Annotated in this window: 54 protein-coding genes and 1 pseudogene (1 of these 55 cut by a window edge); 29 read left to right on the plus strand and 26 right to left on the minus strand. The window is 72.6% G+C overall.

Annotation, left to right across the window (positions count from 1 at the left end):
- Positions 1 to 9: 9 nt before the first annotated feature.
- Both ACV7NM_RS12580 and ACV7NM_RS12585 read left to right on the plus strand, forming a co-directional pair.
- Positions 10 to 459: a sigma factor-like helix-turn-helix DNA-binding protein gene (locus ACV7NM_RS12580; protein ID WP_463410385.1), complete on the plus strand. Its 450-nt coding sequence runs from the start codon at positions 10 to 12 to the stop codon at positions 457 to 459.
- Positions 456 to 710, plus strand: coding sequence for a hypothetical protein (locus tag ACV7NM_RS12585; protein ID WP_463410386.1), 255 nt, complete (start codon positions 456 to 458; stop codon positions 708 to 710). Before ACV7NM_RS12580 ends, ACV7NM_RS12585 begins: the two co-directional genes overlap by 4 nt.
- Positions 711 to 828: 118 nt before the next feature.
- On the opposite strand, the gene ACV7NM_RS12590 is transcribed toward ACV7NM_RS12585, so the two are convergent.
- A complete protein-coding gene (locus tag ACV7NM_RS12590; RefSeq protein ID WP_463410387.1) occupies positions 829 to 1986 on the minus strand; it encodes a cystathionine gamma-synthase in 1158 nt (385 codons plus the stop codon).
- Between the two features lie 117 nt (positions 1987 to 2103).
- Between ACV7NM_RS12590 and ACV7NM_RS12595 the strand changes: the two genes are divergently transcribed.
- From ACV7NM_RS12595 to msrA, 4 genes are all read left to right on the plus strand, one after another.
- Complete coding sequence (locus tag ACV7NM_RS12595; RefSeq protein ID WP_463410388.1) at positions 2104 to 3210, plus strand: hypothetical protein; 1107 nt, start codon at positions 2104 to 2106, stop codon at positions 3208 to 3210.
- A gap of 260 nt (positions 3211 to 3470) precedes the next feature.
- Positions 3471 to 5069, plus strand: coding sequence for a M48 family metallopeptidase (locus ACV7NM_RS12600; RefSeq protein WP_463410389.1), 1599 nt, complete (start codon positions 3471 to 3473; stop codon positions 5067 to 5069).
- Positions 5069 to 6151, plus strand: coding sequence for a hypothetical protein (locus tag ACV7NM_RS12605; protein ID WP_463410390.1), 1083 nt, complete (start codon positions 5069 to 5071; stop codon positions 6149 to 6151). Before ACV7NM_RS12600 ends, ACV7NM_RS12605 begins: the two co-directional genes overlap by 1 nt.
- 78 nt (positions 6152 to 6229) lie before the next feature.
- Positions 6230 to 6901, plus strand: a complete 672-nt coding sequence (gene msrA, locus ACV7NM_RS12610) for a peptide-methionine (S)-S-oxide reductase MsrA (protein ID WP_463410391.1) — start codon at positions 6230 to 6232, stop codon at positions 6899 to 6901.
- Between the two features lie 125 nt (positions 6902 to 7026).
- Here msrA and ACV7NM_RS12615 read toward each other — a convergent pair whose 3' ends face one another.
- Complete coding sequence (locus tag ACV7NM_RS12615; protein ID WP_463410392.1) at positions 7027 to 8091, minus strand: NAD(P)-dependent alcohol dehydrogenase; 1065 nt, start codon at positions 8089 to 8091, stop codon at positions 7027 to 7029.
- Between the two features lie 150 nt (positions 8092 to 8241).
- On the opposite strand from ACV7NM_RS12615, the gene ACV7NM_RS12620 reads away from it, so the two are divergent.
- Entirely contained in the window at positions 8242 to 9138 is an 897-nt protein-coding gene (locus ACV7NM_RS12620) for a helix-turn-helix domain-containing protein (RefSeq protein WP_463410393.1), read from the plus strand.
- A gap of 7 nt (positions 9139 to 9145) precedes the next feature.
- Here ACV7NM_RS12620 and ACV7NM_RS12625 read toward each other — a convergent pair whose 3' ends face one another.
- From ACV7NM_RS12625 to ACV7NM_RS12645, 5 genes are all read right to left on the minus strand, one after another.
- Complete coding sequence (locus tag ACV7NM_RS12625) at positions 9146 to 10099, minus strand: GNAT family N-acetyltransferase (RefSeq protein WP_463410394.1); 954 nt, start codon at positions 10097 to 10099, stop codon at positions 9146 to 9148.
- Positions 10100 to 10162: 63 nt separating this feature from the next.
- Positions 10163 to 10840 (minus strand): ABC transporter ATP-binding protein, encoded by a 678-nt coding sequence (locus tag ACV7NM_RS12630; protein ID WP_463410395.1) that lies wholly within the window; start codon positions 10838 to 10840, stop codon positions 10163 to 10165.
- Positions 10841 to 10895: 55 nt separating this feature from the next.
- Entirely contained in the window at positions 10896 to 12371 is a 1476-nt protein-coding gene (locus ACV7NM_RS12635; RefSeq protein ID WP_463410396.1) for an ABC transporter permease, read from the minus strand.
- Between the two features lie 127 nt (positions 12372 to 12498).
- On the minus strand, positions 12499 to 13770 hold the full coding sequence (locus ACV7NM_RS12640) for a L,D-transpeptidase (RefSeq protein WP_463410397.1): 1272 nt from the start codon (positions 13768 to 13770) through the stop codon (positions 12499 to 12501).
- A gap of 146 nt (positions 13771 to 13916) precedes the next feature.
- Positions 13917 to 14261: a hypothetical protein gene (locus ACV7NM_RS12645; protein WP_463410398.1), complete on the minus strand. Its 345-nt coding sequence runs from the start codon at positions 14259 to 14261 to the stop codon at positions 13917 to 13919.
- Positions 14262 to 14369: 108 nt separating this feature from the next.
- On the opposite strand from ACV7NM_RS12645, the gene ACV7NM_RS12650 reads away from it, so the two are divergent.
- Positions 14370 to 14711, plus strand: a complete 342-nt coding sequence (locus tag ACV7NM_RS12650) for a hypothetical protein (protein ID WP_463410399.1) — start codon at positions 14370 to 14372, stop codon at positions 14709 to 14711.
- Positions 14712 to 14792: 81 nt separating this feature from the next.
- Here the strand turns inward: ACV7NM_RS12650 and hutH are convergent, their stop codons facing one another.
- From hutH to ACV7NM_RS12675, 5 genes are all read right to left on the minus strand, one after another.
- Positions 14793 to 16334, minus strand: coding sequence for a histidine ammonia-lyase (gene hutH, locus ACV7NM_RS12655; protein WP_463413919.1), 1542 nt, complete (start codon positions 16332 to 16334; stop codon positions 14793 to 14795).
- A 74-nt stretch (positions 16335 to 16408) separates the two neighbouring features.
- The gene (locus ACV7NM_RS12660) at positions 16409 to 17521 is read right to left on the minus strand and encodes a GGDEF domain-containing protein (protein ID WP_463410400.1); all 1113 of its coding nucleotides are present in this window, start codon (positions 17519 to 17521) and stop codon (positions 16409 to 16411) included.
- An 84-nt stretch (positions 17522 to 17605) separates the two neighbouring features.
- Entirely contained in the window at positions 17606 to 18403 is a 798-nt protein-coding gene (locus tag ACV7NM_RS12665; protein ID WP_463413920.1) for an enoyl-CoA hydratase/isomerase family protein, read from the minus strand.
- 74 nt (positions 18404 to 18477) lie between these two features.
- Complete coding sequence (locus ACV7NM_RS12670) at positions 18478 to 19653, minus strand: adenylate/guanylate cyclase domain-containing protein (RefSeq protein WP_463410401.1); 1176 nt, start codon at positions 19651 to 19653, stop codon at positions 18478 to 18480.
- 165 nt (positions 19654 to 19818) lie between these two features.
- Positions 19819 to 20694, minus strand: coding sequence for a biotin--[acetyl-CoA-carboxylase] ligase (locus ACV7NM_RS12675; protein ID WP_463410402.1), 876 nt, complete (start codon positions 20692 to 20694; stop codon positions 19819 to 19821).
- Positions 20695 to 20824: 130 nt separating this feature from the next.
- On the opposite strand from ACV7NM_RS12675, the gene ACV7NM_RS12680 reads away from it, so the two are divergent.
- The 4 genes from ACV7NM_RS12680 to ACV7NM_RS12695 all read left to right on the plus strand — a co-directional run bounded on the left by ACV7NM_RS12680 (position 20825) and on the right by ACV7NM_RS12695 (position 23525).
- Positions 20825 to 22420, plus strand: coding sequence for an acyl-CoA carboxylase subunit beta (locus ACV7NM_RS12680; protein ID WP_463410403.1), 1596 nt, complete (start codon positions 20825 to 20827; stop codon positions 22418 to 22420).
- 21 nt (positions 22421 to 22441) lie between these two features.
- Positions 22442 to 22648 carry an acyl-CoA carboxylase epsilon subunit gene (locus tag ACV7NM_RS12685; RefSeq protein WP_463413921.1) on the plus strand — a complete coding sequence of 69 codons (207 nt, stop codon included), beginning with the start codon at positions 22442 to 22444 and terminating at the stop codon, positions 22646 to 22648.
- A gap of 93 nt (positions 22649 to 22741) precedes the next feature.
- The gene (mmpB, locus tag ACV7NM_RS12690; RefSeq protein ID WP_463410404.1) at positions 22742 to 22876 is read left to right on the plus strand and encodes a morphogenic membrane protein MmpB; all 135 of its coding nucleotides are present in this window, start codon (positions 22742 to 22744) and stop codon (positions 22874 to 22876) included.
- A 31-nt stretch (positions 22877 to 22907) separates the two neighbouring features.
- On the plus strand, positions 22908 to 23525 hold the full coding sequence (locus ACV7NM_RS12695) for a Maf family protein (RefSeq protein WP_463410405.1): 618 nt from the start codon (positions 22908 to 22910) through the stop codon (positions 23523 to 23525).
- Here ACV7NM_RS12695 and ACV7NM_RS12700 read toward each other — a convergent pair.
- Positions 23506 to 23982, minus strand: a complete 477-nt coding sequence (locus ACV7NM_RS12700) for a hypothetical protein (protein WP_463410406.1) — start codon at positions 23980 to 23982, stop codon at positions 23506 to 23508. The genes ACV7NM_RS12695 and ACV7NM_RS12700 overlap by 20 nt on opposite strands.
- Before the next feature lie 380 nt (positions 23983 to 24362).
- On the opposite strand from ACV7NM_RS12700, the gene ACV7NM_RS12705 reads away from it, so the two are divergent.
- The gene (locus tag ACV7NM_RS12705) at positions 24363 to 26126 is read left to right on the plus strand and encodes an acetyl/propionyl/methylcrotonyl-CoA carboxylase subunit alpha (protein WP_463410407.1); all 1764 of its coding nucleotides are present in this window, start codon (positions 24363 to 24365) and stop codon (positions 26124 to 26126) included.
- 455 nt (positions 26127 to 26581) lie between these two features.
- Here ACV7NM_RS12705 and ACV7NM_RS12710 read toward each other — a convergent pair whose 3' ends face one another.
- Together ACV7NM_RS12710 and ACV7NM_RS12715 are read right to left on the minus strand one after the other, a co-directional pair.
- Entirely contained in the window at positions 26582 to 27496 is a 915-nt protein-coding gene (locus tag ACV7NM_RS12710; RefSeq protein ID WP_463413922.1) for a DeoR/GlpR family DNA-binding transcription regulator, read from the minus strand.
- 211 nt (positions 27497 to 27707) lie between these two features.
- Positions 27708 to 29147, minus strand: coding sequence for an NAD(P)H-quinone dehydrogenase (locus tag ACV7NM_RS12715; RefSeq protein WP_136217135.1), 1440 nt, complete (start codon positions 29145 to 29147; stop codon positions 27708 to 27710).
- A gap of 220 nt (positions 29148 to 29367) precedes the next feature.
- Here ACV7NM_RS12715 and ACV7NM_RS12720 point away from each other — a divergent pair, with 220 nt between their 5' ends.
- The 3 genes from ACV7NM_RS12720 (at position 29368) to ACV7NM_RS12730 (ending at position 32940) form a co-directional block, all read left to right on the plus strand.
- Complete coding sequence (locus ACV7NM_RS12720) at positions 29368 to 29805, plus strand: gamma-glutamylcyclotransferase (protein WP_136217134.1); 438 nt, start codon at positions 29368 to 29370, stop codon at positions 29803 to 29805.
- Positions 29806 to 30455: 650 nt separating this feature from the next.
- Positions 30456 to 31262 (plus strand): purine-nucleoside phosphorylase, encoded by an 807-nt coding sequence (locus ACV7NM_RS12725; protein ID WP_361312208.1) that lies wholly within the window; start codon positions 30456 to 30458, stop codon positions 31260 to 31262.
- A 37-nt stretch (positions 31263 to 31299) separates the two neighbouring features.
- Complete coding sequence (locus ACV7NM_RS12730; RefSeq protein WP_463413923.1) at positions 31300 to 32940, plus strand: phospho-sugar mutase; 1641 nt, start codon at positions 31300 to 31302, stop codon at positions 32938 to 32940.
- 816 nt (positions 32941 to 33756) lie between these two features.
- Here the strand turns inward: ACV7NM_RS12730 and ACV7NM_RS12735 are convergent.
- Genes ACV7NM_RS12735 through afsQ1 form a run of 3 tightly spaced genes read right to left on the minus strand, consistent with a single transcriptional unit; the run spans position 33757 to position 36606 of the window.
- Positions 33757 to 34392, minus strand: a complete 636-nt coding sequence (locus tag ACV7NM_RS12735) for a hypothetical protein (protein ID WP_463410408.1) — start codon at positions 34390 to 34392, stop codon at positions 33757 to 33759.
- A 46-nt stretch (positions 34393 to 34438) separates the two neighbouring features.
- Entirely contained in the window at positions 34439 to 35932 is a 1494-nt protein-coding gene (locus tag ACV7NM_RS12740) for a sensor histidine kinase (RefSeq protein WP_463410409.1), read from the minus strand.
- The gene (afsQ1, locus tag ACV7NM_RS12745; RefSeq protein ID WP_180291024.1) at positions 35929 to 36606 is read right to left on the minus strand and encodes a two-component system response regulator AfsQ1; all 678 of its coding nucleotides are present in this window, start codon (positions 36604 to 36606) and stop codon (positions 35929 to 35931) included. Before afsQ1 ends, ACV7NM_RS12740 begins: the two co-directional genes overlap by 4 nt.
- A gap of 170 nt (positions 36607 to 36776) precedes the next feature.
- Here afsQ1 and ACV7NM_RS12750 point away from each other — a divergent pair, with 170 nt between their 5' ends.
- The gene (locus ACV7NM_RS12750; protein ID WP_463410410.1) at positions 36777 to 37469 is read left to right on the plus strand and encodes a SigE family RNA polymerase sigma factor; all 693 of its coding nucleotides are present in this window, start codon (positions 36777 to 36779) and stop codon (positions 37467 to 37469) included.
- A gap of 724 nt (positions 37470 to 38193) precedes the next feature.
- On the opposite strand, the gene ACV7NM_RS12755 is transcribed toward ACV7NM_RS12750, so the two are convergent.
- Positions 38194 to 38826: a uridine kinase family protein gene (locus tag ACV7NM_RS12755; protein ID WP_463410411.1), complete on the minus strand. Its 633-nt coding sequence runs from the start codon at positions 38824 to 38826 to the stop codon at positions 38194 to 38196.
- Between the two features lie 159 nt (positions 38827 to 38985).
- On the opposite strand from ACV7NM_RS12755, the gene ACV7NM_RS12760 reads away from it, so the two are divergent.
- Positions 38986 to 39336 (plus strand): hypothetical protein, encoded by a 351-nt coding sequence (locus ACV7NM_RS12760; RefSeq protein WP_463410412.1) that lies wholly within the window; start codon positions 38986 to 38988, stop codon positions 39334 to 39336.
- Between the two features lie 140 nt (positions 39337 to 39476).
- Here ACV7NM_RS12760 and ACV7NM_RS12765 read toward each other — a convergent pair whose 3' ends face one another.
- From ACV7NM_RS12765 to deoC, 3 genes are read right to left on the minus strand one after another with little or no spacing between them, the layout of a single operon-like run.
- Entirely contained in the window at positions 39477 to 40373 is an 897-nt protein-coding gene (locus ACV7NM_RS12765) for an aldehyde dehydrogenase family protein (RefSeq protein WP_463410413.1), read from the minus strand.
- Positions 40366 to 41808, minus strand: a complete 1443-nt coding sequence (locus ACV7NM_RS12770; protein ID WP_463410414.1) for an aldehyde dehydrogenase family protein — start codon at positions 41806 to 41808, stop codon at positions 40366 to 40368. Before ACV7NM_RS12770 ends, ACV7NM_RS12765 begins: the two co-directional genes overlap by 8 nt.
- A gap of 7 nt (positions 41809 to 41815) precedes the next feature.
- The gene (gene deoC, locus ACV7NM_RS12775; protein WP_463413924.1) at positions 41816 to 42778 is read right to left on the minus strand and encodes a deoxyribose-phosphate aldolase; all 963 of its coding nucleotides are present in this window, start codon (positions 42776 to 42778) and stop codon (positions 41816 to 41818) included.
- 295 nt (positions 42779 to 43073) lie between these two features.
- On the opposite strand from deoC, the gene ACV7NM_RS12780 reads away from it, so the two are divergent.
- From ACV7NM_RS12780 to ACV7NM_RS12800, 5 genes and pseudogenes are all read left to right on the plus strand, one after another.
- The gene (locus tag ACV7NM_RS12780) at positions 43074 to 44099 is read left to right on the plus strand and encodes a hypothetical protein (RefSeq protein WP_463410415.1); all 1026 of its coding nucleotides are present in this window, start codon (positions 43074 to 43076) and stop codon (positions 44097 to 44099) included.
- Between the two features lie 83 nt (positions 44100 to 44182).
- A pseudogene (locus ACV7NM_RS12785) lies at positions 44183 to 44786 on the plus strand (class F sortase).
- Between the two features lie 25 nt (positions 44787 to 44811).
- The gene (locus ACV7NM_RS12790) at positions 44812 to 45441 is read left to right on the plus strand and encodes a PH domain-containing protein (protein ID WP_463410416.1); all 630 of its coding nucleotides are present in this window, start codon (positions 44812 to 44814) and stop codon (positions 45439 to 45441) included.
- Between the two features lie 69 nt (positions 45442 to 45510).
- Positions 45511 to 46071 (plus strand): VanZ family protein, encoded by a 561-nt coding sequence (locus tag ACV7NM_RS12795; RefSeq protein ID WP_463410417.1) that lies wholly within the window; start codon positions 45511 to 45513, stop codon positions 46069 to 46071.
- A 41-nt stretch (positions 46072 to 46112) separates the two neighbouring features.
- Entirely contained in the window at positions 46113 to 46325 is a 213-nt protein-coding gene (locus ACV7NM_RS12800) for a PspC domain-containing protein (protein WP_463410418.1), read from the plus strand.
- A 75-nt stretch (positions 46326 to 46400) separates the two neighbouring features.
- Here ACV7NM_RS12800 and ACV7NM_RS12805 read toward each other — a convergent pair whose 3' ends face one another.
- The 3 genes from ACV7NM_RS12805 to ACV7NM_RS12815 all read right to left on the minus strand — a co-directional run bounded on the left by ACV7NM_RS12805 (position 46401) and on the right by ACV7NM_RS12815 (position 48939).
- Positions 46401 to 47177, minus strand: coding sequence for a hypothetical protein (locus ACV7NM_RS12805; protein ID WP_463410419.1), 777 nt, complete (start codon positions 47175 to 47177; stop codon positions 46401 to 46403).
- A gap of 211 nt (positions 47178 to 47388) precedes the next feature.
- Positions 47389 to 47652, minus strand: a complete 264-nt coding sequence (locus ACV7NM_RS12810) for a hypothetical protein (protein WP_463410420.1) — start codon at positions 47650 to 47652, stop codon at positions 47389 to 47391.
- A 138-nt stretch (positions 47653 to 47790) separates the two neighbouring features.
- The gene (locus ACV7NM_RS12815; protein ID WP_136217117.1) at positions 47791 to 48939 is read right to left on the minus strand and encodes an adenosine deaminase; all 1149 of its coding nucleotides are present in this window, start codon (positions 48937 to 48939) and stop codon (positions 47791 to 47793) included.
- Positions 48940 to 49053: 114 nt separating this feature from the next.
- Between ACV7NM_RS12815 and ACV7NM_RS12820 the strand changes: the two genes are divergently transcribed.
- The 3 genes from ACV7NM_RS12820 to ACV7NM_RS12830 all read left to right on the plus strand — a co-directional run bounded on the left by ACV7NM_RS12820 (position 49054) and on the right by ACV7NM_RS12830 (position 51683).
- Positions 49054 to 49785 (plus strand): alpha/beta hydrolase, encoded by a 732-nt coding sequence (locus ACV7NM_RS12820; RefSeq protein WP_463410421.1) that lies wholly within the window; start codon positions 49054 to 49056, stop codon positions 49783 to 49785.
- Positions 49786 to 49878: 93 nt separating this feature from the next.
- The gene (locus ACV7NM_RS12825) at positions 49879 to 50247 is read left to right on the plus strand and encodes a cupin domain-containing protein (protein WP_463410422.1); all 369 of its coding nucleotides are present in this window, start codon (positions 49879 to 49881) and stop codon (positions 50245 to 50247) included.
- A 245-nt stretch (positions 50248 to 50492) separates the two neighbouring features.
- Positions 50493 to 51683 carry a LuxR C-terminal-related transcriptional regulator gene (locus ACV7NM_RS12830; RefSeq protein ID WP_463410423.1) on the plus strand — a complete coding sequence of 397 codons (1191 nt, stop codon included), beginning with the start codon at positions 50493 to 50495 and terminating at the stop codon, positions 51681 to 51683.
- Here ACV7NM_RS12830 and ACV7NM_RS12835 read toward each other — a convergent pair.
- A complete protein-coding gene (locus tag ACV7NM_RS12835; RefSeq protein WP_463410424.1) occupies positions 51634 to 52560 on the minus strand; it encodes a LysR family transcriptional regulator in 927 nt (308 codons plus the stop codon). The two genes, ACV7NM_RS12830 and ACV7NM_RS12835, sit on opposite strands and share 50 nt — an antisense overlap.
- A gap of 99 nt (positions 52561 to 52659) precedes the next feature.
- Between ACV7NM_RS12835 and ACV7NM_RS12840 the strand changes: the two genes are divergently transcribed.
- The 3 genes from ACV7NM_RS12840 to ACV7NM_RS12850 form a co-directional block, all read left to right on the plus strand.
- Complete coding sequence (locus ACV7NM_RS12840) at positions 52660 to 53940, plus strand: MFS transporter (RefSeq protein WP_463410425.1); 1281 nt, start codon at positions 52660 to 52662, stop codon at positions 53938 to 53940.
- A 152-nt stretch (positions 53941 to 54092) separates the two neighbouring features.
- Positions 54093 to 54785, plus strand: a complete 693-nt coding sequence (locus tag ACV7NM_RS12845; protein WP_463413925.1) for a L,D-transpeptidase family protein — start codon at positions 54093 to 54095, stop codon at positions 54783 to 54785.
- Positions 54786 to 54877: 92 nt separating this feature from the next.
- Positions 54878 to 55026, plus strand: partial view of a sigma-70 family RNA polymerase sigma factor gene (locus ACV7NM_RS12850; protein ID WP_463410426.1) — the 5' portion only. It continues 859 nt past the right edge of the window; the window shows 149 of its 1008 coding nt (coding positions 1-149); it begins with the start codon at positions 54878 to 54880; its stop codon lies beyond the right edge, outside the window.

Below are 55026 nucleotides of genomic sequence, written 5' to 3' on the forward strand. Positions count from 1 at the left end.
ATGTGGGCCATGGCGGCTGTGGACCACCGGGCGGGGCCCTTCGCGGAGTTCGAGGCGTTCGTCGCGGGCGCGGCGGGCCGACTGCTGCACGTCGCGGTCCTGCTGACGGGCGAGCCGGAGGACGACCCGCCCACCGCCCGCCGGCTCCTCGCGGGCGCGCTGGCCCGGACGTACGCGCACTGGCGCAGGCTGCGCGCGGACGACCCGTACGAGTTCACGCGCCGTCAGCTGAGCGCCGCGTACGCCCGCACCGCCTGGCGGCACCCCGGCGGCAGTGGCGTCCTCGCCCGGCTGAGCCCGCAGGAGCGGCTCGTACTGGTGCTGAGGGTCTACGAGGGTCTCGCGGAGGAGGTCACGGCCGCGCAGCTGGGGCTGCCGCCCGAGCGGGTGGAGGCACTGCGGGCCGGGGCCCTCGCCAAGCTGCGCGCCGCGCCGGCCGACGGGGGACACGCGGCGTGAGCGGGTTCCGGGACCCCAAGGAGGACCAGGTCAGGCGGTTGCTGGAGGGCCCGCACCCGCCGGTGCCGACCGGGTTGGCGGCGGTCGCCGCGGCGCGCGGCGCCCGACTGCGGCGGCGCTACCGGGCGCTGCGACGGTTCGGCTGGGCGGTGCTCCTCGCGGCGGCGGCGGCCTTCACGGTGTGGGCGGCCCTGACCCGCCCGTGGGTGACGCCGCCGAGCGGTGTCTCCCCGCCCCTGGAGGGCTGGTGACCACCGCCCGGCGCCGCGCGTCCGCCGCGCTGGCCCGGCGTTCCCCGGCGTGACCGCGCGTTCGCCGCAACGGCTTGGCGTTCCCGGCCGTGGCCGCGCGTTCGCGCCGTGACGGGACCTAGCCGAGGGCCTGCTTCAGGTCCGCGATGAGGTCGTCGGCGTTCTCGATGCCGACCGAGAGGCGGATCAGGTCCGCGGGGACCTCCAGCGCCGACCCGGCGACGGAGGCGTGCGTCATCCGGCCCGGGTGCTCGATGAGGGACTCGACGCCGCCCAGGGACTCGCCCAGGGTGAAGAGCTTCGCGCGGTCGCAGACGGCGACCGCCGCCTCCTCGCCGCCCTCGACCTGGAAGGAGATCATGCCGCCGAAGTTGCGCATCTGCTTGGCGGCGATCTCGTGACCGGGGTGCTCGGCCAGGCCCGGGTAGAGCACCTTGGTGACCTTCGGGTGGCGCTGGAGGACCTCGACGATCTTGGCGGCGTTCTCGGCGTGCCGGTCCATGCGGACGGCGAGGGTCTTGATGCCGCGCAGCACGATCCAGGAGTCGAAGGGGCCGGCGACGGCGCCCATCGCGTTCTGGTGGTACGCCAGTTCCTCGCCCAGCGCCGCGTCGGCGGTGACGAGGGCGCCGCCGACGACGTCGGAGTGACCGCCCATGTACTTCGTCAGCGAGTGCACGACCACATCGGCGCCCAGGGCCAGCGGCTGCTGGAGGTAGGGCGAGGCGAAGGTGTTGTCGACGACCAGTTTGGCCCCGGCGGTGCGCGCGATGTCGGCCACCATGGCGATGTCGGTGATCCCGAGCAGCGGGTTCGAGGGGGTCTCGACCCAGATGACCTTGGTCTTCGGGGTCAGCGCCGCCCGGACGGCGTCCGCGTCGGAGGTGTCGGCCACCGACCACTCGACGCCCCAGCGGGAGACGACCTTCGCGAAGAGGCGGAAGGTGCCGCCGTAGGCGTCGTTCGGGATGACCACGTGGTCGCCCGGGGCCAGCAGCGTACGCAGCAGGCAGTCCTCGGCGGCGAGCCCGGACGCGAAGGCGAGGCCGCGCGAGCCGCCCTCCAGCGCCGCGAGGTTCTCCTCCAGGGCGGTACGGGTCGGGTTGGCGCTGCGGCTGTACTCGTAGCCGCCGCGCAGGCCGCCGACGCCGTCCTGCTTGTACGTGGACACCTGGTAGATCGGGGGCACGACCGCGCCGGTCAGCGGGTCCGCCGTGTTGCCCGCGTGGATCGCGCGGGTCTCGAAGCTCTGGTGCTCGTGGCTGTCGTCGCTCATGGGCAGATGCTAAGCCCCACACGCCCCACGGGGCCTCCCCGGCCCGGGAGGGCCGCGAACCTCGACGGGCCTCGCGGGCATTCGCGTTCGCCCGGGTGCGTCTGGTTCGCTGGGCCCATGGAGATTCTGTGGTTCCTGATCGCGGTGGGGCTGATCGTCGCCGCCCTCGGTCCGTACATCCGGCGCAGGCGCGGCGGTCTGCGACTGGTCGCGCCCGGCAGCCCCGACGCCGCCGACCCGGCGAACTACGGATTCGACCGGCAGGAACACCTCGACGTCCGCGTGCCCGGTCCCGACCCGGACCTGATGGACGCCCTGGAGAACGTGCGCCGCACGGGCGGCTGGCAGGCCGCCTCGCAACTGCTGGCCGGCACCCCGGCGGCCGGGGAGCTGCGCCTGCAGCGCGTGCAGGCCTTCGGCGGCGCGGCGGCGCTGGAGCTCGCGGAGCAGCCGGGCCGGGGCGCGCAGTGGCTCAAGGCGTGGCGGCTGGACGCGCCGAAGGACGCCGGCGGCGCCCAGGTGCACGCGGAACTGCTGGTCCAGCAGGCGTGGCGGCAGTCGGGCGGGGTGGGCTCCACCGACCACCGGATCATCCTGGAGGAGGCCCGGGAGGCGTGCGGCCGGGCGGCGCTGTTGGCGCCGGGAGACCCGGTCCCGTACATCACGGAGCTGGCGGTCGGCCGCGGGCTGGGATACTCCGAGGCGGAGTACGACGTGCTGTGGGCGAAGATCATCGACGTTGCGCCCGCGCACATGGGCGCGCATCTGGCCGCGCTGAACTACTGGTGCGAGAAGTGGCACGGCTCGCGGGAGAAGGCCGACGCGTTCGCGCACGCGGCGGCGGCCCGCGCCCCGCAGGGCTCGCTGTTGGCGGCGCTGCCGCTGTTCGCGGTGTACGAGCACCTGCCGGAGGTGGTGCTCGTCTCGACGTTCTGGCGCAGCGCGGTGGTGACCCGGGCGGTGGAGGGGGCGCTGTACGCGGTGGCGTCGGCCCGGCCGGACGACCCGATGCTCGCGCACGTACGGCACATGCTGCTGTGGTTCCTCGTGGGGATGGAACGCTGGGCCGAGGCGATGGAGCAGGTGCGGCACGTGGACGGCTACGTGGGCGCCCTGCCCTGGTCGACCGCCGCGGACCCGGCCGGGGCGTACGCGATCCACCGGGCCCTGGCGGTCGCCGGTTACGAGGCCAACGGCGGCTCCCCGGCCACCCTCCCCCACTGAGCTCCCACCCCACCGAGAGCGCCGACCCCACCGAGAGCGCCCGCTTCGGGCCTCGCGTCCGGGCCCGGACGGCCCGGGCGTCCTAAACGGTTGCGCTGAGTGACGTCCGGGCCGCATGATGCCCGTCGTGATCCCCCCGCGAACCGGTGGGGGCGGGCGCGCCGATCCGGCGCGCGGCACATACGTACTCGCACACGCATCACAGCCGCGCGCCATCGACCGGTCCGCGCCGCTCTCATCCCGTGGGGGGATCTGTCCATATGGGCGCTTCACTGCGCGCGCTGCGCGCCCTCGTCCTGCTCGCAGGCTTCTACCTGCTCGGCCTCGCCCTGCTCGCCGTCCTCGCCGGCATCGACATCGGCGTCATCGCCTCCGGCCTGCACGGACTGGCCGCCGGCAAGCTCCTGCTCCTGTCCCTCGTCCTCGCCGTCCCGATCGTGCGCGGCATGTTCATGCTCCGCACCCCCAAGGGCGACCCGATCCCCGGCGTCGGCGTCACCGAGGGGCAGGAACCGGTCCTGTGGCAGACGGTGCGGGAGATCGCCGAGCAGGTCGGCACCCGCGCCCCGGACGAGATCGTGCTGATCGCCGAGGTCAACGCCGGCGTCAGCGAGGACGCCAAGCTGCTCGGACTGCGGCCCGGCACCCGGCGCCTCTACATCGGTCTACCCCTGATGACGGGTCTGGACGAGATGCAGTTGCGCGCCGTCCTCGCCCACGAGATGGGCCACTACGCCAACCTCGACACCCGCCTCACCCCGCTGATCGCGCGCGGGCGCACCCAGTTGCTGCGCACCGTCGGCCACTTCCACGACCGGGCCGACGCCAAGGTCGCCAAGGAGCGGGCCCGGCAGGAGAAGAAGGCCGAGCAGCGGATCGCGGCCGGCAAGAAGGCCAAGGAGATCGACACCACCGGCGACGGCGCCATGTACCGCGCGATGGCGGCGGTCTACACCGGGTACGGGAAGTTCTACCAGCGCGCCACCCTCTCCGGCGCCCGGCGCCAAGAGCTCGCCGCCGACCTCGCCGCGGTGCGCGTCGCCGGCCGCGACTCCACCGCCTCCGCGCTGCGCGAGCTCAACGCGATCGGCCCGGCGCAGGACTTCTACATGGACTCCTACGCCACCCTCGGCGTCGGCGCCCGGCTCCTGCCGCCTCCCGGCCAGGTCTTCGGCGGTCTGCGCCGTCTGCTCGACGCCCGCGCCGAGGAGCTGGAGGGTCTGCGCCGCGAGCTGCCGCAGGAGCCGACGTCCCCGTACGACTCCCACCCCGCGCTCGCCGAACGCGTGGCCCGTATCGAGGCCCTGCCGGACGACGGTCGCGGCGCGCAGCCGGCCCGCCCGGCGCTGGAGCTGCTCGCCGACGCCCAGACCACGCTGACCGCCGTGGAGCACGCGGTCCTCACCCCCGAGGCCCTCGCCATGAAGCGGATCGACTGGGAGGACCTGGTCCACGACAGCATGGCCCACTACATCGGCCAGGGCGCCCAGGACATCCGCGCGGCCGTGGCCGCCGAGGGCGGCGGGCCGGACCTGCGGTCGCTGCTGGACGCCATCGACGCCGATCCGGCGGTGCGCTGGCGCATCGCCGACCTCCTCCCGAAGTCGGAGCAGGCGGCGTCCGCGACGGGCCGCGCGGCCCGCGAGTTCGCCCGGCCCGTCCTGCGGCGCGCCCTGAACCAGCTGGTGACGGTCGAACTGACGGCGCGTGACGAGGCCCGGTGGCAGCTGTCCTGGTCCGACTCGGCCACCCTGCGCTACCCGGCCGGCGACTTCGAGGAGCGGCTGGAGCCCGCCTTGGACGCGGTCGTCGCGGACCTGCCCGACACCGAACCCCTGCGGAAGCTGGTGCACCTCTGATGCTCGGCCTGATCGTTTTCGCCGTCATGCTGCTCGGCGGCGCCTTCAAGCTGCTGCGCGCGCGCAAGGCGGGCGCCGGCGCCGGCAAGCGGCGCCGCGCCGTGGACCCGAACGCGGCGCTCGCGCTCGGCTTCCTCCCCGCCGACCGGTTGGACACCGATCACGGCGCCCGGCCGGCGCCGGGTGACATCGCCGCGCTGGACGCCGTACGGGCGGGCGACTGGAAGGCCGGCGCGGCCTGGTTGGACGCCGCGGGGCAGGACTGGGACGAGCGTTTCCGGCGGGTCCGGGACCTCGCCGACCTGGCGGCGGAGGACGACGCCTGGTTGCTGGCCTGGCGGGCGCAGCGGCCCGGGGACCCGGCTGCGGCCGCGGTGCAGGCGGACACCTCGGTGCTGGTGGCGTGGAAGGTGCGCGGATCGCTGAGCGCCAAGCACACCACGCAGGAGCAGTTCCGCCTCTTCCACCGGCTGATCGCCTCCTCACAGGAGGTGATCGCCGAGGCCCAGCGGTTGGCGGACCCGGCGGACCCGGTGCCGTACATGCTGGAGCAGCCCGTCGCGATGGCGCTGGGATACCCGCACGAGCGGTACGAACAGTTGTGGGCGGAGATCGTCAAGCGGGACCCCAAGGTCCTTTCGGCCCACACCGGCGCCTTGCAGTACTGGTGTCGCAAGTGGCGCGGTTCGAACGAGGAGGCCGAGGCCTTCGCGAAGGCCTCCGCGGCGTCCGGCGCCCCAGGCGACCTGCTGTCCTTGCTGCCGCTGTACGCGTACCTGGAGTACGAGATGTCCGAGGAGGACCTCGCCCCGGAGGTCTTCTACCAGCGGCCGGACGTCGTCGCGGCGACCGACGCCGCGCTCGCGGACGTGGCCGCGGCGGACCCGGCGGACCGGCGGGTGACCCGGGTACGGCACGTGCTCGCGTGGAACCTGCACTGGCAGGGCCGCTACGCGGAGGCCGTCGCGCAGTTCCGTGCCGTCGACGGGTACATCGGGGCGACGCCGTGGACGTACGCGGCGGACAGCAGGTCGCGATACGTGCGGGCCCGGGACTTCTGCGTGCGGGAGGCGTCGGCCTGACGGCACGGGGGCCGGCGGCGGGGTCGGGAATCCGGGCTCGTCCCCGGTCGTTGAGGGGGTACCACTAGGAGGGAATCCATGTTCTCGTACCGCCGTACGCCCGAGCTCCCCACCCGCGAGGAGGCCCTCAAGGGCCGCTCCCGGCCCCTCTTCGACGTGCCGTCCGCGCACACGGTGCTCGGCAATCCGCTCGCCGGCCCCTACCCCGCGCACCTCGCCGTGGCCGACTTCGGGCTGGGCTGTTTCTGGGGCGCGGAGCGCAAGTTCTGGCAGACGCCGGGGGTGTGGACGACCCTGGCCGGATACCAGGGCGGTCACACGGAGAACCCGACCTACGAGGAGGTGTGCTCGGGCCTGACCGGCCACACCGAGGTCGTCCGGGTGGTCTTCGACCCCTCCCAGGTCTCCTATGCCGCGCTCCTGAAGCTGTTCTGGGAGTCCCACGACCCCACCCAGGGCTTCCGCCAGGGCAATGACGTCGGCACCCAGTACCGCTCGGCGATCTACACCCACTCCCCCGCCCACCAGGCGGAGGCCGAGGCCTCCCGCGCCGCCTACCAGCGCGTCCTGACCGCCTCGGGCCACGGCGAGATCACCACGGCCGTCCTCCCGGCCTCGGACCGCCCGTTCTGGCCCGCGGAGGCTCACCACCAGCAGTACCTGGACAAGAACCCGGGCGGCTACTGCGGTATCGGCGGCACGGGCGTCTCCTGCCCGATCGGGGTCGCCGCCGCTCCCGGGAGCGAGTGAGCCGCGCCGCGCTCCGGGACCCGCGTCCGGCGGGGCTTTGACCGGGGCCGACCGGGCCGGGCGGTGTACCGGCCCTGGTCCGCGCCGGTCCGCCCCGGGGGGTGGGCGGACCGGCGCGGGGCCGGTCAGATGGTGGAGGTGTCGATGACGAAGCGGTAGCGGACGTCGCTCGCCTGGACCCGCTCGTACGCCTCGTTGATGCCGTCGGCGTCGATGACCTCGATCTCCGCGCCCAGACCGTGCTCGGCGCAGAAGTCGAGCATCTCCTGCGTCTCGGCGATGCCACCGATCATGGAGCCGGCGATGGTCTTGCGGCCGCCGATGACCGAGAACAGGTTCAACGAGACCGGTTCCTCCGGGGCGCCCACGTTCACCAGGGCGCCGTCGACCTTGAGCAGGCCGAGGTACGCGTCGAGGGGGAGCGGGGCGGAGACGGTGGAGACGATCAGGTCGAAGGTGCCGGCGAGCTCCTCGAAGGTCCTCTCGTCGTTCGTCGCGTGGTAGTGGTCGGCGCCCAGCCGCAGCCCGTCCTCCTTCTTGCGCAGCGACTGGGACAGGACGGTGACCTCCGCGCCGAGCGCGTGCGCGATCTTCACTCCCATGTGCCCGAGCCCGCCGAGGCCCACGATCGCGACCTTCTTGCCGGGACCGGCCTGCCAGTGCCGCAGCGGCGAGTAGAGGGTGATGCCCGCGCACAGCAGCGGGGCGGCGACGTCGAGGGCGAGACCGTCGGGGATGCGGACGGTGTAGTTCTCGTCGACGACGATGTGGGTGGAGTAGCCGCCGTACGTGGGCTGCCCCTCCTTGTCGAGCGAGTTGTACGTGCCGGTCATGCCCCGGGCGCAGAACTGCTCCTGGCCGCGCAGGCAGTACTCGCAGGCGCGGCAGGAGTCGACGAAGCAGCCGACGCCGACGTGGTCCCCGACCGCGAACTTCGTGACGCCCGCGCCGACCTCGGTGACCACGCCGGCGATCTCGTGGCCCGGCACCATCGGGTAGATGCCCTCGCCCCAGCCGTCGGTCACCTGGTGGATGTCGGAGTGGCAGATGCCGGCGTACTTGATGTCGATGAGCACGTCGTGATCGCCGACCGGGCGGCGCGCGACGGTGGTGCGCTCCAGCGGAGCCTTGGGTGCGGGGGCGGCGTACGCGGCGACCTGGGTGAGCGGGGTGTGCTGAGTGGCGGACATGCGCTGCTTCTCCTGGGGGTTCCTTGGTGCGGTGCCCACCACCCTGCCCGCGGCGGCGGCTCCCACCCAGCCCCCTGCGGAGCATAGGACCGCCGGTCCTACCACTGGCGGGGTCAGGCTGCCGGTGGGCGGACCGGTGATACTGGCGGTATGGACCAGCTTGATCAGCGCGCCGAACTGGGCGAGTTCCTCCGCTCCCGCCGGGCCCGCCTGCGTCCCGAGGACGTGGGCCTGCCGCACTACGGACGACAGCGCAGGGTGCCCGGTCTGCGCCGGGAGGAGCTGGCGCAGTTGGCGGGCGTGTCGGTGGCCTACTACACGCGGCTGGAGCAGGGTCACGGGCAGAACGTGTCGGCCGACGTCCTGGACGCGATCGCGCGGGCGCTGCGCCTGGACGGCACCGAGTCGGCCCACCTGACCCACCTGGCGAGCCCGCGGCCGCGCAGGCGCCGTCCTTCACGGCGACCCGAGCAGGTCCGCCCGGAGCTGCGCGTGCTGCTGGACGCGATGGAGGGCGTGCCGGCGTACCTGGTGGGCCGGCGTCAGGACGTACTGGCCTGGAACCGGATGGCGACGGCGGTCTTCGGCGACTTCGGCGCGCTGCCGGCGCAGGAGCGCAACCTGGTCCGGATGGTGTTCTTGGACCCGGCGACGGCGGAGCTGTACGCGGAGTGGGAGTGCCGGGCCTGCCAGGTGGTGAGCTATCTGCGCCTGTACGCGGGCCGGCACCCGGAGGACGAGCAGCTCTCCGCGCTGGTGGGCGAGTTGTCGGTGAAGAGCGAGGAGTTCCGGCGGCTGTGGGCCGCGCACACGCTGGCGGACGACAAGACGCACGGGGTGAAGCGGCTGAGCCATCCCCTGGTGGGCGAGTTGAGCCTGGCCTTCGAGACGCTGGCCCTGCCGGACGACTCCGAGCAGTCCCTGATCACCTTCCATGCCGCCCCCGGCTCCCCGTCGGCGGACGCGCTGCGCATGCTGTCGTCCTGGTCGGCGGCCGGGCCCGCCCCGGCCCACCCCGTGGCGACGGCCGAACCCACCGACCGGTGACGGCGTCTCAGAGCTTCAGCCGGAACACGCCCTGCGCCTGCTCGCGCCGGTAGCCGAGGGCCGCGTTGACCCGCCGCATCGGGGCGTTCTCGTCGGCCACGGTCGTCTCGACCTCGCGCAGCGCGGGATATCGCGACCGCGCCGCGGCGAGCATCGCCCGCTTGACGGTGCGGCCGAGTCCGCGACCTCGGTGGGCCGGGACGACGACCGTGTCGTACTGGAGGGCGCGCCGCCCCGCCGGGTCCGGGAGGACGAGGACGGTGTACGCCGCGACCTCCCCCGCGGGGGTGAGGGCGGCGACCGTGGTCAGTTCCCCGCCCCGGTCCACGACCAGTTGCTGTTCCGCGCGCACGCGCCGCGCCGTCCAGGCCTGGAACCGCGCGTCGGTGTCGCCGCTCGGCGCGTCCCGCATGGCCCCGTAGGCGACGGCCAACGCGTCCGCCCACCGCGGCGGTACGGGCCCGTGCCAATGCCGCAGGGCGTACCCGGGCGGGGCGGGGACCTCGGGCGCCGTCGGGCGGGTGACGTCCTGGACGTACCGGGCCATCGGCAGGGCGTTCTCGAAGCCGAACGCCTGCGCGAACGCCTGCCCCTGGCCGCCCAGGTCGACGAGGGTGCCGATCGAGGTGCGGCCCTGCGCGAGGAGTTCCGTACGGACCCGCTCCCACAGCTCCGTGCCCGCGCCGCGCCGGCGCGCGTGCGGGCTCACGGCGAGTACGTCCAGGTACGCGGTGTGCGCGTTGCCCGGGTCCGTGAACAGGACCAGGGAGGCGACGCCGACGCCGTCGTCCCGTGCCCAGAACACGGCCCGCCGCGGGAGCGGCGGCACCCTCAGCCGCCCGGCGACCTCCACCCGGGAGGGCGCGGGCCGCCGGTCGGCGCCCGCCGCGGCGGTCAGGACGGCCAGCCAGGCGTCGACTTCGGCGTCGGACGGGGGCACGGCCAAGGCGTGAACGGTCATGCCTCCCGACCCTGGTCAGGCCCCGTCCCGTGGCCGCCTTCAGGGGTTTTCCGTTGGCCCCGCTCAGGGGTTTTCCGTCACCGTCACGCGTCCCTTGCGGATCGTCGCGACGCGCGGGGCGCGCTTGGCGAGCGCGCTGTCGTGGGTGACCATCACGAAGGTCAGACCGTGTTCCTTCCACAGCCCTTCGAGCAGGTCCATGACCTCGTCGCGCATCGACTCGTCCAGGTTGCCGGTCGGCTCGTCGGCCAGCAGCACCTTGGGTCGCTTGACCAGCGCCCGCGCGATCGCGACGCGCTGCTGTTGGCCGCCGGACATCTCGCCGGGCAGGTGGCCCGTGCGTTCGGCGAGGCCGACCGACTCCAGCGCCTCGGCCGCCCGCGTGCGCCGCTCGCGCGTCTTGAGGCCGAGGGGGACCAGGGCCGTCTCGACGTTCTCCTGCGCCGTCAACGTCGGGATGAGGTTGAAGGACTGGAAGACGAAGCCGATGGTCTCGGCCCGGACCCGGGTGAGGCGGGCCTCGGAGACGGTCGCCAGGTCCAGGCCGTCGAGGACGATCCGGCCCTCGGTCGGCCGGTCGAGGGCGCCGAGCATCTGGAGCAGGGTGGACTTGCCGCCGCCGGTGGGGCCCTGGATGACGAGCCGACCGCCGTCCTCGATGGTGAGGTCGACGTCGGCGAGCGCGTCGACGGACTGCTTGCCGCGCCGGTAGCGCTTGGTGACTCCGCTGAGTTGGTACATCTCGTTGCCTCGCTTGATCGGAAGGTGGGGAGGGGCTGCCTGCGGATCGCGCGGACTATTCGACGCGGCGCAGCGCGTCCGCCGGCCGCAGCCGCGACGCCCGCCAGCCGCCGAAGCCGCCCGCGATCAGGCCGCCCGCCACGGCGAGGGCGACGGCCAGGCCGATGACGGACAGGGACACCGGCGCGGTGAGGGCCACGTCGAGGGCCTTGCCGGCGCTCTGACGCGCGGCGCGCATCCCGCCGCCCCCTCCCCCGGACCGCATTCCCGCGCGCCCGGCGGCGCCCGCCAGCTTGGCCGTGAGGGTGGGGCTGGCGGCGGTGATCGCGTAGGCGGCGCCCAAGCCGACGACGATGCCGAGGACCCCGCCGATCAGACCGTTGACCAGGGCCTCTCCGGCGACCTGGAGGGTGACGCGGCTGCTCTTCCAGCCGAGTGCCTTGAGCGTGCCGAACTCGCGGACGCGCCGAGAGACGGCGGAGGAGGTGAGCAGCCCGGCCACGAGGAAGGCGGCGGCCAGCACGATGTACGAGAGCCACGTACCGACCGTGTCGGCCAGCGAGGCGGCGGTGGAGAGCGACCCGGAGACGGTGTCGGCCAGGTCGGCGGAGGTGGTGACCGTGGTGTCGGGGACGTTCTTCTGGATGGCCTGCTTGACTGAGCCGATGTCCTGGGAGTCCTTGGCCTGGACGTAGACCGTGGTGATCTTGTCGGGGGTCTCGGCGAGGGTCTGGGCCTGGTGGAGGGGGACGTACAGGTTGGCGGTGGCCTCCCCGCTGTCGGCGGTGGCGATGCCGACGACCTTGAACGCGACGGTCTTGACCGTGAGGTCGGAGCCGACGGACAGGTTGTTCTTCTTGGCGTACGCGCTGTCGACGACGGCGACGGCCGCGTCCTTGTCGCCCACCGCGAAGGCCCGGCCCGAGGTGATCTTGGAGGTGGTCAGCGGGCCCAGCTTCGGCTGGGTGACGTCCGCGCCGTAGACGGAGTAGGAGTGGACGGAGAAGTCGGCGCCGCCGCCCTCGACCGCGCCGCCGCCGGCGCCCTGCTTGCCGCCCGTACCGCCCGCCGCCCCGCCGCCGCTTTGGCCCCGGCGGAACTCGCCGCGCTTGAACTGCCCGTTGACCTTGGTCACCTGGAGGCTGAGGCCGCCGACCGCCTGGGCGACGCCGTCCTGTCCGGCGACCTTGCCCACCGTGGTGGAGTCGAGGGTCTGGAAGCCCTGGGGCATCACCAGGTCACGGCTCTGGTCGGTGTCGGCGCCCGTGTCCCCCTCGCCCTTGGCGTCGAACCTGAAGCGCGGGCGGCCGGAGTCGGCCCCTTCCCCCTGCGGCGGCTGGGCCTTGGTGACGGTCATGTCGGTGCCCAGCCCGTAGAGGGACTGCAGGACCTTGCCCTGGGCCTGGGTCATGCCCGCGGACACGGAGTTGACGACGATGACGAGAGCGATGCCGAGGGCGAGGCCGGACGCGACGACCAGCGCCGCCTTGCGGCGTCGGCGCAACTCGCGCCGCAGGTAGGTGAAGAACATGGCGCCGAACGTAGGCGCCGCCCCTGATCGCGGGGTAAGCCGAAGGTAAGAGTCGGATGAGAACGACGAACGGCGGGGAACCCCTGGGGGTTCCCCGCCGTTCGCACGCGTCAGAGCGTCCGGGGCGTCAGGAGGCCGCGCCAGCCTTCCACTCCGCCCAGCTCATGTTCCAGCCGTTGAGGCCGTTGTCGGGCTTGATGGTCTTGTCAGGGGAGTTGACGACGGTGACGACGTCGCCGATGAGCGAGTTGTCGAAGAACCAAGCGCCCGCTGTGTTCGGGTCGTTCGCACCCTGGGTGTCGTTCAGACCGACACAGCCGTGGCTGGTGTTGACGTTGCCGAAGATCGAGTCGGAGCCCCAGTAGTTGCCGTGGATGAAGGTGCCCGAGGTGGACAGCCTCATCGCGTGCGGGACGTCCTTGATGTCGTACTCGCCCTTGCCCTCGCCGTTCTTGAAGCCGACGGTGGCGCCGTCCATCCGGGTCTCCTTGAACTTCTCGGAGATCACCATCTGGCCGTTGTACGTCGGGTTCGAGGGGGAGCCCGCCGAGATCGGGATGGTCTTGATGACCTGTCCGTCCCGGGTGACCGTCATCTTCTTGGTCTTCGCGTCGACCGTGGAGACCTGGCTCCGGCCGATCTTGAAGGTGACGGTCTTGTTCTGGACGCCCTTGACGCCCGGGGCGCCCTGGACGCCGTCCAGCGCGAGCTTCAGCGTGACGGTGGAGTTCGCCTGCCAGTACTGCTCCGGGCGGAAGTCCAGCCGCTGCGCGTCGAACCAGTGGCCGACGACTTCCTGGCCGCTGCTGGAGGACACGTTGATGGCGGCCTGGACGGCCTTCTGGTCCTTGATCGGCTTGTTGAAGGTGATCGAGACCGGCATGCCCACGCCGACGGTCTCGCCCTCGTCCGGCACGAACGAGCCGATGAAGCTGTTCTCCGGGGAGACGGTGGTGAAGGAGGCGTTCTCGTGCGCCTCGTGACCCGCCTCGTCCTTGGCGCTCGCCGACAGGGCGTACTTGGTCGAACGCTTGAGGGCGGCGTCCGGCTTCCAGCTCTTGCCGTCGGCGGCCATCTTGCCCGGCACGTCCGCACCGTCGGAGCTCTTGAGCTCGACCTTGGTGAGGGTGCCGTCGCTGACGCTCACGTTCGTGGCGTCGTTGAGGCCGATGTTGGTGGCGCCGTCCTTGGGCGTGATGGCTATTCGGGCCTTCGAGGCGTCCTTGGCCGCCGCCGCGTCGACATCGGCCTGGGACTTGCCCGAGGCCTGTCCGCTGCCCTTGGGCTGGTCACCTCCGCCGTCGCACGCCGAAAGCACCAGTACGCCACCGAGGACGGCGGATATGGCCACCAGGGACCTCTTCCGCCGCTTGCTGTCCGTCCTCACACGCCACTCCATCGTTGCCGGAACCCCCGAGCTCCTCCCCAGCTGCCGCTGGAAAGTACCCACCGGGCAGGAGGTCATGCCCCCTGCCCACGGTTGTGACAACGCGTGAATGACCCGTTTCGGTTCCACATTCCGTTGGGATGTGGGCAATCCCACGGTCAGGCGTTGTCCGTCACCTCTTCGTCGAAGTCACCATCTTCCTCGTCCATGTCCCATTCCATGGACTCGGGGTCGTATTCGACGGGCTCACTGCTCCACGAGGCCTGGGCCAGTTCCACGCCGGGGATGTCCGCGACCAGGTCAGTGGGGTCGACCAGGTAGGCCAGGGCCTCCGACTCGTCCTCGCCCACCGCCGCCTCGGCATGACCGCGCTCCTCGTCCGGCATGAACTCGTCGGCCTTGATGTGCGCGAGGGCGGCCCCGGTGAGCGCTGTGGTTTCGGTCACCTCCAGGACCAAATCCACCCGAAGCCGTACGTACCGTGAGGTGTCAGAAGAGTTCATACGACGGAGAGTAAGCCCCGAGGCCGCCTCGACTTTCCCACGACCCGCCCCTTTCACTAGCATCGGCGCACACGGCCAATTCGCTGCTGCCACAAGGGGGATCGCACCGTGTCCGCACGTCGATCGCTGCTCACCGCTCTCGGAGCGACCACCCTCCTCGCCGCCCTCTGGTTCGTGCCCTCGGCGAACGCCACCGCACCGGACCAGGCACCGATCCGCTCCGGCCTGTCCGACCAGCGGAGCCTGCCCGCCCAGGAGAACCGGGCCACCCTCACCGACACCGCCACGGTCGTGGACGCCTCGGCGCCCCGCGAGGCCGCCGCCGTGTCCCTCTCGCTCGCCGACACCGGCAGCGTCGACACCAGCCCCTACCTGATGGGCGGCGCGCTCTGCCTGGGCGTGGGAGCGGGCTTCGTCGCCTTCTCCGTACGGCGCTCACGCGCGCAGTAGACCGCCGGCCGCGCCCCGCCACGCGAAAGGGCCGCGCCCGGGACTTCCCCGGGCGCGGCCCCTCTCGTGTTCACGTCGTGCTCAGGCGAGCGGCCCGGTGACCGCCTCCACTGCGGCGACGAGCGCGCCGGAACGCACGAACGCGTCGGCGGCGGCCAGGTCGGGGGCGAGGAAACGATCCGGCCCGGGACCTTCGACGCCCGCCTCGCGCACCGCCGCGATGGCGGCCCGGCTCGCCGGGGACGGGGTGAGCCCGTGGCGCAGCTCGATGGCGCGGGTGGCCGCGTACAGCTCGATCGCGACGATCCGGGTCAGGTTGTCGATCGCGGTACGGAGCTTGCGCGCGGCCGACCAACCCATGGAGACGTGGTCCTCCTGCATGGCGGAGGAGGGGATCGAGTCGGCGGACGCGGGTACCGCGAGCCGCTTCATCTCGCTGACCAGCGCGGCCTGCGTGTACTGGGCGATCATCAGACCGGAGTCCACGCCGGCGTCGTCCGCCAGGAACGGCGGCAGGCCGTGCGAGCGGTTCTTGTCCAGCAGCCGGTCGGTGCGGCGCTCGGCGATGGAACCCAGGTCGGCGGCGGCGATGGCCAGGAAGTCCAACACGTACGCGACCGGGGCCCCGTGGAAGTTGCCGTTGGACTCGACCCGGCCGTCGGGGAGCACCACCGGGTTGTCGACGGCCGAGGCCAGCTCGCGCGAGGCGACCAGGGCGGCGTGCGCCATGGTGTCCCGGCCCGCGCCGGCGACCTGGGGGGCGCACCGCACCGAGTAGGCGTCCTGGACGCGCGGGGCCGTCTCCTCCTGGTAGTGGCGGACGAGGCCGGAGCCGTCCAGGACCGCGGCCATGTTGGCGGCGGAGGCGCCCTGGCCGGGGTGGGGGCGAATGGCGTGCAGCTCGGGCGCGAGGACCTTCTCGGTGCCGAGCAGCGCTTCCAGGGTCAGCGCGGCCGTGATGTCGGCGGAGGTGTAGAGCTTGCCGAGGTCGGCGAGGGCCATGATCAGCATGCCGAGCATGCCGTCGGTGCCGTTGAGGAGGGCCAGGCCCTCCTTCTCGCGCAGCTCGACGGGCTCGATGCCGGCTTCGGCTAGCAGTTCGCCGGCGGGGCGCACGGCCCCGTCCGGGCCCTCGGCGTCGCCTTCGCCCATCAGGGCGAGGGCGCAGTGCGAGAGCGGGGCGAGGTCTCCGGAGCAGCCGAGGGAGCCGTACTCGTGCACCACCGGCGTGATGCCGGCGTTCAGCACGTCGGCCATCGTCTGCGCGACGGAGGGCCGGACGCCGGTGAACCCGGACGCCACGGTCTTGAGCCGCAGGAACATCAGGGCGCGCACGACCTCGCGCTCGACGCGCGGGCCCATGCCGGCGGCGTGCGAGCGGACGATGTTGCGCTGGAGCTGGGCGCGCAGCTCGGGGCTGATGTGCCGGGAGGCGAGGGCGCCGAACCCGGTGGACACCCCGTAGACCGGCTCGGGCTTGGCGGCGAGCGCGTCGACGATCTCGCGGGCGCGGGCCAGGGCGTCCAGCGCCTCGCCGGACAGCTCGACCCGCGCGTTGCCGCGGGCGACGGCGATGACGTCCTCGGCGGTGGTCCCGGACGTTCCCACCACGACAGTGTGCATATCCATATTCAGCAGCCTACGGACTGAATCTCTTCATGTCACTAGCGACTTGGTGGAGCAGTCGTTACAGGCTGCTACGCCCTGCCGCGGAACCGGCGCCGCTCCCCCCGTCCCGCCTGCGCCGCGTCGGCGAGCCGCACCACGGCGCTGTCCCGTCCGGCCACCACGGGGGCCCGGGAGCGGGCCGCCTTGGCCTTGTACTGCGCCGCGTCGGCGAGCCGGAACAGCCTCCGGGAGGACTTCACCAGCCCGATCGGGTCCCCGGTGGAGGCGACCCCGCACGCCACGCCCTCGCCCAACTCCAACTCGGCCGCGCGCAGGCAGACCTCCTCGGTCACCCGCACCACCTCGTCCGCCGTCGGCCCCACGCTGACCAGGCAGAACTCGTCTCCGCCGAGTCTGGCCACGAGGGCGCCGGGCAGTATGGCCCCGCACAGGCTCAGCACGGACCCGAACCGCTCCAGCAGCCGGTCCCCCATCGCGTGCCCGAGGGTGTCGTTGACCCGCTTGAGCCCGTTCAGGTCGCACACCACGAGGCTGACCACCGCCCCGCTGCGCCGGTGCTCCTCCAGAGCCTCGTCGAGCCGCATGTCGACGGCCCGCCGGTTGGCCAGCCCGGTCAGCGGGTCGGTGAAGGCCAGGCGCCGGGCCTCTTCGAGGCGCTCGTTCTGCGCGAGCCCGGCGGCCACGACTGCGGCCAGGACGGTCGCGAACTCCGCGTCGTCCTCGTCGAAGTCGGGCAGCCCCTCGTCCCGGGCGACGTACAGCTCCCCCCAGGCCCGGCCGCTGAGCACGATCGGCGCGACCACACAGCTGCCGCGCCCGCGCCGGCGCAGCGCCTCGCCGCGCCGGCCCGGACGGCCCCCACCCGCGTCCTCGACCCAGGCGTGGGGTCCGCCGCCGCCCACCCAGCGCTCGTGCAGGAACTCGGTGATCTCCGGGAACTCGTGGACCGGGTAGGACTCGTCCTCGGGGAACTCCTCCTCCCCCGCCCGCCGCTCGCCCTCGTTCACGAGGACGCGCAGCCGACCGCGCTCGCGCTCCCAGGCGGAGATGGCGGCGAACGACCCGTCCATGGCCAGCCGGGCCCCGCGCGCGGCCGCCCGCACGCTGTCCCGAGGCGCGCACGCCGCCGCCATGGCCTGCGCGAGGCCCACGACGGCCCGAAGCCGCCCGTCAACTCCCATCACAACAGGTTAGGGAGTTTTACCCGATTTGGTGACAATCGCCGCGCTTTTCGACGCCCATCAAGATCACGAGCGCCGATCGGGCTAGACCCCGGGCCACCGCGGCTCGCGCTTCTCGTTGAACGCCGCCACGCCCTCGGCGCGGTCCCCGGAGAACGCCACCGTACGCCACGCCGCGTCCTCGATCTCCAGCCCGGCCGCCAGGTCCATCCCGTGCCCCAGCCGCAGCGCCCGCTTCGCCGCGCGCAGGCCGACCGGCGAGTTCGCGGCCATCCGGGCCGCCAGCGCCAGCGCCCGCTCACGGTCGGTCCCCGCCGCGACCACCGAGTCCACCAGGCCCAGCTCCAGCGCCTCCGGCGCCTCCACCCGGCGCGCGGTGAAGATCAGCTCCGCCGCGCGGGCCGCGCCGACCCGCCGGGGCAGCAGCTGTGTACCGCCGCCGCCCGGGATCACCCCGACCGACACCTCCGGCAGGCCGACCACCGCCGTCTCGTCGGCCACGATCACGTCGCAGGCCAGGGCCAGCTCGAAACCGCCGCCGAGCGCGAACCCGTGCACGGCCGCGATCGTCGGCATCGGCAGCTCCAGCACGCCCCCGTAGGCGCCCCGCGTCGTCGGCCGCTGCCGCACCAGCTCGGCGTCCGACATCGCGTTGCGTTCCTTGAGGTCGGCGCCCACGCAGAACGCCCGCTCCACGGCGGAGGAGAGCACGACCACCCGGACCGAGGCATCCGCCGCCAGCCGGGCGCACGCGTCCCCGAGGGCCCGGGCCATGCCCGTCGACACCGCGTTCATCGCCTTGGGCCGGTCCATGACCAGCTCGACGACCCCGTCCTCGTGCCGGCGCACCGCCAGGAACTCCGACTCCGCGGTCCGCGGCACCACGTCCTCCGGCGCCCCGCCCTCCGGCACCACGTTCTTCGACGTCACAGGACAGCCCTCCCGGTTAACGAACGTTACCCGGGGATCTTAGGTGTCCTGCGCGTCAGCGACCAGGGCTCCACGACCCCGAGCCCGCGCACCGGCCGCTGCCACATCGGCTGGAGCGCGAACCGGTAGGCACCGCCGCCCTCCTCCGACTCCGACTCCTTCTCCGAGACCGGCGCGGCGCCCGTCCGGCCGAGCTCCTCGGCCATCGCCCCGTCCACCAGCACCGCGTCCTTGGGGGCTATGGAGGTCAGCCGGCTCGCCAGGTTCACCGTGGTCCCGAAGACATCACCCATCCGGGTCGTGACCGTCCCGAACGCGATCCCGACCCGTAGCTCGGGCATCTGCGGGTCCGCCTCCATCGTCTCGATCAGCCGCAGCGCGATCTCCGCCGCCGTCGCCGCGTCGTCCGCCGCGTAGAGCACCTCGTCGCCCAGCGTCTTGATCAGGCGTCCGCCGTACGCGGCGATCAGGTCCGCCGCCGTCGTCTCGAAGGCCTCGACCAGCTCGCCGAGCTCCTCCTCCTCCAGCCGCCGGGTCAATCGGGTGAAGCCCACCAGGTCCGCGAAGCCCACCGCCAGCCGTCGGTCGACCATCTCCTCGTCGTCCGCCACCTGCACCACGCGCCCGGTCGCGGCGGCCAGCTGGCGCCGCCACACGTAGACGAGGAACTCCTCCAGCTCCGGCAGCAGCAGCTCGACCAGCGGATACGTGACCTCGGTACGGGTCATGCCCGGCTCCGGCGGCTCCGTGAGCCCCTCCAGGAAGGAGTCGATCTGCCACTCCGCCAGCCGGGCGGTCGTCTGCCCGGTGGACCGCGCGACCTGCACCGCCATCGGCTCGCTCAGCAGGCCCGCCTCCACCAGACCGGCGAGCCGGCGCAGCGCCAGTACGTCCGCCTCCGTCAGGGCCTTGGCCTGGCCGATGTCCGCGAAGCCCATCGCCCGCCAGAAACGGGAGGCGAGCTCCATCGAGACCCCGGCGCTACGGGCGGCCTGGAAGGGGGTGTACCGGCGCTCGGCGCCCAGGATCAGCTGCTCCAGACGGATGGCCAGCGGGTCGGCGGTCGGCTGGACGGTGTGGTCCACCTCGTGGTGCGGAGTGTGCTGGTCCCGCCCGATCGGGGTGCTGCCCGAACCGGCCTGGGTCGCGCCGGAGCCGGAGCCGGACCCGGACGCGCCGGACGTAGGGTCGTCGACGGTCAAGGGCCGCCTCCTGTCCATTCCGTACGCAATTCCGACTTCCGAACCGGTTGATCACCACAAGGACCGGGATCTCCGCCGGTACCGCTGCGGGGTGCCAGCAAAACCATACGGCAGGTGTGCCGTAGCTCACTCCCCGGTGCGCCGTCGGACCGGGCCGTCCGGCCGCTACCGGACGGACCGCAGGTGGACCACGTCCCCGGCCCCCACGGCCGCCCGCTCGTCGTCGGCGGTCCGGATCACGAGCCGCCCGTCCGCGTCGACCGCTTCCGCCGTCCCGGTGATGGTGCGGCCCCCGGGCAGCTCCGCCCGGACGTGCCGGCCCAGCGTCGCGCAGCCCGCCGCGTACGTCTCCTGCAACCCGCTGGCGGCCGGGTCGCCACCGGCCGCGCGCCAGGCCTCGTACCACTGCTCCAGGGAGCGCAGTACGGCCTTCAGCAGCGGTTCGCGGTCGGTGACGGTGGCCTTGGCCAGGGAGAGGGAACCCGCGGTGTCGACCGGCAGCTCGTCCTCGGTGAGGGTGACGTTCAGCCCGATCCCCACGACGACCCCCTCACCCACCCGCTCCGAGAGGATGCCGCCCGCCTTGCGCTCCTCGCCGTCGACGGTGACCAGCAGGTCGTTGGGCCACTTGAGGGCGGTGTCCACACCCGCGGCCCGGGACAGCCCGGTCGCGGTGGCCACCCCGGCGAGCAGCGTCAGCCACCCCCACCGCTCCTGGGGCACCCCCGGCCCGGGCTTGAGCAGCACCGAGAAGAACAGCCCGGACCGCGCGGGCGCGACCCAGCTCCGGTCCAGCCGCCCCCGCCCGGCGCTCTGCTCCTCCGCGACGAGCACCGCGCCCTCGGGCAGCTCCCCGGCGCGGGCGGCGAGATCGGTGTTCGTGGAGCCGGTGGACGCGACCACTTCCAGCGAACTCCACAACCCCTCCCCGACGAGGTGGCGCCGCAAGGCGGCGACATTGAGGGGCGGCCGGTCCAGGCTGGACCAACGGCCCGCAGAAGCTCCCGACGGAGTTGCTCCTGATGCATCTGATGGCGTCATGCAACCCACAGTAGGTGTGTCAAACGCCGCACTGCCGAGCGCCATGCCCGCCGATACGCTACGCACGAGTAGCCAGCAGCAGTCCACCATTTGACCAGGCCGTTGACACCACGCAGGGAGCCGCGCCCCGATGTCACAACCCTCAGAGCCGATCGACATGCACACCACCGCGGGCAAGATCGCGGATCTGCAGCGCCGGATCGACGAAGCCACCCACGCCGGGTCCGCGCGGGCGGTGGAGAAGCAACACGCCAAGGGGAAGCTGACGGCGCGTGAGCGGATCGGTCTGCTCCTGGACGAGGGGTCGTTCGTCGAGCTCGACGAGTTCGCCCGGCACCGCTCGACCGCCTTCGGGCTGGAGCGGACCCGCCCCTACGGCGACGGCGTCGTGACCGGCTACGGCACGGTCGACGGCCGTCCGGTTGCCGTGTTCTCGCAGGACTTCACCGTCTTCGGCGGGGCCCTCGGCGAGGTCTACGGCCAGAAGATCATCAAGGTGATGGACTTCGCGCTGAAGACCGGCTGCCCGGTCATCGGCATCAACGACTCCGGCGGCGCCCGCATCCAGGAGGGCGTCAGCGCGCTGGGCATGTACGGCGAGATCTTCCGCCGCAACGTGCACGCCTCCGGCGTGATCCCGCAGATCAGCCTGGTCGTGGGCCCCTGCGCCGGCGGCGCGGTGTACTCCCCCGCCATCACCGACTTCACCGTGATGGTCGACCAGACCTCGCACATGTTCATCACCGGTCCGGACGTCATCAAGACGGTCACCGGCGAGGACGTGGGCTTCGAGGAACTCGGCGGCGCGCGCACCCACAACTCCACCTCGGGTGTCGCCCACCACATGGCCGGGGACGAGAAGGACGCCATCGAGTACGTCAAGTCCCTCCTCGCCTACCTGCCCTCCAACAACCTCTCCGAGCCGCCCGCCTTCCCCGAGGAGGCGGACATCGAGGTCTCGGACCTCGACCGCGAACTGGACGCACTCATCCCGGACAGCGCGAACCAGCCGTACGACATGCACACCGTGATCGAGCACGTCCTCGACGACGGCGAGTTCCTGGAGACGCAGTCGCTGTTCGCGCCGAACATCCTCACCGGCTTCGGCCGCGTCGAGGGCCACCCGGTGGGCATCGTCGCGAACCAGCCGATGCAGTTCGCCGGCTGCCTGGACATCAACGCCTCCGAGAAGGCCGCCCGCTTCGTGCGGACCTGCGACGCCTTCAACGTGCCCGTGCTGACCTTCGTCGACGTACCCGGCTTCCTGCCGGGCACCGACCAGGAGTACAACGGGATCATCCGGCGCGGGGCGAAGCTGATCTACGCCTACGCCGAGGCCACCGTTCCCCTGATCACCGTCATCACCCGCAAGGCCTTCGGCGGCGCCTACGACGTCATGGGCTCCAAGCACCTCGGCGCGGACCTGAACCTCGCCTGGCCGACCGCGCAGATCGCCGTCATGGGCGCGCAGGGCGCGGTGAACATCCTGCACCGCCGCACGATCGCCGAGGCAGAGGCCGCCGGCGAGGGGGAGGAGACGCGGGCCCGGCTGATCGCCGAGTACGAGGACACCCTGCTCAACCCCTACACCGCCGCCGAGCGCGGGTACGTCGACGCGGTGACCATGCCGTCGGAGACCCGGGCCCACGTGGTGAAGGGGCTGCGTCAGCTGCGCACCAAGCGGGAATCCCTCCCCCCGAAGAAGCACGGCAACATCCCCCTCTAGACCCCGGAGGTCTGTCCTGTGGTGATCAAGGTCGTCAAGGGGAACCCGACCCCGGAGGAGTTGGCCGCCGCACTGGCGGTGGTCCAAGCGCGCGCGGCGGCGCTGGCGTCCGCGCCGTCGGGCGCGCCCCGGGTCCCGGACGAATGGGCGGCGCCGGCGCGGGTGGCACGACGGACGCTTCCGCGGCCGGGTCCGGCCGCCTGGGGCCGTACGTACTGGCCCGCGTAGGGCGCCGCCGCCGCGAAGATGGCATGAACGGACGGTGGCGCCTGAGTACCCGTACTCAGGCGCCACCGTCGTCCGCGGCGCGAGGATCGCAAGATGCTCTGGTCAGACCCGAAGAACGAGCCGCCGAAGGACATGCGCGACGCGCAAGCGATGTTGCGGCGGCTGATCGTGGTGCTCGCCCTCGCCATGATCGTCGTGGTGTACGTCCTGGGCGTGGGCCCCTTCTGAGCGGCCCGCACGCCTCTCCCACGGCCCTACGATGGCTCGCATGACTGCTGCCGCGCCCCGCTCCGTCGTCCTCGCCTCCGCTTCGCCCGCCCGGCTGAACCTGCTGCGGCAGGCCGGGCTCGCCCCGCACGTGATCGTCAGCGGGTTCGACGAGGACACCCTGAGCGCCGACACCCCGTCCGAGCTGGCGCTGGCGCTGGCCGAGGCGAAGGCCGGCGTGGTCGCGGCCTTGGACGAGGCCGCGGGGGCGCTGGTGATCGGCTGTGACTCCGTACTGGAGCTCGACGGGGAGGCACTGGGCAAGCCGGCCGACGCCGAGGAGGCGACGGCCCGCTGGAAGGCCATGCGGGGCCGGGCCGGGGTACTGCGCACCGGGCACTGCGTCATCGACGCGGCGAGCGGCCGTCAGGTGTCGGCCACGGCGTCCACGACGGTCCGCTTCGGCGAGCCGACGGACGCCGAGGTGGCCGCGTACGTGGCCAGCGGCGAGCCGCTGCACGTCGCGGGTGCCTTCACCCTGGACGGGCTGTCGGCGCCCTTCATCGACGGCATCGACGGGGATCACGGCAACGTGATCGGGATCTCCCTGCCCCTGCTGCGTTCCCTGCTGGCCGAACTGGACGTCTCCATCACGGATTTGTGGGCCTGAGCCCCTCGATGCCGGGCGGCGGGGCGTCCTCCGCGCCCTGGGGGCCCCCGGCGTCCCGCGCGTCCTCGGGCCCGGCGTAGAGCATCAGGGTCAGCACGAGCAGGCACAGGATCAGCATCAGGACGGCGAAGGCGCCCCAGCCCACCAGTCCGAGGGCGAGCGCGCCGAGCACCGCGTGGGTGACGGCTGCGACCACCAGGACCACGCGGGCGAAGCGGCCGGGAGCCCGGTCCCGTACGGCGACGACGGCGAGCATGACGGCGCACAACAGCAGGAAGGCGCCCATCGCCGCCCCGAGGCCGTAGGTCGCCTTCGCCATCAGCTCCGGATCGCTCCCGGCGATGGACATCGACTGGCTCTGCGTCGTCTTCCCCAGCACGACGTGCACGAGTACGAGCACCGCCGCTTCCACGACGAGCACGATCGCGGCCAGCCCGGCCACGAGTCTGCGCAGCACCGACGCCCCCATCCCCCCAGAAGCCACAAGCGTGTTCGACGCCTGGAGGCTACTCACCGGTAAACGCGCCGACAAGGGGTGGGGACGGCTTCGTTACCGAGTGGCCCGAGTGACGGCTCTCACGCAAAGAATGCATAGGCCGTTCGTAGGGACTCCACAAAGATTCAGCAGGGGCCGCTGACCCGGCGAACAGAGACCTGCGCCGCGTCACGGGGTTACTGTGCAGTCGGGGATCTCCCTGACCTGGGGCGACACAAGGGTTTCTGGGCTCGGGCAAGCCTCGCTATCACGCTCCGTGTGGGGAAGCTCACCTGCGGATAGGGGTCGAAAGGCCGTGTCAGCTGTCCCTAAACTCAGCTTGTTTCTAGGAGGAAGCCATCGTGCGCAAGGTGCTCATCGCCAACCGTGGCGAAATCGCTGTCCGCGTTGCCCGTGCCTGCCGGGATGCCGGGATCGCGAGCGTAGCCGTCTACGCCGACCCGGACCGGGACGCGCTGCACGTCCGCGCGGCAGACGAAGCGTTCGCGTTGGGCGGTGACACCCCGGCCGCCAGCTACCTGGACATGAAGAAGGTCCTCCAGGCAGCAGCCGACTCCGGAGCTGACGCCATCCACCCCGGATACGGCTTCCTGTCCGAGAACGCGGACTTCGCCCAGGCCGTTCTCGACGCGGGCCTGACCTGGATCGGCCCGCCGCCGCAGGCGATCCGTGACCTCGGTGACAAGGTCGCCGCCCGTCACATCGCCCAGCGCGCCGGCGCGCCGCTGGTCGCCGGCACCCCGGACCCGGTGTCCGGCGCCGACGAGGTCGTGGCGTTCGCCGAGGAGCACGGTCTGCCCATCGCGATCAAGGCCGCCTTCGGTGGTGGCGGTCGCGGTCTGAAGGTCGCCCGCACCCTCGAAGAGGTCCCCGAGCTGTACGACTCCGCCGTGCGCGAGGCCGTCGCCGCGTTCGGCCGGGGCGAGTGCTTCGTGGAGCGCTACCTCGACAGGCCGCGCCACGTCGAGACGCAGTGCCTGGCCGACACGCACGGCAACGTGGTCGTCGTCTCCACCCGTGACTGCTCGCTCCAGCGCCGCCACCAGAAGCTGGTCGAGGAGGCTCCCGCGCCGTTCCTCACCGAGGCGCAGAACGCCGAGCTGTACGCGGCGTCCAAGGCGATCCTCAAGGAAGCCGGGTACGTGGGCGCCGGCACCGTCGAGTTCCTCGTCGGGACCGACGGCACCATCTCCTTCCTGGAGGTCAACACCCGCCTCCAGGTCGAGCACCCGGTCACCGAGGAGGTCACCGGACTCGACCTCGTGCGCGAGATGTTCCGCATCGCCGACGGCGAGGCCCTCGGCTACGACGACCCGCAGCTGCGCGGTCACTCCTTCGAGTTCCGCATCAACGGCGAGGACCCGGGCCGCGGCTTCCTGCCGGCTCCGGGCACGGTGACGAAGTTCGCCGGCCCCTCGGGTCCCGGTGTCCGCCTGGACGCGGGCGTCGAATCGGGTTCCGTCATCGGCCCCGCGTGGGACTCGCTGCTCGCCAAGCTGATCGTCACCGGCGCCACCCGTGAGCAGGCCCTCCAGCGCGCCGCCCGCGCCCTCGCGGAGTTCGAGTTGGAGGGCATGGCGACCGCCATCCCGTTCCACCGCGCGGTCGTGGTGGACCCGGCGTTCGCCCCGACCGACGGCACTCCGTTCAAGGTCCACACCCGCTGGATCGAGACCGAGTTCGTCAACGAGATCCCGGCCTTCACGGCGCCCGCCGCCGAGGAGTCCGACGAGGAGCCGGGCCGCGAGACGGTGGTGGTCGAGGTCGGCGGCAAGCGCCTGGAGGTCTCGCTGCCGTCGTCGCTGGGCATGACTCTGGCCCGCACCGCCGCCGCCGGCGGCGCCAAGCCGAAGCGCCGCGCCGCGAAGAAGTCCGGCCCGGCCGCCTCGGGCGACACCCTGGCGTCCCCGATGCAGGGCACGATCGTCAAGGTCGCCGTCGAAGAAGGCCAGCAGGTCAACGAGGGCGACCTGATCGTCGTCCTGGAGGCCATGAAGATGGAGCAGCCGCTGAACGCGCACCGCTCCGGCACGATCGTCGGCCTCACGGCCGAGGTCGGCGCCTCCCTCACCTCGGGCGCCACGATCTGCGAGATCAAGGACTGACCCACCAACGCGAAGGCCCCCGCCCGACCGGGCGGGGGCCTTCGCGTATTCAGCCCCGCCGGCGTTTGCGGCACGGGCCCCTGCCCCTGAGCCCCAACCCAGCCCCGCCGGGGGCAGTTCCACCCCGGCCGGGGCGGGCAAATCCAGCCCCGCCGGCGTTTAAGGCGCGGGCCCCAGCCCCCGGAGCCCCAACCCAGCCCCGCCGGCGGCAAATCAGCACCGCCGGGGCGGGCAAATCCAGCCCGGCGGCGTTTGAGGCGCGGGCCCCAGCCCCCGGAGCCCCAACCCAGCCCCGCCGGCGGCAAATCAGCACCGCCGGGGCGGGCAAATCCAGCCCGGCGGCGTTTGAGGCGCGGGGTGCGGGGCGGAGCCCCGCGAAGCCCGGCGCAGCCGGGGCCGCTCGCGCCGCGGCGCCGCACCCCGGCACCGCACCCGCACCGGCTACCGGCACCCGCTCAGCGCCGCCGCATGTCCGCCACCCGCCCCCGCTCCCCCGCCTGCTGCTCCAGCAACCCGGCCGGCGCGCTGCGCAACTGCGCGGTCGGCCCGCTTCGGCGCTGCACCGGCAGGGGCGACTCCCGCCGCGGCCGCCGCCCCGCCATGCCGTCCCCGCCGGAGGCCGCCGCGCCGCCCGCCACCGTGATCTGCACGCCCTGGTCGGCCAGCGCCTGGAGCTCGGTGGCCGCCCGGTCGTCGTGCGGCGGCGGCTCGTCGGTGACCAGCCGCGTCATGACGTCCGTCGGCACGGTCTGGAACATGGTGTCGGTGCCCAGCTTGGTGTGGTCGGCCAGGACCACCACCTCCGCGGCGGCCTGCACCAGCGCCCGGTCCACGCTCGCGGAGAGCATGTTGGACGTGGACAGCCCCCGCTCGGCCGTCAGGCCGCTGCCGCTCAGGAAGGCCCGCGACACCCGCAAGCCCTGGAGGGACTGCTCGGCGCCGCTGCCGACGAGCGCGTAGTTGGAGCCGCGCAAGGTGCCGCCGGTCATCACCACCTCGACCCGGTTGGCATGGGCCAGCGCCTGGGCGACGAGCAGCGAGTTGGTGACCACGGTCAGCCCGGGAACCCGCGCGAGCCGGCGGGCCAGCTCCTGGGTCGTGGTTCCCGCGCCGACGACGACGGCCTCGCCCTCTTCGACGAGGCCGGCCGCGACATCGGCGATGGCCGTCTTCTCCGCGGTGGCGAGATGGGACTTTTGCGGAAAGCCGGACTCCCGCGTGAAACCGCCCGGCAAGACCGCACCGCCGTGCCGGCGGTCGAGGAGTCCTTCTGCCTCCAGTGCCCGCACGTCCCGCCGTACGGTCACTTCGGAGGTCTGGACGACGCGGGCGAGCTCACGGAGCGATACCGCTCCGTTGGCCCGCACCATTTCGAGGATCAATTGGCGACGTTCTGCAGCGAACACGAAACTGACAGTAACCCGGGCGACCGACTGCTTTCAGCTCCTTCCGCCGGAATACCGAAGTTGTCCATAAGGTGGGGCGACAAGTGGTATACGCGGTCGGACAGTTGCGTGAACAGTCGGCCGCGTCCCCATCCGTCGCCCCAAACTCCTTGCGCAACAGGGCGGTTCGCGGCGACTACGCCTCCCCGGCGACCTTCCGGGTGTGCAACTGGCGCGCCACCTCGGCGATCGAACCGGACAGGGAGGGGTACACGGTGAACGCGTTTGCGATCTGCTCGACCGTCAGATTGTTGTCCACGGCGATCGAGATGGGGTGGATGAGTTCGCTGGCACGCGGCGCGACGACCACACCGCCGACCACGATCCCGGTGCCGGGGCGGCAGAACAGCTTCACGAAGCCGTCCCGGATGCCCTGCATCTTCGCCCGCGCGTTGCGCAGCAACGGCAGCTTCACCACGCGGGCGTCGATCTTGCCGGCGTCCACGTCGGCCTGGGTGTAGCCGACGGTGGCGATCTCGGGGTCGGTGAAGACGTTGGAGGAGACCGTCTTGAGGTTCAGCGGCGCGACCGCGTCCCCGAGGAAGTGGTACATCGCGATCCGGCCCTGCATGGCGGCCACGGACGCCAGCGCGAAGACGCCCGTCACGTCACCGGCGGCGTACACGCCGGGCGAGGACGTGCGCGACACCTTGTCGGTCCAGATGTGCCCGGACTCCTTGAGCCGGACCCCGGACTCCTCCAGGTTCATGCCCTGCGTGTTGGGGACGGCGCCGACCGCCATCAGGCAGTGCGTGCCGCTGATGACCCGGCCGTCGGAGAGGGTGACCTCGACCCGGTCGCCGACCCGCTTCGCGGACTCGGCGCGCGAGCGACCGATGACGTTCATGCCGCGGCGACGGAATACGTCCTCCAGGACGGCGGCGGCGTCGGGGTCCTCGCCCGGCAGCACCCGGTCGCGGGACGACACCAGCGTCACGCGCGAGCCGAGGGCCTGGTAGGCGCCCGCGAACTCGGCGCCGGTCACACCGGAACCGACCACGATGAGCTCCTCGGGGAGCTCGTCGAGGTCGTAGACCTGGGTCCAGTTCAGGATGCGCTCGCCGTCGGGCATCGCGTCGGGGATCTCACGGGGGTGGCCGCCGGTCGCGATCAGTACCGCGTCGGCGGTCAGGATCGTCTCGGTGCCGTCGGCAGCGGTGACGATGACGTCCCGGGTGCCGTCGATGCCCTGCGGGCCGCCGAGCTTGCCGCGGCCCCGCATGACGCGTGCGCCCGCCCGGGTGACGGAGGCGGTGATGTCGTGCGACTGGGCGAGCGCGAGGCGCTTGACGCGCCGGTTCACCTTGCCGAGGTCGACGCCGACGACGCGCGCGGCCTGCTCGATGTGCGGGGTGTCGTCCGCGACGACGATGCCGAGTTCCTCGTACGACGAGTCGAAGGTCGTCATGACCTCGGCGGTCGCGATGAGGGTCTTGGAGGGCACGCAGTCGGTCAGTACCGAGGCGCCGCCGAGCCCGTCGCAGTCCACGACGGTCACCTCCGCGCCGAGCTGAGCCCCTACGAGGGCCGCCTCATAGCCGCCGGGTCCGCCGCCGATGATCACGATCCGGGTCACGAAAACTCCGCCTCAGGTCTACCCGGCCGGCTGCCGCCCCGGCCGGGGCTTCCGGGGGGTCTCCCCGGGGGATGCATTCCGTGCCCCATTGTCCCGCACGCTTCAAGGTGCTTCACGCCCGGTCCCGCCATCCGCTCCGCCGATCCGGTCGTCCCGGGTCGCCCCCGCCTCATCCATCCGGGCACTCCGCCCGGGCCGCCCCTCCCGTACCCTCGACCTCATGTCGCTCTACGCCGCGTACGCCGGCAACCTCGACCCGCGGCTGATGACGCGCCGCGCTCCGCATTCGCCGCTGCGCGGCACGGGCTGGATCAACGACTGGCGGCTGACTTTCGGCGGCGAGCAGATGGGCTGGGAAGGGGCGCTGGCGACGATCGTCGAGGCGCCGCGCCAGCAGGTCTTCGTCGCCCTCTACGACATCGCGCCGCTCGACGAGGACTCGATGGACCGGTGGGAGGGCGTCGGGCTCGACATCTACCGCCGGATGCGCATCCGGGTGCACACCCTGGACGGCGAGGAGGCCGCCTGGGTGTACGTCCTGAACGGCTACGAGGGCGGCCTGCCCTCCGCGCGCTACCTGGGCGAGATCGCGGACGCGGCCGAGTCCGCGGGCGCGCCGCACGACTACGTGATGGAACTGCGCAAGCGCCCCTGCTGAGGGCCCGGGCCGCCCCCCGGCCCCCGCACACCGCCCTCGCCCCGGAAGCGTGAGCGCCCCGGCACTCCCCTGCCCCGGGCTCCGGACCGGACTCGGTCCGGAGCCCCAGCCCCCGCACCCGGGTTGCATGACCGCTCCAGCCCACCCCCGGCCCCGCATCGGGGTGCAGGCGCACAACCCACGCCCCGGCCCCGCACCCGGGGTGCAGGAGCGCCCCGCACTACCCCCGGCCCCGGACCCCAGGCACCCGCCCCACACCGCCACCAGCCCCGCACCGGGGCATGGGCGCCGGCCCGGGCGACCAGAGGGCCCCCGGGCCGCCACGGCCGATCCCGACCGACGGACCGGGCGGGTGCCGCACCACCGACCCGCAGGCGACCGACCTTCGCAGGCGTTCGAGACGGAGGGCCGGGGCGGAGCCCCGGGAACCCCCGAGCCCCCCGAGCCGCACCGGGGGCGGCGCCCGGCCGCCGCCCCCGACCACTCCCCCGGCCGGACATCAAAGGAGCCCACCGGCACCTCCGCTCGAACGCCGGTGGAGCCGATTCCGCCTCGCGGGGACGATTCGGCGGAAACGACAAGGCAACGATCCGAACACCGTGAGCTGTGCCATCTACGCGCGTAGGCCAGGAGCGGTTACGCTCGTCGGCGTGAACGCATCTGTTACCGACCCCTTCGCCGACGCCACCGCCGCGGCCGCCCGCCTGCGCGAGCTGACCGGCGCCGAAACCCACGATGTCGCCCTCGTCATGGGCTCCGGCTGGGCCCCCGCCGCAGAGGCGCTCGGTGCGCCCGAGGCCGAGTTCCCCGTCACCGAGCTGCCCGGATTCCCGCCGCCCGCGGTCGAGGGCCACGGCGGCAAGATCCGCTCGTACAAGATCGGCGACAAGCGCGCGCTGCTCTTCCTCGGCCGGACCCACTACTACGAGGGCCGCGGCGTCGCCGCCGTCGCCCACGGCGTCCGCACCGCCGTCGCCGCCGGTTGCAAGACCATCGTGCTGACCAACGGCTGCGGCGGTCTGCGCGAGGGCATGAAGCCCGGCCAGCCGGTCCTCATCAGTGACCACCTCAACCTGACGGCCACCTCGCCGATCGTCGGCGCGAACTTCGTGGACCTCACCGACCTCTACTCGCCGCGCCTGCGCGCGCTGTGCAAGGAGATCGACGAGACCCTCGAAGAAGGCGTCTACGTCCAGTTCCCCGGCCCGCACTACGAGACCCCGGCCGAGATCAACATGATCCGCGTCATGGGCGCGGACCTCGTCGGCATGTCCACCGTCCTGGAGGCCATCGCCGCCCGCGAGGCCGGCGCCGAGGTGCTCGGCATCTCCCTCGTCACCAACCTGGCGGCGGGCCTGTCCGGCGAGCCGCTGAACCACGAAGAGGTGCTCCAGGCCGGCCGTGACTCGGCCTCGCGCATGGGCAAGCTGCTGACCCAGGTCCTCGCCCGTATCTGAGGACCGTACGAGAGGTAAGGCGGAAGTAGTGCAGGAAGTGCAGGACGACCTGATCACCCGGGCCCGTGCCTGGCTGGCCGAGGACCCGGACCCGGAGACGGCGGCCGAACTGGCCGCGCTCATCGAGGCCGGCGACACGGCGGGGCTCGCGGACCGCTTCTCCGGAATGCTGCAGTTCGGCACCGCCGGGCTGCGCGGCGAACTCGGCGCGGGCCCGATGCGGATGAACCGTGCCGTGGTCATCCGGGCCGCGGCGGGCCTCGCGGCCTACCTCAAGGCCCGGGGCCACGCCGGCGGCCTCGTCGTCGTCGGCTACGACGCGCGCTACAAGTCGGCGGACTTCGCCCGCGACACCGCCGCGGTCATGACCGGCGCCGGACTGCGCGCGGCCGTCCTGGCCCGCCCCCTGCCGACGCCCGTCCTCGCGTTCGCCATAAAGCTCCTGGGCGCCGTCGCCGGCGTCGAGGTGACCGCGAGCCACAACCCGCCCCGGGACAACGGCTACAAGGTCTACCTCGGCGACGGCTCTCAGATCGTCTCCCCGGCGGACGCCGAGATCGCGGCGGAGATCGAGCGGATCACCACCCTCGACTCCGTGCCGCGCCCCGAGTCCGGCTGGGAAGACCTCGGTGACGAGGTCCTGGAGGCCTACCTGGCGCGTACGGACGCGGTCCTGACCCCCGGCTCCCCCCGGGGCGTGCGGACCGTCTACACAGCCATGCACGGCGTCGGCAAGGACGTCGTCATGGCCGCCTTCGCCCGCCACGGCTTCCCCACCCCGGTCCTGGTGGCCGAGCAGGCGGAGCCGGACCCGGCCTTCCCGACGGTGGCCTTCCCGAACCCGGAGGAGCCGGGCGCGATGGACCTGTCCTTCGCGAAGGCCACCGAGGTGAACCCGGACATCGTGATCGCCAACGACCCGGACGCCGACCGCTGCGCGGTGGCGGTCCCGGACAACGGCGGCTGGCGGATGCTCCGGGGCGACGAGGTCGGCGCGCTCCTGGCCGCCCACCTGGTCCACAAGGGCGCCCGCGGCGTCTTCGCCGAGTCGATCGTCTCCTCCAGCCTCCTGGGACGGATCGCGGACGCGGCCGGCCTGCCGTACGAGGAGACCCTGACGGGCTTCAAGTGGATCTCCCGCGTCGAGGGTCTGCGTTACGGGTACGAGGAGGCGCTCGGCTACTGCGTCGACCCCGAGGGCGTCCGCGACAAGGACGGCATCACAGCCGCGCTCCTCGTCGCCGAACTGGCCTCGGAGCTGAAGGAGCAGGGCCGCACCCTGGCCGACCTGCTGGACGACCTGGCGATGGCACACGGCCTGCACGCCACCGACCAGCTGTCCGTACGGGTCTCGGACCTGTCGGTCATCGCCTCGGCGATGGCGGCGCTGCGTGCGCAGCCGCCGGTGTCGCTCGCGGGCCTGCGGGTCGTCTCGGCGGAGGACCTGAACCGAGGCACGGAATCCCTCCCGCCGACGGACGGCCTGCGCTATTACCTGAAGGGCGACTACAAGGCCCGGGTGATCGTCCGCCCGTCGGGCACGGAGCCGAAGCTGAAGTGCTACCTGGAGGTGGTGGTCCCCGTGGCCGAGGCCTCCGACCTCGCCACGGCGCGCGCCCGCGGCCAGGAGGTCCTGGACGCGATCAAGAAGGACCTCTCGGTGGCCATGGGCATCTGACCCGGGGTCCCCACGTCGACGGCCCCCTCGGCTCTGCCCGAGGGGGCCGTCGACGTCCCCGCCCGGCCGACATGCGATGCGGCAACAAGCCCACACGCCCTAGCGGACGCCGACATTGAGGAGCGCGTAGGGATCTGCCGCGCGGGGCCACTCGGTCGCTTCGGTGCAGCCGTCATGGCCGGACGCGTCCTTCGTCGGTCAGCGCTCCCCGCAGCCCGGGTCGGCTGCCCGACGGGCCCGGATGCCCGGCAGCCGATGCCGGGCGCCCCGCCTCATCGCTGAGGGGCCGCTCCCTGTGGCTCCGGACCGTCCCGTTCCTTCGGGGGCTTCCCGGCAGTCTTCGATTTTCCGGGGCGGGACGGCCTATCAAGGGTGGTCGAAGACCATCGCGAAGCGACGCGACCGAAGGGAGCGCCCTTGACGGGCCGTCCCGCCCCGGAAGGACGATGAGACGGACGGGAAACCCCGCCCCCTCACTGAGACCGCCTGACGGTGGCACACCCACCCACCGGGCCTGCCCCCCCCCGGCAGACCAGCCACAAAGCAGCCCTGCCGGCGTTTGGGTCGGCGGCCCGGGCCGGCCCCGGGCCCAAGGCGACCGGACCCACCGGACGGCACCGCACCCACCGCACCCCCCGGACCCACCGGGCGGCACCGGACCCACCGGACCCACCGCACCCACCGGACCCACCGGACGGCACCGCACCCACCGGACCCACCGGACCCACCGGGCGGCACCGGACCCACCGCGCCCACCCGGCCCACCGGGGGCACAGCCCCGCGACACAGCCCCCCCGGCCCGGCCCCCGAACTCCGTCAGGAAGGCGACGGGCGGACCACGTCGCCCAGCGTCGGCACCGACTCCGGCCGCGAGCGGACAGCGTCACTGCACTCCCACGTCCGCGGCGGATCGGCGTCCGGACCACCCAGCACCACCGGACCCGGGCCCGCCGACACCGCCTCGCTGTCCGAGAGCGTGCACACGATCTGCGACAGCGCGACCGGCGGCAGGTCCTCCGGCTTCCGGCTCAGCCGGACCGTCCCCGCCGGGTCTCCCGCCCGTGTCGGCACCGTCGCCAGCCCGGCCGGGACCCCGGTCGTGAACCCGGCGTCCCGTTCCTCCGCCGACGGCTCCCGCTCCAGCGCCTCCAGCAGCGCCTGGGCCGCCAGCACCACGGGGTCGCGCGCCGGCCGCTTCTCGGGCACCGGGACCACCCGCTCCACGCCCACGAGCTGCGACCCGCACACCAGTTCCACCGTCGCCCGGAACCCCGGCACCCCGCTCGGCTGCTGCCCGTTCGGCGGCGCCGGGGTGTCGCACGACACCCGCGAGGGCGCCGCGCCCACGTCCACCGGCACCGTCGTCGCACGAATCCCGCACCCCGACGTCACCGCCGTCACGGCCACCAGCAGCAGTGCCCCCGCCACGCGCCCCGGCACACGCCCGGTCACACGCCCCACCACGGGCCCGACCACACGCCCGGCCCTCCACCCCGCCCTACGCCTCACCGGCGATCACCTTTCCCACGTCCACCGGCAGCCGCAGCGTGAACAGCGCCCCGCCCTCGCCCCCGTTGGCGGCCGTGATGTCGCCGCCGTGGATGTGCGCGTTCTCCATCGCGATGGACAGGCCCAGACCGCTCCCGTCCGACTTCGGCCGGGACGCGCTCGCCTTGTAGAACCGGTCGAAGACGTGCGGCAGCACCTCCTCCGGGATGCCCGGGCCGTTGTCCTTGACCACGATGAGCAGCCACTCCCCGTCCACCCGCACCGACACCCGCACGGGCGAGCCGCCGTGCTTGAGCGCGTTGCCGATGAGGTTGGCCAAGATCACGTCGAGCCGCCGCGGGTCGAGCCGCACCACGATCCCGCGCTCCGCGTCGAGTTCGACGGCGTCCAGCCACGCCCGTGCGTCGATGCAGGCCGTGACCTGGTCGGCGACGTCCACGTCGTCGAGGACCAGCCGAGCCGTCCCGGCGTCGAAGCGGGTGACCTCCATCAGGTTCTCCACCAGGTCGTTCAGGCGTCGGGTCTCGCTCACCACCAGGGCCACCGCCGGTGCGATCATCGGATCGAGGTCGTCGACCTCCTCCTCCAGCACCTCGGCGACCGCCGTCAACGCCGTCAACGGCGTGCGCAGTTCGTGCGACATGTCCGCGACGAAACGTCGACTGGCCTCCTCGCGCGCGCTCATGTCCGCGACCTTCTTCTCCAGCGCCTCCGCCGTCTTGTTGAAGGTGTGCGACAGGTCCGCGAGTTCGTCGGTCCCCGACACTTCGAGCCGGTGGTCGAGTTCGCCCTCCCCGAGCCGTCGCGCCGCGTCGCCGAGGCGCTGCACGGGCTTGAGCACGGTCCGGGCGGCGGCCTGCGCCAGCAGCGCGGAGCCGAGCAGCGCGAGGCCGGTGGCGATGGTCAGGGACCAGCCGAGCGCGTTGAGGTCGTCGCGTTCCTGCGCGAGCGACTTGTACATGTAGCCCGTCGGGCCGCCGCCCACGATCCGCGTCCCGCCCACCAGGTACGGGTTGCCGCGCCGCTTCGTCCGCTGCCAGTACATGTGGTACTGGGCGTCGTTGGCGACCGTCGTCTTCTGCTGGTCGTTCACCGCTTGCTGGAGGGACTTGGGTACGTCGTTCAACCCGAAGGCGTCGGGGCCGGCCGCGCCGAACACCTTGCGCCCGTCCTTGAGTTCGTCCACGAGCAGCACGCTGTACCCGGGGCTGCTGCCCGCCATCAGCTCGGCGGTGCGCTGGAGTTCCTCGGGCGTCGGATCGGCGGGCAGCGCCGCGGCGCGGTTCTGCATCTCCTGCCGGAAGTCGCCGAGCGCCGCGTCCTGGGTACGGGTGAGCACCGCCTCGCGGTTGAGCCAGTAGGCGATCCCGGACGCGGACACGGCAGCCGTCAGCGCGACGAGGGCGAACACCACGAGGAGCCTCAGCCGCAGACTCGTCCAGCGCCGCCCCGCGAACAGGCCGCCCAGGAACCGCTTGGTCACTGCGGGGAGTCCAGGCGGTAGCCGACACCCCGGACCGTACGGATCAGGGTGGGCGAGGACGGGACTTCCTCGACCTTGGCCCGCAGCCGCTGCACGCAGGCGTCGACGAGCCGCGAGTCACCGAGGTAGTCGTGCTCCCAGACGAGGCGCAGCAACTGCTGCCGCGACAGCGCCTGGCCGGGCCGGCGGCTGAGTTCCAGCAGCAGGCGCAGCTCGGTCGGGGTGAGTTGGAGGTCCTCGCCGTTCTTCGTCACCGTCATGGCGGCGCGGTCGATGACCAGGGACCCGAACACGGCGGAGTCGCTGGCCTCGCGTTCGCCGCGGCGCAGGACGGCGCGGATGCGGGCGTCCAGCACGCGACCCTGGACGGGTTTGACAACGTAGTCATCGGCTCCGGACTCCAGCCCGACCACCACGTCGATGTCGTCGCTGCGCGCGGTCAGCAGGATGATCGGCAGCTGGTCGGTGCGCCGGATGCGCCGGCACACCTCGAAGCCGTCGATCCCGGGCAGCATCACGTCCAGCACGATCAGGTCCGGCCGCTGCTCGCGCAGCAGTTTCAGGCCGTCCTCGCCCGTCGCCGCGGTGGCCACACGGTGGCCCTGGCGTGACAGGGAGAGTTCGAGGGCCGTGCGGATGGCGTCGTCGTCCTCGATCAGCAACAGGAAAGGCACGGGCTCATTCTGTCCCATCGGCCGTCGGGACTCGACCGTCCGTCGTACGCGGATGCGACGGCGGGCCGCTGTGACAGGGCTGTGACAGTCGCAGGACACCTCGGTTAAGTCGGGGGGGCAGGCTTCTACCAGAGACGGACCGAAGCAGACTCCACGACGGGGGGCGCGAGATGAACACGCTGCACAGCACCACGACCAGCGCGGTTGTCACGCGGCTGCACGATGCGAACCGCCGGGCGGGTGTCCGTACGGCGACGGTCGCCCGTCAGCGGCCGACGCATCCTGTAGCCATTGACGCGAACACGTACCAGGCGGTTCCCGCCCCGCGACTTCCTTCCTCCTCGGAGGCGGAATTCACGGCGTACGTCCAGGAACGCCGGGCGGCGCTGTTCGCGACGGCGTTCCACCTCACCGGCGACCGGTACGAGGCGGAGGACCTGCTCCAGAGCGCGCTGTTCTCGACGTACCGGGCGTGGGACCGGATCAGCGACAAGGCTGCGGTCGGCGGGTACCTGCGGCGCACGATGACGAACCTGCACATCAGCGCGTGGCGTCGGCGGAAGTTGAACGAGTACCCGACGGAGGAGCTGCCGGAGACGGCATCCGACACGGACGCGATGCGCGGTACGGAGCTTCGGGCGGTGCTGTGGCAGGCGCTGGCCCGGATTCCGGAGCCGCAGCGGACGATGCTGGTGCTGCGGTACTACGAGGGCCGCACGGACCCGGAGATCGCGGAGATCCTGGGCATCAGCGTCGGCACGGTGAAGTCCAGCATCTGGCGGTCGCTGCGGCGGCTGCGCGAGGACGACGTCCTGAGCTTCGGCCGGGACGAGGCGGAGTCCTTCGGGGAACTCGTCGCCTGACGAAGACCATCGGGCCAAGGGGGCCCGTCCTACGGGGGTGGGGCGGGGGCCGCGGGGGGAAAAGGCGGGATCAAGCGGTCGGGGGTCCGCATGATCCCGCCTTTTCGCATGCCCGACCGCGCGCCTGGCCGGCGTTCGAAGCACGGGACCGGGACCGAGCCTCGGCGTTCGAGGCGCGGCACCGGGACGGAGCCTCGCCCCACGCGGCCCGACGTGACCTGGGCCGGCCATCCCTGCCTCGCCGGGGTTTGAGGCGCGGTTCCGGGCGGAGCCGGGTTTCCTGGGGCTCCGCCCCAGACCCCGCGCCTCAAACGCCGGCGTGGCTGAATTTGCCGGACCCGGCCGAAATACGACCCGGCCCGGCCGGCTGCGGGAAGTGCCCCGCAGCCAGAAGACGGGTGGCGCGGCCGCAGGAACGGCCCGCCCGGACCACAGGGCACCCCGCACAACACGAAGCCGGCCCGGCGCTGCCGCACTTGGGCCCAACCCAGCCGAAACGCACCGCGGCGCAGGCGCGCATAGGCCCCGGCCCAGCCGAAAACGCACCGCTGCGCAGCCGACCGCAGACCCAGCCCAGCCCAGCGCACCCCGGCGCAGCCGCGCGTAGGCCCGGCGCAGCCGAACGCAGAGCCGGCGCAGCCGAACAGTCAACCGGCGCAGCCGAAACGCACCGCGGCGCAGGCGCGCGTAGGCCCCGGCGGGTCGGGAGGCAGCGGGGGTGGGGTCAGGCCGGGGTGGGGGTGCGGTGGCGGCCGGCCGCGCAGGCGGCCAGGCGGCCGAGGGCTTCGTCCCGTGCACACGGGTGCGCACCCAGCGCCGTGTGCCGCGCCACGATCCCCCGCTCCGCCCGCATCAGCCGCCAGCCCCTGCGCAGCAGGAACGGCACCGACTTGCGCCCCTCGCGCAGGTCACGCGCCAGCCGTCGGCGGAAGGTGGTCGACGGTCGCCCCCGCAGGCAGATCGCGTCCGCCAGCAGGCCCAGCTCCTGGCATCGGGCCACGATGTCGGCGGCGAAGATCCCCTCCGCGATGAACAGCGGGGTGCGGGCTATGTCCAGCGTCTCCGAACCCGTCCGCGAGGACGTCGCGATGGAGTACACCGGCACCTCGGTCCGCCCAGCCGCGCACAGTTCCCCGATCGCGGCGACCGCCGCGTCGGCGTCCCAGGACAGCGGCGAGTCCCAGTCGATGTCCGAGCTGCCCTCGACCAGCGGCAGGGTCGGGTCGTCGCCCTCCTTGTAGAAGTCGTCCAGGCGCAGCACGGGCAGGCCCGAGCGGGCCGCGAGCGAGGACTTGCCGGAGCCCGAGGGCCCGGTCAGCAGGACGACGCGCGTGGGGAGGGGAGAGGAGGAGCTCACGGGTCACCAGTGTGAACCATGACCTCCCGTATGGGTACATCGGTGACGCGTCCTGCGAGCACTCTCACACCCGCCCACACCGCACGGCCGGTTGGAATCCTGACCCCACCCTCCACTACGCTGCGTGCGCACGCGACTACGACCACAGGCGGGAACCTCATGGCACGTCACGCAGCCCCCGGTACCGGCGCTCTCCGTACCGCCGGCCTCACCCTCTCGATGGCCGGTGCGGCCCTGGCGATGGCCGCCGGCGGCGCGCAGGCGGGCGAACTCTCCGTCCCGGCGGCCCTGGCCGGTGTCACCGACCCGATCGCGAACCTCAAGGTGAACCCGCTGGCCCACACCGGCGTGGACCCCCTCGACAACGGCGTGGGGACGAAGGTCGCGGACTTCCCGGCGGTCGGCACCACCATGGTGACCGGCGTCCTGACCCAGGGCCCCTCGGTGGGCGAACTGCCCACCGCCGCCGCGGGCTCGCTCCTCGGCCCGCTGCTGCCCGGCCGGAAGTAACCGCGGAGGCCCAGCGACGCCGAAGGCCCCGACAGCGCGGGGGGGCGCTGCCGGGGCCGGTTTCGCGGGCCGTCCCAAGGGCCTAGGTCCGTCCTGCGGGACTAGGGCCGCCCTACGGGACTCGGGCCTGTCCTGCGGGACTAGTAGGACGAGCCGGACGCGCCCAGCGACCCCGTGGGGTGCCAGACCGTCTTGGTCTCCAGGAACGCCGTCATGCGGGACGTGCCCGGGTCGGCGCTCCAGTCGTCCACAGGCTGTGGACGCAGGACGCGCTTGAGGTTGTCGGCCGCGGCGATCTCCAGCTCCTTGGCCAGCGCCGCGTCGGCGCCTGCCAGGTCGATCGCGTTGACGTCCTGGTGGGAAGCCAGGTGCGGGCCCATCTCGGCGGCCTTGCCGGACAGGATGTTGACCACACCGCCCGGCAGGTCGGAGGTGGCCAGCACCTCGCCCAGGGAGAGGGCGGGCAGGGGCGACTTCTCCGAGGCGATCACCACGACCGTGTTGCCCGTCGCGATGACCGGGGCGATCACCGAGACCAGGCCCAGGAACGACGAGTCCTGCGGGGCGACGACGGTGACGACGCCGGTCGGCTCGGGGGTGGAGAGGTTGAGGTACGGGCCCGCGACCGGGTTGGCCCCGCCCACGACCTGACCGATCTTGTCGGTCCAACCGGCGTACCAGACCCACCGGTCGACGGCCGCGTCCACGACGGCCGCCGCCTTGGACTTGGACAGCCCCTCGGCCTCGCCGACCTCGCGGACGAACTGCTCCCGGCGGCCCTCCAGCATCTCGGCGACGCGGTAGAGGACCTGCCCGCGGTTGTACGCGGTCGCGCCCGCCCAGCCGCCGAACGCCTTGCGGGCGGCGACGACCGCGTCACGCGCGTCCTTGCGGGAGGACAGCGGGGCGTTGGCCAGCCAGTTGCCCTTCGAGTCCGTCACTTCGTACACCCGGCCGCTCTCGGAGCGGGGGAACTTGCCCCCGACGTACAGCTTGTAGGTCTTGAAGACGTTCAGACGCACAGAGGACTCAGACATCGAGGTAGGCCTCCAGACCGTGGCGGCCGCCTTCGCGGCCGAAGCCCGACTCCTTGTAGCCGCCGAAGGGCGAGGTCGGGTCGAACTTGTTGAACGTGTTGGCCCACACCACACCCGCGCGGAGCTTGTTCGCGACCGCGAGGATGCGCGAGCCCTTCTCCGTCCAGATGCCGGCGGACAGGCCGTACTGGCTGTTGTTGGCCTTCGCGACGGCCTCGTCGGGCGTGCGGAAGGTCAGTACGGACAGCACCGGGCCGAAGATCTCGTCGCGGGCGACGGTGTGCGCCTGGGTGACGTTGGTGAAGAGCGTCGGCGCGAACCAGTAACCGGCGGCCGGCAACTCGCACGCCGGGGACCAGCGCTCGGCGCCCTCGGCCTCGCCGGTCTCGGCGAGCGCCGTGATCCGCGCCAACTGCTCGGCGGAGTTGATCGCGCCGATGTCGGTGTTCTTGTCGAGCGGGTCGCCCAGGCGCAGCGTGGACAGCCGGCGCTTGAGGGAGTCCAGCAACTCGTCGTGGATCGACTCCTGGACCAGCAGGCGCGAGCCCGCGCAGCAGACCTGGCCCTGGTTGAAGAAGATGCCGGTGACGATGCCCTCGACGGCCTGGTCGATGGGGGCGTCGTCGAAGACGATGTTGGCGCCCTTGCCGCCCAGCTCCAGGGTGGCCCTCTTGTCCGTGCCGGCGATCTGGCGGGCGATGGCCTTGCCGACCGCGGTCGAGCCGGTGAAGGCGACCTTGTTGACGTCGGGGTGCCCGACGAGCGCCGCGCCCGCGTCCCCGTAGCCCGGGAGGATGTTGACGACGCCCTTGGGCAGGCCCGCCTGACGGCAGATGTCCGCGAAGAACAGGGCGGACAGCGGGGTGGTCTCGGCGGGCTTGAGGACGACCGTGTTGCCGGTGGCGAGCGCCGGGGCGATCTTCCAGGCGAGCATCAGCAGCGGGAAGTTCCACGGGATGACCTGACCGGCCACGCCCAGCGGGCGCGGGTTCGCGCCGTAGCCGGCGTGGTCGAGCTTGTCGGCCCAGCCCGCGTAGTAGAAGAAGTGCGCGGCGACGAGCGGGAGGTCCGCGTCGCGGGTCTCCTTGATCGGCTTGCCGTTGTCCAGGGTCTCCAGGACGGCCAGCTCGCGGCTGCGCTCCTGGATGATCCGGGCGATACGGAAGAGGTACTTGGCGCGCTCGGAGCCGGGCAGCGCGGACCACTTCTCGAAGGCCTTGCGGGCGGCCTTGACGGCGCGGTCGACATCGGCGGCGCCGGCTCGGGCGACCTCGGAGAGGACTTCTTCGGACGACGGCGAGACGGTCTTGAAGACCTTGCCGTCGGCGGCGTCGGTGAATTCGCCGTCGATGAAGAGCCCGTAGGAGGGGGCGATGTCGACGACCGAGCGGGACTCGGGAGCCGGTGCGTACTCGAAGAGGGAAGGCTTGTTCATGAGGGTCTCAGTCCACCGTCACGTAGTCGGGACCGGAGTAGCGCCCGGTGCTCAGCTTCTGGCGCTGCATCAGCAGGTCGTTGAGCAGGCTGGAGGCGCCGAAGCGGAACCAGTGGTTGCTCAGCCAGTCCTCGCCCGCGGTCTCGTTGACCAGGACCAGGAACTTGATCGCGTCCTTGGTGGTGCGGATGCCGCCGGCCGGCTTCACGCCGATCTGGATTCCGGTCTGTTCCTTGAAGTCGCGGACGGCTTCGAGCATCAGGAGGGTGTTCGCGGGGGTCGCGTTGACGCCGACCTTGCCGGTGGAGGTCTTGATGAAGTCGGCGCCCGCGATCATGCCGATCCAGGAGGCGCGGCGGATGTTGTCGTACGTGGAGAGCTCGCCGGTCTCGAAGATCACCTTGAGACGGGCGGCCGTGCCGTCGGGACGTACGCACGCCTCCTTGACGGCCTTGATCAGCTCGTACGTCTCCAGGTAGCGACCGGCGAGGAAGGCGCCACGGTCGATGACCATGTCGATCTCGTCGGCGCCGGCGGCGACGGCGTCACGGGTGTCCGCGAGCTTTACGGGCAGCGCGGCGCGGCCGGCCGGGAAGGCGGTCGCGACGGAGGCCACCTTGACGTCGGCGCCGTTCAGTGCGGCCTTGGCGGTGGCCACCATGTCCGGGTAGACGCAGACCGCGGCGGTCTTGGGCGTCGTACGGTCGGTCGGGTCGGGGTTGACGGCCTTGACGGAGAGCGCCCGCACCTTGCCCGGGGTGTCCGCACCCTCAAGCGTGGTCAGGTCGATCATCGAGATGGCCAGGTCGATGGCGTACGCCTTGGCCGTCGTCTTGATCGAGCGGGTGCCGAGGGAGGCCGCGCGGGCCTCCAGTCCGACTGCGTCTACGCCGGGCAGCCCGTGCAGGAAGCGGCGCAGCGCGCTGTCGGACGTCGTCACGTCAGCGAATGCGGTGAGGGTGGTGGGCATGGTCACCAGACGAGCATATCTACGCGCGTAGCGGCATGTCACCCCCCGCAGGTGCACATCCGTGCGGGGCCGCCCGCGTCCGGGCGCGGCCGGATGCGGCCCGGACACCGACTGCGGACCGCTGACCTCCGCTTTTCCCGTTACATCGCGAAGACGAAAACCCCATGGTTCAGTCGAACAAGATCCGTAAATTTCTCTTCAGCAGCCCGCCAGACCTCACCGGATGAAAGCCCGACAGAGAAAACGCGGCATGCGACTCTCCCACCTTCCCGCGACAATGCTTTCCGGAGTCGTTATGCGTACCGCTATCCGCACCTCGATCGTCACCGCCGCCCTCGCCGGCGCCCTGCTCGCGCCGGCGGCGACGGCGCTCGCCGCGCCCGCCCCTCAGAGCGGGGCCGCGGCAACCGGATCGGTGTCGGACAACGCCCGCTACACGGGCGAGCCGGTCTACGTCGGCGAGGGCCTGGTCGCGGTGCTGCGCAACGGGGCCGAGGGCCCCGAGGCCTGGATCCGCGCCGTGGGTCCGAACTGGAAGCCCGGCGACGACTACATGGTCCGCGTGGTGGCGCTGGTGGACCGCACGCACCCGGCTCTGACGGCCAACGGTCTGCAGTTCAAGCTCGCCAAGGCCGACACCGCCGCCCCGGTGCTCGTCGTCACCACGGACGGGGTCGCCAAGTCCTACCCGCTGCCGAAGGGCAAGACGGGCCCGGTCTGCGGGACCGAGGCCAAGCAGGTCGCCCTCGGCGGGGCCTTCTTCGCCGACGTGTCGATGTCCACCGCGGGCCCGGAGGTCACCATCCGCACGGACGTCACCGACAACTGGCGCCACCTGGACCGCACCTTCCCCGCGCTGCCCGCGTCCGACGGCATCATCGCGCGCATCGTCAACCCGAGCGGGGCCGCGCCGTCCTTCGAGTGGAAGGCCCAGGGCGGCGACACGCCGCTCGGCCGGACCTCCTTCCCGGCTCTGCCCAAGGGCTGCGAGCCGGACTACGAGGTCACGGCGGACCAGGGCACCGACACGTCCGCGCCGAAGCCCACCCCGTCCGCCGCCACGCCGTCCGCCGGCGCGTCCGCCACCGCGCAGCCCGCCGCCCAGGTCGACGCCAAGCCCGTCGCCGACGTGAAGCCACAGACGGGCGCGCAGACCGTGGCGGTGCCCCGGGGTGGGGTGGCCGCCGGGGCGGAGATCGCCGCCGAGGACACCGGCGACGCCACCACCGTGGCCGCCGGCGCCGGGGCGGCCGCCGTGTCGGCCGCGGTGGGGGCCGCGGTGGGGGCCGCCTTCCTGATCCGCCGCCGCGCCCGGCGCTGACGCGTACGGCCCGCCTTTCCCGACCTGCCTCCGGCGGGCCACCTCCGCGGTGGCCCGCCGGCCCACGTTTCCCGGAGCCCCCGATGACCCACCGCGCAGGCCATCTCCTGGCCGCCGCACTCCTGGCCGCCGCCCTGACCGGCTGCGGCGGCGCCACCACCGCATCCACCACCACCGCCGCGCCGCCCGCCGTCACCCCCACGGCCGCCCCCGCGGCCCCGGCGACGGCCGCGCCCCTGGCCGCCTCCGCGCCCGTACGCGTACGCATCCCCTCGGCCGGGGTGGACGCCTCCCCGGTGCTGCGACTGGGCCTGGCCGCCGACGGCACCGTCGAGGTGCCGTCGGTCTCCGACGGGGACAAGCTCGGCTGGTACACCAAGGGCGTCACCCCCGGCGAGACCGGCCCGGCCGTGCTGATCGGGCACTTCGACACCGCCCGCGGGCCCGGCGTGCTCAAGGATGTCTCGCGCGTCCGCACCGGCGACGAAATCAGCGTCACTCGGGCCGACGGCAGCGGCGCGGTCTTCCGGGTGCGCGAGCTGGAACAAGTCGGCAAGAAGACGTTCCCCACCGCCAAGGTGTACGGGAACACCCTCCACCCGGAGCTGCGTCATCACCTGTGGCGGCGAGCTCACCGACGGCCACCGTCCCGACAACATCATCTTGTACGCCGATCTCGTCGGCTGAGACGGCGTGAGGCAGAATCGGGCGCATGAGCAGCCAGCAGCCCGCCGCCGAGCCGGTCTACGCCGACCGCGTCTACCGCTCGTCCATGGCCATCGCGACCGGTGTACTGACCCTCGCGATGATCGTGTGGTTGTGCGGGGACGCCGTGCTGTACGGGGACGGCAGTACGCGTTGGATCGGACTGGCCGTCGCCCTCTGCGCCGTGCCGCTGACCGTCGCCTTCACCATCCGGCCGGCCGTCTTCGCCAACGAGGACCGGATGCGGGTCCGCAACCCCTTCCGGGTCATCGAGCTGCCCTGGGGTTCCGTGGACGCGGTGCGCGCCGGGTATTCGGCGGAGGTGCTGGCGGAGGGCGAGAAGTACCAGCTGTGGTCGGTCCCGGTGTCCCTGCGCGAGCGCAAGAAGGCACAGCGCCAGTACGGCCGGGGCGCGGAGACGGCCGCCAAGGGGCCCGAGCGAACGGCGGGCCCGGTCACCCAGGGGCCGCCGCGCGCCCTCGCCGACAAGGTCGTGGACGAGCTTCAGGAGCTGGCCGAACGCGGGGCGGCGCGCGAGAGCGCCCGGGGCGACGTCAAGGTCCGGTGGTCGTACGAGGTCATCGCACCGGCCGCGGCGGGCGCGGTGCTGCTGATCGTGCTGCTCGCCCTGCTGTAGGACATCGTGCGTCCCGTCACACCGGAACGGGGCGGAACCGCGGCTACCGGGCGCTGCGTCCTCGCAGGTGTGCAGCGTCATGAGGCCGGCGACACCGCCGCGACAGCCATCCATCTCCGGCTCCGGCTCGTCGGCGGGGCCTTGCTGGCAGCCCATCTCCTCCTCGTCGGCTGGCTCACCCTGCGGCCGCTGGACGTGCCCTGGGTGGCGGCCGCGAACCTGACTCCGCTGGAGGGCATCCGTGCGGACCTCGCCTACGCGCCGCTGGAGGCGGCCCGCCGGATCGGCGGGGACCTGGCCCTGCTGGCCCCGCTGGGAGTGCTGATGCCGCTGGCCGGCGGACGGCTCGCGCGCTCACCGCTGGCGGCGTGGTCCTCGCTGGCCCGGACGGGGGCCGCGGCAGCGCTGATCTCGCTGAGCATCGCGATGCTGCAGACCGGGGTGCCCGGGCAGGTCGTCGACGTGGACTCTGTGCTGCTGAACACGGCCGGTGTGCTGCTCGTGCACGCGGCGGTGGTGCCGGCGCTGCGGTCCAGGCTGCGGCGCTCTCAGGGGCCCACCCCGAGAATTACCAGGGTCGACGTGGGCCCCTGGACCGAGGTTCTGTCGGCGGTTCCCCGCGAGTATTGAGGCATCGCAACACAGCGGTTCCGAGATACGAGGAGATAACCATGAGCGCGATCACCCGCCCCCGTGACGGCCGGATGATCGGTGGCGTCTGCGCCGGTCTCGCGCGACGGTTCGGGATGAAGGCGCGGACGATGCGGATCATCTTCGTCCTGTCGTGCCTGCTGCCCGGCCCGCAGTTCCTGATCTACCTGGCGCTGTGGCTGCTGCTGCCGAACGAGAAGCCGGGCGCGGGCTCGACCCAGGCCGCCTGGTAGCCCGGGCCGTCTGGTAGCCCGGGCCGTCTGTGACCCGGACCGCCCGATAGCCGGCCGGACGTCGTCCGCGGCCGCTCAGCCGGTCTTGCGGATCTTTTCGAGCTGCTTGTCGGCCACCTCTTGCGGTACCTGCGCCTTCTTCGCGGCGTCGGCCACGTTGAGGGCCATCAGTCGCACGACGGTGGCGCCGTGGCGCACGACGACAAGGTGGACCTGCGCCGAGACGCCCGCGGCGGTGGCCGTGGTGGTCCAGCTGACGTTCTCGTCGCCGCCGGTCTTGTAGGCCAGGGGCTTCACGTCGCGGTAGCTGCCGGTCTGCTTCTGGACGGTGGCGGTGAAGCCCGTACCGCATTCGGCGACGGCGTCGCGCAGCCGGTCCATGAGGTGCTCGGCGTCGGCCTCGGCGTAGGAGCTGACCGAGGCGGAGACGGCGAGGCCCACCTGCTTCTGCGAGCCGACGCCCCGGTTGACGGTCTCCTTGGCGGCCGGGTCGGGCTTGTCGCCCATGACGTCGGCGAGGGGCTGGCAGGCCTTGCGGTCGGCCTGGGGCTGACCGGAGGGGGCGTTCGGGTTCTTTCCCTGCGCGGAGATCTGGTAGCCGTCGAGGTCGCCCTGCTCCAGCGCGGACCGCTCCAGCTTGCTCGCGGCGCTCTTGGGGGAGGCCGGGGCCGCCGAGCCGGCGGGGGGCGTGGCCGTGGCGCGCGGCGCCGCCGGCCCCTTCGCGTCCGGGGCCGCGCCGGGACCGTCGGCGGCCCCGCCGCATCCCGTGGCGGCGAGGAGGAGGGCGGGGAGCAGGGCGACGCCCGCCGTCCGTGTCCACGTCCGTGCCGTGAACCGTGCCTTGATGCGCATGACCGAGACCCCAAACACCTTGCTTCGGCGGGCAGTTGCCGGTGATCGTGGCACACCGCGCGACGCGGCGCACACCCGTCGAATGGGTGTGCGCCACAGGTGCGCGCGTGCGGGTTACCCAGGGGCGACGGGCGTGGAGCACGCCGCGCGAAGCACGGCCGCGGCGAGCACGGCCGTGCGCATCACACCGTGTGGCTGGGCGCGATGTCGATCAGTTGCCGAGGTTGTTGAGCGGCACGCCGCCGAGGAGGCCGGTCACCGCGCCGAGCGCCTCGCCCGGGTCGCTGGCGTCCTGGCCCCCGTGGCCGCCCATCTTCTGCTGGCTGGTGAGCCCCTGGACGGCGCCGGTGGCGGTGCCCAGGGCGTCGGTCAGACCGACGGCCGGGACGGCGGCGGAGGCGGAACCGGCGGCGACGGCGGCGAAGGCGGCACCCAGGGCGGCGACACCGAGCGTCTTGGCAGCTGACTTCTTCATCAAAATCGTCCTTGCGACGGGGAATTGAGCGGCTCCGCAAACTAGTCACTTCAAAGCCCGACCCGCAAACATCGGTAAATACGAGAAAGCGCCCGGGAATTACCCTCCCCGGGCGCCGTCCTCATGTCATGCCATGGCCTAGGCCGAGACAGAACCGCTGGTCGAAGCGGTCTGCCGGAACAGCCACTCGGACTTCAGCTCCGCGTAGCCCGGCTTGATCACGTCGTTGATCATCGCCAGTCGTTCATCGAAAGGAATGAACGCGGACTTCATCGCATTGACGGTGAACCACTGCATGTCTTCGAGCGTGTAGCCGAACGTCTCGACCAGGTGCTCGAACTCGCGGCTCATGCTCGTACCGCTCATCAGCCGGTTGTCGGTGTTGACGGTCAGCCGGAAGTGCAGCTTGCGCAGCAGGCCGATCGGGTGCTCGGCGTACGAGGCGGCCGCGGCCGTCTGCAGGTTCGAGGTCGGGCACATCTCCAGGGGGATGCGCTTGTCCCGGACGTAGGAGGCCAGGCGTCCCAGCTTGACCGAACCGTCGGCGGCGACCTCGATGTCGTCGATGATCTTCACGCCGTGACCCAGGCGGTCGGCGCCGCACCACTGCAGCGCCTGCCAGATCGACGGCAGGCCGAAGGCCTCGCCCGCGTGGATCGTGAAGTGGTTGTTCTCGCGCTTGAGGTACTCGAAGGCGTCGAGGTGGCGGGTGGGGGGGAACCCGGCCTCGGCGCCGGCGATGTCGAAGCCGACCACGCCGTTGTCGCGGTAGCGGTTGGCCAGCTCGGCGATCTCCAGCGCGCGGGCGGCGTGGCGCATCGCGGTCAGGAGGGCCCCGATCCGGATGCGGTGCCCGTTCGCCTTCGCGCGGCGCTCGCCCTCGCGGAAGCCGTCGTTCACCGCCTCGACGACCTCTTCGAGGGTCAGGCCGGCTTCCAGGTGCTGCTCGGGCGCGTAGCGGATCTCGGCGTACACGACGCCGTCCTCGGCCAGGTCCTCGGCGCACTCGGCGGCGACGCGGAAGAGCGCCGCCTTCGTCTGCATGACGGCGCAGGTGTGCGCGAACGTCTCCAGGTAGCGCGGGAGTGAGCCGGAGTCGGCGGCTTCCCGGAACCAGACGCCCAGCTTGTCGGCGTCGGTCTCGGGGAGGTTGTCGTAGCCGACCTCGCGGGCCAGCTCGATGATGGTGCCCGGGCGCAGGCCACCGTCGAGGTGGTCGTGGAGGAGCACCTTGGGGGCGCGGCGGATCTGATCCGGGGTGGGAAGGTTCGGGGTGTCGCTCGTCATCTGGGCACTGTAGCTCCTACGCGCGTAGAGCGCGGGGTCGGCGTCAGCCGTCGATACGTAACAGTGACCGTACGGACGGGTCGCGTACACCTGTCGGTCTGAGACTGTTCCGCCATGGCACAGCATGCGCCGCCGGCGCGCGGGGCCCGCCTTGGGCGGGCGGCCGGCGCGAACGGCTCGGTCTCGACGGTCAGTGGTGTGGTGCTCCTGCTCCCCGGGGCGTCCAGATTCTTCCCCGGTCCCGTGCGTGCGCTCGCGCGGGCCCTGGCCCGGGCGGGCGGGGCGCAGGGCCTGGCCGCGCACCCGGTGCTCCACGGGGCGGGCGCCCGCGAGGACGACGCCCGCTGGGCGGCGGACGAGGCGGTGCGCAGGTACGGGGACGTGCCTGTCTGCCTCGCGGGCTACGACGCGGGCGGTCTGGCCGCGCTGCGCGCGGCGGGGCACGAGGCCGTCCTCGCGGTGCTGGCGCTGGCCCCTTCCCTCGACGCGGGCGGGGCGGCGGGGAAGGGCTCCCCGGAGTCGGAGCCGGTGAAGCAGTTGGCGGGGCGGCAGGTGCTGATCGTGCATGGGACCGACGACGGTCGCTGCGATCCGGAGGCGTCCTTCCGGTTGGCGGCGCGGGCGAAGAAGGCGAATCGTTCCACGTGTCGGTTCGAGGTCCACAGCGACGGGCACGGCCTGCGCGAGCACCAGGCGGAAGTGGTGGCCCTCGGGGTGGACTTCGTCCTCGGCGCGATGTTCTCGGGACGGTACTCGCGGCCGGTGACGGACGCGCTCGCCGCGCCTGCGCCGCTGGGTCTGCGGATGCCGCTGGCATCGGGTTTCGGGCGCTCGCCCAGGCGCTGAAACAGCCCGGGCGAAGGCGCCGTCCGCGCGTAAAGTGGGAAGTGGACTCGGGTGGTTGTCCTCGGGGGCTTCTTCCACGGGAGGCGATCAGGCATGGCCCAGATCGTGCGCAAGAACTTCGACGACGCGGACGAGACGCGCCCGTTCCAGGACGGCAAGGGCCGGCTGGACGTGATCCAGGCGGAGGGCGGGCCCATCGGCCGCGCCGTGTTCGAGCCGGGCTGGCGCTGGTCGGAGCACATCAAGCCGATGGCGGGCACGGACAGCTGCGAGGCCGCGCACACCGGCTACATGGTGAGCGGCCGGATGAAGGTCGTGATGGACGACGGCACGGCCGAGGAGTACGGCCCCGGCGACTTCATGCAGATCGCACCCGGGCACGACGCCTGGGTGGTGGGCGACGAGCGGGTGGTCGCCGTCGACTGGACCGGATTCGGCGCCTACGCGAAGCCGTCCGACTGACGTCTTCGGCGCGTACGGCGACGGGCCGACGCGGCGGCGCGCCGGAACGGCGGGCCCGCCGATCCGCCCCCTCACGGTCGGATGGCCGCGGCCGTTCCGGTGCGCCCTCCGGTGCCTTCCCCCTCGGGCGTGGTCCCACTGTGCCGGTTCGGCATATGCCGTGGGGTCTCGGCGAGGGGTCGTCTTGCCGCCTTGCGGGAAAACGAGGGGTTTACAAAACCTCACCCACAGGGAGAAATAGGCGCATGTCGGCCGACGACCTCGGAGCCCGTGTCCGGGACGACGGGCTGAGCCCCGCCGCTCGGCGCCTCTACGCGTACGCGGTGGACCGACGCGCCTTCACGGCGGAGGAGGCCTGCGCCGTGCTCGGCGCGCGCGCCGGCACCGCGATCACCGAGTTGGCCGCGGCCCACCTGCTCCAGCGCGCTCCGGGCCCCGGCCCCGAGCGGTGGAGCGCGGTGGCGCCCCGCGCGGCGGCGGCCCGGGCCCTGGCCCCGTTGGCGTTGCTCGTGCGGGAGGCCCACGACGAGATGGACCGGCTGCGCGGGCGGCTGGAGGAGCTGGTCCCGGCGTACGAGGCGGGGGCCGCGCACCGCGATCCGGGCGGCTCGGGGCACCTGGAGCTGGTGACCGACCTCGGGGCGGTACGGGGGCTGATCGCGGAGCTCGCGGCGGGCACCGAGTGCGAGTTGCTGGCCTCGCAGCCCGGTGGCGGCCGGCCGCCCGAGTCGCTGGAGGAGTCGATCGGGCGGGACGAGGCGCTGCTGGCACGCGGGGTGCGGATGCGGACCGTCTACCAGCACACGGCCCGGTACTCGCGCCCGACGGCGGCCTACGTGGAGCGACTGACGGCGCTGGGCGCGCAGGTCCGCACGGTCGGCGACGGGCTGATGCGCATGCTGGTCTTCGACGGGCACACCGGGCTGATGGAGGTGCCGGACCGCGACGGGGGGGCGCTGGTGGTGCGCGAGCCGAACGTCGTGCACTTCATGAAGGGCGCCTTCGAACGGACCTGGCTGGCGGCGGAGCCCTTCCCCGTGACGATCGGCCCCGAGGCCGCCCGCTCCCTCACGGAGGAGTTGCGGCAGACGATCGTACGGCTGCTGGCGGAGGGGCTGGACGACAAGGTGATCGCGCGCCGGCTGGGCATGTCGCAGCGGACCTGCCAGCGGCACATCGCGGGGATCATGCGGGCGGTGGGCGCCACCTCGCGCTTCCAGGCCGGGTACCTGCTGTCGGCCGGGACCGGGGCGGCCGGACCTGCGGAAGGCGGGGATGGGGAGGCCGGGACCGGGGCGGCCGGACCTGCGGAGGGCGGGCCTGCGGAGGGCGGGTCCGAAGAGGCCGCGACCGACGCGGACGGGGCCGGGGAGGCGGCGGCCCGGGTCACGGTTCCGGGAGCAGCCGGCCCCGCCGGGACAACAGGAACCGCTTGAACTCCGCCACGGGCAGCGTGTCGGGGTGCCCGTCGAGCCAGGCGACGCCGATCTCGCGGACCGCGCGCGGCGCCGTCACCGTCAGTTCGACCACGCCGGGCCGGGCCACGGCGGGCGGCGGCAGCAGGGCCACGCCGAGGCCCGCTGCGACGAGGCCCCGCAGGGTCTCCGCCTCCTCGCCCTCGAAGGCGACCCTGGGGGTGAACCCGGCTTCCGCGCACAGGTCGTCGGTGATGCGGCGCAGCCCGTAGCCGGGCTCCAGGGTGACGAAGGTTTCCTCCGCGGCCTCGGCGAGGCGGACGCGCTTGCGGCCCGCGAGGCGGTGGTCGTCGGGTACCACCAGCCGCAGCCGCTGTTCGTCCAGCCGGCGGGCCACCAGGTCGGGGGCGTCGGGGAGCGGCGAGGTCAGGCAGAGGTCGAGTTCACCGGCCCGCAGCCGCTCCAGCATGGCCTCGCCGTAGTTCTGGACGAGGGAGAACCGGATCCTCGGGTGGTCGGCGCGGAAGGCGCGGATCAGCCCGGGTACGGTCTCGGAGCCCAGTGTGTGCAGGAAGCCGAAGGCGACCTTGCCGGAGGCCGGGTCGGCGTCCTGCTGCACGGACTCGGCGGCGCGAGCGATCTCGCCGAGGGCCCGCCGGGCGGACGCGAGGAAGGTGCGCCCGGCGGTGGTGAGGGCCACGGTGCGGCCCGTGCGGGCGAACAGCGTGACGCCCAGGTCCTGTTCGAGGCGGACCATGGCCCGGGACAGCGTCGACTGCGGTACGCCCAGCTCGTGCGCGGCGCGGGTGACGTGTTCGTGCCGGGCGACCGCGACGAAGTAGGCGAGCCGGGGGGCCAACAGACTTGTCACGGGGATGTCTTCTTCGTAACGACTCATTGACATGCACCTCTCTGAGCAGGACTGATGCATGAGCGGATTGATTATCGCGATTCTGTGCATTGGACGCATGAAACGGCCCGGGTCTACCGTCGAGGCATGCCTCCCGCTCATACCGGGGCACCCACCATCCCGGGTGCCTCCACCTCGCCGTCCCCCGCACCGCAGCCCCTCTCCCCCGGCCGCCCCGGCTACCGCCGGATGAGCCTCGCGCTCTTCGCCGCCGGACTGGCGACCTTCGCCCTCCTCTACTCCACCCAGGCGCTGCTGCCCGCGATCTCCGGCGACTTCGGCGTGACGGCCGGTCAGGCCAGTTGGACGGTGTCCGCCGCCACCGGCGCGCTCGCCCTGTTCGTCCTGCCGCTGAGCGCGCTGTCCGAGCGGTTCGGGCGGACCCGGATGATGACTTGCGCGATGGCCTTGGCCGTCGGTGTCGGGTTGCTCGTCCCGTTCGCCCCGAACCTGGAGTGGCTGGTGGCGCTGCGCGCGCTCCAGGGTGCGGCGATCGCCGGCATCCCCGCCTCCGCGATGGCGTACCTGGCGGAGGAGGTCCGCCCGAAGGCTCTGGTGGGCGCGATCGGCCTGTTCGTGGCGGGCAATTCGATCGGTGGGATGAGCGGCCGCATCGTCACGGGCTGGGCCGCGCAGCTGTGGGGCTGGCGGGCCGGGCTGCTGACGGTCGGGCTGATGGCGCTGGCGTGCGCGGTGGCGTTCTTGGTCCTGCTGCCCCGGGCGCGGTTCTTCCGGCCGGCGTCGCCGGCGCCGCGCGCTGTGGCGCGTACGGTCGCGGGACACCTGCGGGACCCGTTGCTGCTGCGGCTGTACGGGATCGGCGCGCTGTTCATGACGGTGTTCGGGGCGGTGTACACGGTCATCGGGTACCGCCTGGTGGACGAGCCGTTCTCGCTGGGGCAGGGCGTCGTCGGTTCGGTGTTCCTGGTCTACCTGGTCGGTACGGTCTCCTCGGCGGCCGCCGGGCAGTTGGTGGCCCGCATCGGACGGCGCGGCGCGTTGTACCTGGCGGTGACCACGACCGCGCTCGGGCTGCTGCTCTCCCTGGCGGACTCGTTGGCCGCCGTCCTGGCGGGCCTGGTGCTGATCACGGCCGGGTTCTTCGCGGGGCACGCGGTGGCCTCGGCGGCGGTGAGCCGGACGGCGACGACGGGCCGGGCGCAGGCGTCGGCGCTCTACCAGTCGGCGTACTACCTCGGTTCGAGCGCGGGCGGCACCCTCGGGGCGCTGGCCTACCACGCCTCGGGGTGGGCGGCCACGGTCGGGATCGCGCTGGTGGCGGTGGTGGGCGTCGCGTCGATCACCCTGTACGGGTCACGCGTGGCGCGCACCGAACGCCGCCTGACCTCACTGGCCGCGATGCGCTGATACGACGGCGCGCGCACTCGCCGTACGACATCGGTACGAGGTGATTTACGGAGCCCGGAGCCCATCGCGCTCCGGGCTCCGGCACGTTCGGCCCCCGGGCAGGGAAGGAATGCGGTGGGGAGGCGAATGTGACATTCACACGGAAACGACGGATTCGTACGAGGGGCCGGGCGGCGGCACTGGCGGGCGCGGCGGTGGCCCTGGCGGCGCCGCTGGTGGTCGTCGGGGGCGGGACGGCTCAGGCGGCGTCCTGCACCGCGACGACCGGGCCCTACCAGCGGCAGGTCGAGCAGTTCCTGGGGCGGCCGGTGGACGGCGTGCAGTCGGCGGCCGACTGCACGGCCATACGGTCTTTCCAGGCGACGTACGGCATCACCCCGACCGCGGGGTACGCCGGGCCGCTCACCTGGCAGACGATGAGCGTGATGCTGGCGCAACGGGCGGCCGGCACCACCCCCAACCGGGACGGCGCGTGCCCGGTGGACCTGGGACGGATCGCCTGCGTGGACCTGACGCGCCAGCTCAGCTGGGTGCAGGACGGCGGGAAACTGGTCTACGGGCCGGTACCGGTGCGCACGGGCAAGGACGGGACCGAGACGCGGATCGGTCACAAGCAGATCTACTACCGCGACATCGACTTCTGGTCGACGCTCTACGACGTCGCGATGCCGTACGCGCAGTTCTTCGACGGCGGCATCGCCTTCCACTCCGTGCAGAAGAGCATGTGGAGCCCGCCCGGCTCCGGGGGCTGCGTGAACATGCGCCCGGCGGACGCCAAGGCGTACTGGAACCTGCTGCGCAATGGTGACGACGTCTACGTGTACGGGCGCAAGCCCGGCACCTGAGCCGTGGCCGGTGCGGCGCCGGGCGGTCCGGCTGCCGTTGTCAGACCCCTCCGGTAGTTTCGACGTAGTGGAACTACTGGGGGACGGCAGCCATGAGTGACCTCGCGACGAGCCCGGACCTCGACTCGGCGATGGGCCGCTATCGAGTCGAGCTGACCGGCTACTGCTACCGGATGCTCGGTTCCTCCTTCGACGCCGAGGACGCGGTGCAGGACACGTTCCTGCGTGCCTGGCGCGCCTA

Source organism: Streptomyces sp. Tek67B01 (genome assembly GCF_055231995.1).

Bases quoted from the DNA above. Each gene is read 5' to 3' on its own strand.
- ACV7NM_RS12580 (WP_463410385.1), top strand. From the start codon at position 10: ATGGCGGCTGTGGACCACCGGGCGGGGCCCTTCGCGGAGTTCGAGGCG.
- ACV7NM_RS12590 (WP_463410387.1), bottom strand. From the start codon at position 1,986: ATGAGCGACGACAGCCACGAGCACCAGAGCTTCGAGACCCGCGCGATC.
- ACV7NM_RS12595 (WP_463410388.1), top strand. From the start codon at position 2,104: ATGGAGATTCTGTGGTTCCTGATCGCGGTGGGGCTGATCGTCGCCGCC.
- ACV7NM_RS12600 (WP_463410389.1), top strand. From the start codon at position 3,471: ATGGGCGCTTCACTGCGCGCGCTGCGCGCCCTCGTCCTGCTCGCAGGC.
- ACV7NM_RS12605 (WP_463410390.1), top strand. From the start codon at position 5,069: ATGCTCGGCCTGATCGTTTTCGCCGTCATGCTGCTCGGCGGCGCCTTC.
- msrA (WP_463410391.1), top strand. From the start codon at position 6,230: ATGTTCTCGTACCGCCGTACGCCCGAGCTCCCCACCCGCGAGGAGGCC.
- ACV7NM_RS12615 (WP_463410392.1), bottom strand. From the start codon at position 8,091: ATGTCCGCCACTCAGCACACCCCGCTCACCCAGGTCGCCGCGTACGCC.
- ACV7NM_RS12620 (WP_463410393.1), top strand. From the start codon at position 8,242: ATGGACCAGCTTGATCAGCGCGCCGAACTGGGCGAGTTCCTCCGCTCC.
- ACV7NM_RS12625 (WP_463410394.1), bottom strand. From the start codon at position 10,099: ATGACCGTTCACGCCTTGGCCGTGCCCCCGTCCGACGCCGAAGTCGAC.
- ACV7NM_RS12630 (WP_463410395.1), bottom strand. From the start codon at position 10,840: ATGTACCAACTCAGCGGAGTCACCAAGCGCTACCGGCGCGGCAAGCAG.
- ACV7NM_RS12635 (WP_463410396.1), bottom strand. From the start codon at position 12,371: ATGTTCTTCACCTACCTGCGGCGCGAGTTGCGCCGACGCCGCAAGGCG.
- ACV7NM_RS12640 (WP_463410397.1), bottom strand. From the start codon at position 13,770: ATGGAGTGGCGTGTGAGGACGGACAGCAAGCGGCGGAAGAGGTCCCTG.
- ACV7NM_RS12645 (WP_463410398.1), bottom strand. From the start codon at position 14,261: ATGAACTCTTCTGACACCTCACGGTACGTACGGCTTCGGGTGGATTTG.
- hutH (WP_463413919.1), bottom strand. From the start codon at position 16,334: ATGCACACTGTCGTGGTGGGAACGTCCGGGACCACCGCCGAGGACGTC.
- ACV7NM_RS12660 (WP_463410400.1), bottom strand. From the start codon at position 17,521: ATGGGAGTTGACGGGCGGCTTCGGGCCGTCGTGGGCCTCGCGCAGGCC.
- ACV7NM_RS12675 (WP_463410402.1), bottom strand. From the start codon at position 20,694: ATGACGCCATCAGATGCATCAGGAGCAACTCCGTCGGGAGCTTCTGCG.
- ACV7NM_RS12680 (WP_463410403.1), top strand. From the start codon at position 20,825: ATGTCACAACCCTCAGAGCCGATCGACATGCACACCACCGCGGGCAAG.
- mmpB (WP_463410404.1), top strand. From the start codon at position 22,742: ATGCTCTGGTCAGACCCGAAGAACGAGCCGCCGAAGGACATGCGCGAC.
- ACV7NM_RS12695 (WP_463410405.1), top strand. From the start codon at position 22,908: ATGGCTCGCATGACTGCTGCCGCGCCCCGCTCCGTCGTCCTCGCCTCC.
- ACV7NM_RS12710 (WP_463413922.1), bottom strand. From the start codon at position 27,496: ATGGTGCGGGCCAACGGAGCGGTATCGCTCCGTGAGCTCGCCCGCGTC.
- ACV7NM_RS12720 (WP_136217134.1), top strand. From the start codon at position 29,368: ATGTCGCTCTACGCCGCGTACGCCGGCAACCTCGACCCGCGGCTGATG.
- ACV7NM_RS12750 (WP_463410410.1), top strand. From the start codon at position 36,777: ATGAACACGCTGCACAGCACCACGACCAGCGCGGTTGTCACGCGGCTG.
- ACV7NM_RS12760 (WP_463410412.1), top strand. From the start codon at position 38,986: ATGGCACGTCACGCAGCCCCCGGTACCGGCGCTCTCCGTACCGCCGGC.
- ACV7NM_RS12765 (WP_463410413.1), bottom strand. From the start codon at position 40,373: ATGTCTGAGTCCTCTGTGCGTCTGAACGTCTTCAAGACCTACAAGCTG.
- ACV7NM_RS12770 (WP_463410414.1), bottom strand. From the start codon at position 41,808: ATGAACAAGCCTTCCCTCTTCGAGTACGCACCGGCTCCCGAGTCCCGC.
- deoC (WP_463413924.1), bottom strand. From the start codon at position 42,778: ATGCCCACCACCCTCACCGCATTCGCTGACGTGACGACGTCCGACAGC.
- ACV7NM_RS12780 (WP_463410415.1), top strand. From the start codon at position 43,074: ATGCGTACCGCTATCCGCACCTCGATCGTCACCGCCGCCCTCGCCGGC.
- ACV7NM_RS12790 (WP_463410416.1), top strand. From the start codon at position 44,812: ATGAGCAGCCAGCAGCCCGCCGCCGAGCCGGTCTACGCCGACCGCGTC.
- ACV7NM_RS12800 (WP_463410418.1), top strand. From the start codon at position 46,113: ATGAGCGCGATCACCCGCCCCCGTGACGGCCGGATGATCGGTGGCGTC.
- ACV7NM_RS12805 (WP_463410419.1), bottom strand. From the start codon at position 47,177: ATGCGCATCAAGGCACGGTTCACGGCACGGACGTGGACACGGACGGCG.
- ACV7NM_RS12810 (WP_463410420.1), bottom strand. From the start codon at position 47,652: ATGAAGAAGTCAGCTGCCAAGACGCTCGGTGTCGCCGCCCTGGGTGCC.
- ACV7NM_RS12815 (WP_136217117.1), bottom strand. From the start codon at position 48,939: ATGACGAGCGACACCCCGAACCTTCCCACCCCGGATCAGATCCGCCGC.
- ACV7NM_RS12820 (WP_463410421.1), top strand. From the start codon at position 49,054: ATGGCACAGCATGCGCCGCCGGCGCGCGGGGCCCGCCTTGGGCGGGCG.
- ACV7NM_RS12825 (WP_463410422.1), top strand. From the start codon at position 49,879: ATGGCCCAGATCGTGCGCAAGAACTTCGACGACGCGGACGAGACGCGC.
- ACV7NM_RS12830 (WP_463410423.1), top strand. From the start codon at position 50,493: ATGTCGGCCGACGACCTCGGAGCCCGTGTCCGGGACGACGGGCTGAGC.
- ACV7NM_RS12835 (WP_463410424.1), bottom strand. From the start codon at position 52,560: ATGAGTCGTTACGAAGAAGACATCCCCGTGACAAGTCTGTTGGCCCCC.
- ACV7NM_RS12840 (WP_463410425.1), top strand. From the start codon at position 52,660: ATGCCTCCCGCTCATACCGGGGCACCCACCATCCCGGGTGCCTCCACC.